This window comes from Pseudomonas atagonensis, assembly GCF_011369485.1.
GTDB lineage: Bacteria > Pseudomonadota > Gammaproteobacteria > Pseudomonadales > Pseudomonadaceae > Aquipseudomonas > Aquipseudomonas atagonensis.
The window spans coordinates 284,848-330,666 of sequence record NZ_VXCA01000003.1; the positions used below are offsets into that span (position 1 = coordinate 284,848).

Sequence of the window (45,819 nt, forward strand, 5' to 3'; positions counted from 1 at the left end):
CACAAACTGTCCGCCGACCGCGTCAGCGAGTACGACGCCAAGATCAAGGATCTGGAAGCCAAGGCGGTTGCCGCCCTGAACGCTGGTCGTGAAGACCTGGCGATGGAAGTGGCCGAAGCGATTTCGACCCTGACCAACGACCTCACCGCTGAAAAAGCCCAGAGCGACGAATTCGGCACCTACGCTGAAAACATGCGCAAAGACATCAACAAGGCCGAAGCGCGGATCAAAAGCCTGCGCCAGCAAGTGGACATGGCCAAGGCCCGCGACAGCGTGCAAAAAGCCCAGGTCAGCGCTTCCATTGCCAGCGGCGGCGCCAACGGCAAACTGGAGACAGCGGTCGGTACGCTGAACCGTCTGCAGGAAAAGCAAAAGCAACGCGCTGCCGAGCTCAACGCCCAGGACGAACTGGCCGATGCTTCGAGCGGCAACGACCTGGAACGCAAACTGCGCGACGCCGGCATCACGCCGAACGAAGGCAGCGCCAATGCGATTCTGGAGCGTCTGAAGCAGAAGTCCGCTCAGTAAGCGTTCACACAAAACCTGTGGGAGCGGGCTTTTGTGGCGAGGGGATTTATCCCCGCTGGGCTACGCAGTAGCCCCAAAATCGACAGATGCGGAAACCAGGCACACCGCATGCGATGATTTTGGGGCAGCTACGCTGCCCAACGGGGATAAATCCCCTCGCCACAGAGCCCGCTCCCACATGGTTTGTGGCGTGTCGTTGATCGTTCAGACCGGTACACTAGCCACGCTTTTTTCGCCGACGAACACCTCCACCCGCTTCAAGGAACGTACCCATGGGATGGTTTAAAGATTTGCTGGGCACCAGCAACTGGCAGACCGCTGCGCCAACGCCGACCGTTGCAAGTGGCCCACTCGGGATGGCGCAAGGCAAAGCCGTCAGGTTCGACTCGACGCTGGGCTTGCTGCTCGACGGTTCGACAACGGTGCGGGTGCCGTTCGATCAAGCGATCTGGAGCGCTGGCTGGGTCGACCTTGGCCAATCCAACAAACTGCACCGCTACTACATGAACGATGAGGATTTCTGGGTACAAATCCACGTCACTGGCGACGACCAGGTTGAATCGGTCACGCTGTTCAACTACCTCAGTTACGTGACCGTCAACAGTGACGCCGAACTGCAGCGCCTGGCTGGCCCCAACAGTTTGATCGGCCTGCCGACCTACTCCCATGAAGGTGTCAAATACACCCGCGAGTGGGGCACCGAGCAAGGCCAGACCGAGCTGGTGCCGATGACCGAGCAAGTGGTCAACCCGGAAGAGTCTTACACCATCGAACACCATTCAATGCTTTACGCCCGCGAGACCGGCCTGACCGATCGCCGCGAGCTGCTGCTGTTCTCCGTCGAACAGGACGAAGAAGGCACCGTCAGCCTGAGCACCTCGCTGGGCATTTCGTTGTACACGACTGATCTGAGCACCATTTAAAAAGGAAGTTTTTCATGCTGGAAGTGCTGGCCGTTTCCCTGAACAAGACCGCGCTGGTCGGTTTCGTTGTTTACCTGATCGGCGCTGTATTGCTGTTCATGCTGTTTCAGTTCGTCTACACGCGCATCACCCCGCACAAGGAGTTCGAGCTGATCCGCTCGGGCAACGTCGCCGCCGCGATTGCCCTGGCCGGTGCGATCATCGGTTTCGCCATTCCGGCGAGCAACGTGATCGCTTTCTCGGTCAACGTCCTCGACTTCGTACTCTGGGCGGTGATTGCTGCGGTTGTGCAATTGTTGGCGTTCCTCGCTACCGGTCTGGTGCTCAAAGGCACGTCCCAGCGCATCGCCAACGGTGAAATCGCTTCCGGCATTTACGTCGCAGCGGTCGCGATCAGCGTCGGTATGCTCAACGCTGCGTGCATGACACCGTCCAACTGATCGGCAGGAAGCCTTTAGATGAAACGAAGCAAATACGTTCAGTTGTCCCTCGCCGCCTCGGTGGCCATGGCCATCTCCGGCGAAGCGGCAGCGGTGGATCAGCCACGCAACTTCCAGAGCGTTGAACAGTGCGTCGATGCCGAAGTGGCCGCCGATATCTGCTCGAATGCCTACGTCGCGGCACTGACCGAACATCGACGCATCGCTCCGGCGTATGACGACAAGGCCAAGTGCGATGCAGACTTTGCCGCCGACTGGTGTCAGAAAAATTCCGACGGCCGTTTTGTGCCAAAACTCAGCGGTTTCAAAGTGCCGCAGAACGGTGAAACCACGCAGAATCTCGACGCCATCGCCAATGCGCAGATGCCGGCAGGCGACGCGACAGCCGCACAGAATGTACAAAGCACCTCCCACACGTCGAGTGGCGGCGGTAACGGCTGGTTGACTGGCTGGCTGATCGGCAATGCGATGAGCAACAACGCCAACCGCACGGTTTACCGTGATCGCGATACTCGCCAGACCTACAACACCTCGACCCAGTACCGCAAAATCGAGAGTGCGCCGCGCAGTCAACCGGATTACGAGAGCAGCAAAAGCAAACCGGTGAACGTGGCCTCGTCGACGTCCCGCGGTGGCTTCGGCAGTCAGTCCAGCGCCCGTAGCGGTTGGGGTGGATGGGGCAGCAGTTCCGGTCGTTCGAGCAGCTGACCATGAAGAAAATCCTCTGCGCCGAACGCCCTGACTGGAAACAGACGGCCGAAAGCCTCGGCTTCCTGTTTCACACCATCGATGACGAACCGTACTGGGACGAAAGCGCGTACTACCAGTTCACGCTCGCGCAGATCGAAAACGATCTCGAGGATCCGACCACCGAGCTGCACGAGATGTGCATGGATCTGGTCGACCGCGTGGTATGCAGCGAAGAGCTGATGGATCGCCTGAGCATTCCGGCGCCGTACTACGACATGATCCGCACGTCCTGGCGGGAAGGTCATCCGCATCTGTATGGGCGCATGGACTTTTCCTACAGCGGCAACGGCCCGGCGAAATTACTGGAGCTCAATTACGACACGCCGACCAGCCTCTACGAAGCGGCGGCGTTTCAATGGGGCTGGCTGGAACAATGCATCGAACGCGGAACGCTGCCGCGCCATGCCGACCAGTTCAATAGCATCGACACCAAACTGCATCAGGCTTTCGCCGAGCTACAGCTCAAGCGGCCATTCTATTTCGCCTCGATGAAGGACTCGGTCGAGGACAAAGGCACCACCGATTACTTGCGCCTGATCGCGGAAAAAGTCGGCATCGAATCGCGGCACATCGACATCGAAGACATCGGCCTGACGGCTGAAGGTCGTTTCGTCGATCTTGAAGATCGCTGGATCCCGCACCTGTTCAAACTGCATGCCTGGGAGTTCATCTTCCACGAACCGTTCGGTGCAGCGATTGCCGAAGGCGACACGCAGTTTTTTGAACCGGCGTGGAAAGCGATCCTGTCGAACAAAGGCGCGCTGCCGCTGCTGTGGGAATTGCACAAGGGCCATCCGAATCTGCTCGCGGCGCATCTCGATCCGAATCCGTCCAGCTCCGTACCCAGGGGCTGGGTGCGTAAACCGTACTTTTCACGGGAAGGCGCCAACATCGAACTGCAGACCGCTGAAGGGTTGATCGTCAAAGAAGGCGGGCCTTACACCGATGCGCCGTTCATCCTCCAGGAGTTTGCACCACTGCCGAAGTTTGGCGACAGCTACACGCTGATCGGCTCGTGGGTGATCGGCGATCAGGCAGCCGGGATTGGCGTGCGTGAGGACAACAGTCTGATCACCAAGGATTCCAGCCGGTTTTTGCCACACCTGATTCTCGACTGAAGCGAACGCGTCAATTTTCAGCAACAAAAAAACCGTAGCGCTCCCGCGCTACGGTTTTTTCCGCTGCTGTGGTTAAGACAGCTCAGTCGAGCGAGTCGGAGTGTCCGTTGCGAGCTTGTCCTGGGCCGTTTCCGACGTCGAGATACCGGCCATCCTGCGTCGCGAGATCTCTGCCCCGCGCCGGCGCAGTGGCATTTCGACAAAGCGATAGTTCAACTCGCTGCAGATCACCATGATCGCAAACGAGGTGAGCAACAATTCCACGGTGAACTCAGCCCCCAGTGGCACACCCCGTTCACTGGCCACTCGGCTCCAGATTTCGGTACTCAAGTGGTAGGCGAACATGTGTATGACATACAAGGCATAGGATCGCGACCCCAGCCATTGCCCAAGTCCGCTCAAGATCGCCGGGCAGTAGATGTAGCCTTTTTGATAACTGGAGAGCCAGACCAGAATTAACGCAGTCACCGCAATCAGCCCGACTGCGATTGGCACACCGATCATTTGGCCGGCGATGGCGCCGAGCATGTAAAGCAGAAACAGCGTGATGCCCAGCCGCTTGAACAGGCTGCCAGACAGCGCCACAGGCTCAATATCCTTGTACAAGGATGTGCGTGTGAACAGGCACAACAGAATGCCCCACATCATCGCGTCCAGACGGAACGAAAAAAGCATGGGCGCAGGTGGTGTACCAAAGCCATTGCGATCAAGAGGGAATTGCACGGCAATCAGCGCGATCAAGACGATCACCCGCCAGCGCGTAGAGGTGATCAACAGCAGGAACAACGGGAAGATAAAGTAGAATTGCTCCTCCAGCGCCAGACTCCAGTAAACCGAGTTCGGCCCCAGCAGTACGCCGTACTGGTTTGCCAGATTGCCGGAGAACGTGGCGACAGCAGTGAAACTGCGCAAATTGTCGAACCACGACTGGAAGGCATTCGACTGGTTGAAAACGATCGAGAACACCAGTGGAATCAGCACCCATAGCCACGCAGTGGGCAGTAAACGATAAGCTCGGCGAATCCAGAACGAGGTGGCGGCCAAACCGAAACGGTTCTGTTCGCGATTCTTGTCGAAATAATCGAGATAGGCCTTGCTGACCACATAACCTGAGATACAGAAAAAGAGGTCCACCCCTGACCAGGGTGAAAACACGTTGAGCAGCTTTGACATGAATGGGGCATGGAAGGGCAGCAACAGGGTGCTGTGTGCCATCACTGTCATCAGGATGGCCATGCCGCGCAGGTACTCGATTTCCTTGTTCTTGCTACTGCTCATTGTTTTCTCTTGTTTTTGTGATGGAACAGCCCTAATCCCGGGGAGCCTGCTGTTGCAAAAAAAACGACTGAAATCGTCAGTCGCCGGGACCGATCATGGATCGGCTTGGCGCGGCCTTCAAGGCTCAACGCGAAACTTTACTGCAAATGACATTGAGACCGACTGGTCAAGGCCTGGACAGCAGGCCACTTCACGCCCGCCAAAAACGAAGAAACCCCCGCGATGCGGGGGTCTCAGGTCTAAACCTTACTAAATAGTCTTGGTTAGGAATTAGAACGGTTATGCCTACCTTAAAACAGTAAGAATCACGAATTTCCTTAGAAAACAAGCACTAGGCTGTATCGACAGCATTTCTGTTCAGTTTTTGGTCAAAAAATCGGACATCCATGCGTATCTTTTTACATCTCGTCTTGTGTTTGAGACGAGGCGAACCTCCTTCAAGGGGAGAATCGCCCAGGCTACGGATCCCAAAGGGTAGCTTCACGACGTGCTGATGCGAGGTTGGGTGGCTGTTTATTTGAGTAGACCAGCGCTCTACCGTGTCAGCCAATCTCAAGATCAACTAGCAACGTTGGTATTTTTAGCAGAGGAAACAAATGCGTCAACAAAAAAATTTAAAAATAAAAGGGACACCCTGCTCGACCTCCGCGACCGGGCTATCTGAGCACTTGATAGATCAATAGCAGTAATCGGGTGTCTACGAGAACTATGGCGACGAGTCAGAAAAACCAAACCTCTGCATCGCCTGATACTCACACTAAACCCTGTTATTCCTAGGGCTGTCGAACATATCGACCTTGCTCAGCCTTTGTTCGCTGGGAATAGCTGTACCGCGACGTTTTCGGTGACCTAGTTACGCTATGTGTTCGTAGTCATCCGGAGTAATGCTTTAAATTCTCGTAAGATTTCGCCCTCTGGCATAGTTTTGGGCAATTCGAGTATATAGTCTACTCGGGTGAGTTCGCCATCTGATAGGAACCAGCGGCGACTTTGTCCTTTGCCTCCTTGACAATCTATAACAAAGTACAGGTAAGTATTCATATTGCAGCCTCTACTATGAGAGGTCAGGGTTAGATTACACTCCAAATGGCCTGTATTGTCCTCACCCTCCAAGCACCAAGCCGAACGAAGCGTTATTTGCTCTTCAAGGCTGCCAGCCCCAAGCTTATCGAAAGCATCGCTCAGCATCTGATCCGTTAAACCATAGGCAGAAAGACCAGATACATCGCCAGGTCGAACTCCCCCTTTGCCTGCAGAGCTATTGAAGGCAGGTAGAAAGTTAACGCCAAACTCCTTGGCTATACTTCGAGCATTTAAACAGCGCATATTTATACTTTTAAGGGAAGAAAAATATTGATGCCTCGAGTTCCATTGACACTCTGCCTCCCCTCTATTTAATTTCCAGCGCGTAACTTCATTACCCTCCACTATCTCTGTCGCTTCGACATCATAATAAATTTTTGCACCATTAATCGCAGCGTGTAAAAACTCGACTGTACTGAAGCTAGTACTTAATCGAATTTGCATTGAATCGAACTCGACAATCCCTAAACTAGTTGACCCTGATACGTCAAATCCGATTTTGTGTCCAAGCTGACACTCCTCAGTATGTCTTTGGAATAGGCTATAGCTCCCTAAAGCTCTTATATTAAAACTGTATGTCTCGCCCGTGTGGATATGCTCTCCTGTTACCTTGATGGCACTAAGCGCATAGCTTAGTTTCACATAGGCCTTTAGAGAACCTAGTTTTTTTAGCCCTTTAGAGTGAGCACTAATGGTTTCCTTCAGCTTCTCGGCTGCGCGCAACCTATCTTCTAAAGGTAGCTCAAGAGAAACAGCTTTTTGCTCACTGAAAAACTCGTTAACATAATAGTTAAGAGCTACATCATCAATTTTTGGCTTAGCAGGGAGTGCGCCATTAACTTTAATAAACGAGGGTGTCTTACTCAAAAGAAACTCTTCAAAGCGATACCGCGCAGATCCGACATTTCCAATTTTCTCGATTAGCTTGGACTCTAAGTGGGCATGAGAATTTATGACCCGCGTGACTATCTTGTGTAGCCACTTCATCTCCACCAAAACGTCAACTGTATAAGTGCTTGTAGCTGAGTCAATCAAGTTGTGACACTTAGGGCATACGTGAAGACAATTATTCGCCCCTGCCAGTTTATCTTTGTTTAACCCACCATGACCACGGGGTCCGTCTGGACTAGATGAATAAATATGAGCGCCTTGACCTCGGGGAATAGCTTTCGCCTCGTCGTCATTTCCTGAATCGCCACCTTTACCAATGGTGGGGCCATGGGCGGGTTCACCACATCCACGACGACTGCATCGATACCCAGCAAATTCAGCTTCCTGCCGACGAGTTCCAACGTTGAATTTCGGTTTTAGCTTTGGTATCTCGGTGTTCAAGGGTGTGTCTCCGACGAATACAACCCCGGTGCAAGTCTTCCAACAGTGACTCGTCACCTCTGTGCTCTGACTAAATTTAGTGGCGCTTTGGCAGGAATACTACCAGCCGAACGAGTTTGGGACTACCACCTCCGACGGTTTATAGCCTACCACCCCGGTGCTATCAGACTAAGTTATTTAAGAGCATGCATAGATATTTTTTTCACATTCTTAGACACAACTAATACAGAAATATTTTAGCAACCTGAACAATCTTACTTTACCTATCGACTTACCTCATAACATCGGATGACTTGACCGGAAACCTCGCCAACAATTTCTTTCCTTCTTCCAAACATCGCCGATGGAATCAATCGGTTTCGGATCTCGATAATTTGCTGCATTCTTTTTTTAGAATGCTAGCGGAAACTTCGGCGCATTCTATTTCTTCAAAATAAAGAAGGCAAAAGGTCCAACGCAAGAGAGGTGATTCGAATATGCAGGCTGGCAGCTTCTCAAATTTCTAGGAAGTAAGGCTACTCCAAACTCTGGGACGGTCGAAAAATAAAGATAGTTAAGCGACGTACACCTGAGCAGTGATCCGGAAATCTACTGACGAGTGAGCTCTTTCAGTCGAAAAAGGCATGGATTTTGTCGCGAGGGTCAAGGTCTCCACGCACCGTTGCATTGCGCAATCTGTCGCAACCCTAAACGCCTCACGAGCTTAGCTGTGTTGCTTGGGGGGCTGTTGCACGACCCAAAAAAAAGCTAATGTAGGCTATGGTATCATTTTGCCTCTCGCACCGAAAACGGGAGGTTTGCTGGAAATCAAGCTTTCGGTAACTTGTACCAAAAAGCGCTCGGAGCATGGGTAACGTTTTAAAAGGATAATGCCAATGGCTGTACAATTCAAAATTGCGGCGAGAGCTTTACGGCAAATAGGCGCGGAGTTAATTTCATCAGATGAAATTGCTTTAAACGAACTTATAAAAAACTCTTTTGATGCAGGCTCTCCAAGTGTTGCTATTCAATTCGTAAATCCGATACCACTTAGCGTCGCCGACGAGCTTATAAAACAGACACAGAAAGGTAAAATAACTCTTACAGAAGCATCTAACGCACTAGAGCTTCACATAAACAACACATTTCACCGTGACGAGCAAAAATCAGAGAGACAAAAAAGTTTAGTTTTATTACGAAAGCATCTCAGCGGAACAAAAAATCTTGCTGAAGCACTAGATAGGTTCCGGAACGAAGCAAATTACATAAGAATTTCCGACACAGGCGCGGGAATGTCAAAAAGCCAGCTAGAAAACGTTTTCTTAGTAATCGGCACCCCGAGCAAACTTGTAGCAAAGTCAGAGTTAAAGGAAGAAGACAAACCCATTTTGGGTGAAAAGGGCATAGGTCGATTATCTATGATGCGCTTAGGAAACTTAGCATCAGTGAAATCTACAAATGGAAATGGATGGAGCGAAATTTCGTTCATCTGGAGCAAGTTTGACGATCCTGACCTATATTTAAACGATATAAATGTAGACGTTAATCGCATAACTGGCCCGATTCCATCTATACCCCACGGCACAATTATAGAGATAACTCAACTGAGCGCTGACTGGACAGAGGAAAAGGTGTCGAATTTTGTCCGACAATACCTAAGAAGAGTACAGGATCCTTTTAAGCGAGGTAGTAAATATCCTGTAGATATCTATCTAAACGCAAAAAAAGAGCCTATTGGCGGACTCCCATCCTGGTTGAAAAAAGCAGCACAATTTTCTGCAAAATATACTTTTACCCCACAAAATCTCACAAGCAAAAACACGCTATTACGCAGAGAAATTCAGTGGCACAATTCTACTTCCGTAGAGATTCGCGAGTGGAGTTTAGAAACTTTAGCAACACAATTAGAGAGTACTCCCGACACGATTGAGTGCATAGGCCCATGGGAGCTCAATTGCTTATGGTTTAATCGTCAAAAAGTAAAGGGTGAAGGGGTAGATAGGTCAGCTAAGGACATACTCGACGAGCTGAATATCTGGTGTGGTGGGATAGCCATCTATAGGGATGGTTTCAGAATCGGCAAAACTGGCGGAATGGAAAATGATTGGCTCGAGTGGGATCAAAGAGCACTGAAGTCTAAAGGATATACATTAAACAGATATCAAACCATCGGCAGCCTTTCTATTTCTTCCAAGCATAACAAGCGCCTGATTGACACAGCTAACAGGGAGAATCTTGTTTCTACCGAAGAGTTTGAAATAACGAAAAAAATACTCAGCGAGATTCTCGTTTATGACCTTCGAACCCATATAAATACAGTTCAAGAAATTGAAGTAAAAAAGCAGATCTCCGTCGAGACGGCAGAGAATTCTGCAAAAGCAGCGGAAACTAGTCTGTCGCGAGCGCTTTCTAATATTAAAATAATAGAAAAAACTATTCCGGCTGAAAACAAACAGCAGTTCCTTGAAATAAAAGATGCGGTACGCGGTCAGATAGACTATGTAAAAACACTGAAAAAGACCTTCGAGTTCGCCCAAGAAAAACGGATTGAATTACTGGAGCTTGCCGGTATAGGTCTAGTAATTGAAAAAGCCATCCACGAACTTGATCGCATAACCGAGCGTACGGCGGAGCTATTAGACGCGGCTGAAAAAGACACTTCAGATGGCTCAGCAACAAAGCTACTTTCAAGGCTTCGCGCTCAAGTCACAGCGACGAACAAGCGCATTCGAAGCGTCAATGCACTGAGCCCTTCTGGTCGAAATAAAAAAGAAGAATTCGATGTCTTGGTAGAAATCCGAAATTTAATTGAGACCTACAGCGCTCGCTCCGAACGGATGAATATTGAATTCATTCTTAACTCAGAGCATCCAGAGGAACAGCAACCGTTCATATTAAGAGGCTCCAAAGGGCTACTAGCTCAGGTCATGGAAAATCTATTTACTAACTCAATATATTGGTTAGATCAAGGATTAAAGGCGGGAGAAACCAGTCGTAAAATTTGGGTAGATACTGACTCCCGAGCTAGAGTCGTACTTGTCCGAGACAATGGCCCTGGAATTGATAAATCATACCAGCAAGAAATATTCAAACCATATTTCACAAGCAGAAAAAAAGGCAAGGGCTTAGGACTATATATCGCTTCCGAGCTAGCAGAATATCACGGAGGAAAGTTGTATCTAAGCTCCGCTGAAGATGATGATGGACGTCTCCGAGAATTCATACTCGAAATCCCTCTGCAATCCTTATAAGGAAATTATTTCGTGACTAACGTAGCCGTAATTGATGACGACTTCGGTCCAGCCAAATTCAGCGAACTCCCCGCCAACATTCAAGACGCCTTTCTGGACGAACACTCATCTGCGTCTATAAACGCATTAAATCTCATTGATGAACTCAAAGAGAATGATCTACCCGTCGACGTCTTTCACACTATAGAAAAATATAGAGCCGAAAATAACGTTCTTGAATTCCTCCAATCGGATGAGTTTACAACTTCTATATTTTTGAAATCTCACGATGAGATTCTTGAGGGCGAATTAAAAGGCAGCTACGCAGACTCTCCTTTTGCTGCCTCACGTGAGGATGCCAGCGCTCTTAGAGAAATATTTAACAACGCCTTCGGAGCTGAAAATGTAACCTATTTCGCGGACCGAAATGCTGATATCGACGTTATATCAAAAGTTGATTTTTTGATTTTAGATCTTTTCATAAAAACCCCTGAAGACTTCATCCATGACATAACGGCATTTCTTAAATATTTAGTCCAACATTGCGACCAATTGCCTCCCATTCTATTAATGTCCAGTCATGCGGAATTAAAGCACAATCTAGGTAAAATTCGCAGCATTGCTGAAATAAGTGCTGCTGGAATGGTAGCACTCTCAAAAAGAGAAATCAGAACCAGCGCTGGCGTTGACGGAGTTAGACTGATGTGGGAACAACTCCATCATCAGCGAGTTGCCGCTAGCAAAACTAAAACATTGATTAGCGCATGGAGCGCAGCTCTCGAAAACGCAAAATCCAACGCATTAGAAACGATATGGAGCCTGGATGCCTCCGCAATGCAACAGTTCCACTATACCGCATTTATCGAAAATGATCCGTTTGACGAACATTTATCAGATCTATTAAGCCGTGAATATCAATGGCATGTTGAGAACAACTCCAGTTTCCAGACATCTCTAAGCGATTTGGACAAAGCTTTACTTGGTGAAATTGACCAAGAAACCATAGAAATACTTCATAGATTCCCTCAGCATCATCCTCATGATGAAGTTAAAGCACTTTCTTTAATTCAGGCGCACTATAACTGGAGCGGAACACTCCAGCGAACAAACTTATCGAGCATCTCAGAAAAAGACCTACAAGATAATTTCAATAGAACCATTCCTTTCGGCGCCGTCCTTGCTGAAAGCAATGCAATAGCGGGTTCAAAAGCCTGGATTCATGTTACTCAGCAATGCGACCTTAACAAGCGAGACATATACACCAACTCCTCAAGCATCCTTTTCTTGCAAGTTGAATTGGTAGACGCGAATCTACCGCCGGACAAGAAAGAGAATGAAATTATTCTTACTGGCTTCCCGGCTGACGGGGGAAATTTCAACTTAAGAGTCACACCATCTCGTTTCTGGGCATCCCCGATAGAATTCTTACACCACTTTGTCACATCGCAAAAGCTTTCAGTAGTTGGCAGACTCAGAATCGACATTGCCAAGCTATGCCTTCAAGCGTTTATAAATCATTCATCGCGCCCCGCGGCATTCTCTATTCAGAATAAAACATCTGAGAGTTTTAGAGCATTTCTGGTAACGCCCGGAGAAACAGACAACAAAACAAGAGCAATGAAATATGAAGATATTAACGACTCAAGTAAGGCAAAAATAATCGAGGTAATTAGAGTCGGTAATAAAATACTATTTGCAAACGACGACTGCAATAGACTTGCTCTTTGGCTAGTGAAGCATGGCCCCGCCACCCAAGATGACAAAATAAGATCTAAATTGGCGGCTAATCTGAGACAAGGGATCACAAATATCGAAGGTACACTAGCGCATATACCCTACTCCATTTATAAAGCCAATAACTTTGAACGTTGCCTAGCCGATATTAACGGGATCCAGGTCCCTCTCAATGAGTTCAAGCTGATTTTCTTTAATAAATAACACTATTGGGCGCTCGACTAGCCGAACAAGACTAGTCGAGCTAAATTATAGAAACATGTCCAATTAGCAATCAAAGATCCGCTCGACAAACATCGCTGATAGCCGCCAGTGACTCTCCACCTGGCGGCTCATCAATCTCATTTATGACAAATGGCGCATCCCCCATCGGCCTCATCGATGCCATATGTTTCATCAATATCGAGATTTTCCTCCCATGGCCTAAGAGGGTTTCGGGGCCTGCGAGTCCTGTTTCTTAAAAGACGAGCTTCATATTCCTTTCGAATTGCGCCTACTCGCTCGGGCTTCTCCAGCTCAGTCAGCGGCTCCCCTTTAGTCCAAGTAAAAGGAGACCCTTGCTCCAAAGCTGTTTTTTCAAGTGCCTTGGCCTCTTCAAATGCATTTGGATGCCGCTCCCGCAGGCGCACCCATTCGATTTTCTGCTGAAAAAAACAAAACGTGCATCCGCTTCTGCTGCGCCACTCATAGTATCGAGGTAGTCCCACACCAGAAGATTCGAGCATCTCGAGGACGCCAGCTTTGTCTATACCGTCCGTTCGAAAAGGAAGCACGACCTTAAGATTTTCGTGCTTGGAGGAGTAACCTTCACGGTAATCTTCGTCCGATCGGATTGCGACGTATGAAAAGACCTTTTCACCTTTGGCCAGCATTGGACGTACCCATTCCTCAAAAGGAGCCAACTTCAACTGGCGGGTGCACCAACGTGTTTGTGGAGAGGGTAGAAAGTTATTGTACTCTTTCAGCCAGAACTCGAAGTCACGGCGAGGATTAAGCCGCAGGATAGGTTGCCCCAAAAAGCCTTCCAATCGTCCTAGAAACTCCTGAACTTCAGGAAGCTCTTCACCCGTATCTGTAAAAAAGTATTCAATATCAAGTTCAGGCCGTGTTTGACGTACGTAGAGTGCCAGGGCAGCGCTATCGCGGCCGCCTGACAAACCCAGCAGATGTCGCTCACGCATGTTCCGCCTCCGCTTCTACGAGTGCAGTGCCTGCCTGAGCCAACGCCGCAAGTAACAAATCGCCCTCCAACCCTGAAGACTTCAGAAGCTCGATAACCTTATTCGCTGCACCGCGAACAGCCTGTCGATCTCGGCCAGCAACCTCAAAGTCTTTAGCGACTACCGATGAAGATCCACCAGCGCCAATTACGATTGCAAAGGACTCGCGCCCAGGCTGCCTCCCTTTCACGGACACTAGCGCTTCTGCCTTACGGAAGGCGAGCGATAGATCGGCAACAGCGACTAGAGCGGCGTCGACATCGAGATCGGTCCAATCCCTGGGTGGCTTATTCACAGCAAGACTTAGTATTCCTTCTATAGACTTGGTCGAACCATCGCGCTTGCGGAGTCTTGCGGCGAATCCTTCTAGACGAAGGTCTCCTGTAACCTTAGCCATGTACTCGGCACGCGCTCTCAGTTCAGGATCATCACCCGCTTTGCCATCAACAGCGTCGGCAAGACGACTATCAACTTTTCTCAGCATTTCAGGATAGGCCGCTAGCATCTCCTTCAATGGAGGCTCTAGCCGATCGCAAATATCCGTAGGGACAGCGGCTAATGCTTCGGGCAGATCTATAAAAAGTAATCTGTGAGGGTCAGATGCTTTCAGTAGGATGTCGCGAACGGCGCGAGCTTCGGGAGATATACGCTGGGTGCGGCGAGCCCACATCGGAAGAGAAAAGGCCAATGCAACAAGGGCCCTGGCTACTTCAAGAGGTGTATCACTTGCGGTACTGAAGCCACAGCCTGCCAACATTACTGACATCGCTCCTAGAGCTAGCCTTCTATCGACATCTTCGTCAACCCAACGCAGCGAAAAGCGGTTCGCGTCCTGCAACATTTCGTCAACGTCAACATCAGTGAGCCTCGGCTCGAATATGCCATCGCGGTATACAGCAACCTTGTCGGCATGGGCGAGCATAAACGCCACGGTTAGGACCGGCATAAGTCCATTTTTCACACCATAGGGAGGCGCGGCCCATAGAGCATGCAATTCCTTTATCGCGATCGTCCCCGCGATCCGCGTCGAAACCATCTTCAGCGCCGCACTCCACAACGGGTAAAGGCTCCTACCATCGGACTTTTTGGGCGGACAGAAGCGCCAACTACCATCCTGATCTTTATGATGTAACCCAGTGGACGATAGAAGTGTCTCGTATAATCCTCGCTCAGCTGGGAAGCCTTCTATCCCGAGGTTTTCCTCAAAGCCATTGCCGACCATCCGGTGAAGCAAGTCGCGGCGAGCTTTCACGCTATTGGCGGACAATGCATCCCGATTAACAAGCTCGCTCCACACTTTGGGAGCCTCCCCGAATATCTCACTTGCCATCTCAGAAGCCAGAGAGGATAGAGTGTCGGAGCCTTTTTGCGCCCCTCTCAACCTCCAATCTGCGCTGCTGATGGCATCTCTGAGTGCCTCCTCGAGTGCACCTTTGACCGACGAAAGTCGAGCACTTACCTCGCGTCGTGCAACCGAGTCTCCCTCTAACTCAGGGCGACCTTCGAAAACGATTCGAAGAGACAGAAGCTCAGAGCCAAGATCGGCGATCAATTCATGGTTTGGGGGTATACCAAAAAAAATTGGACATTTAGGGTCAATCGGTAAATCAGTCAACGCCTTGATGGCGTCCTCTGTAGTTGAGTGCCGTTCAGGCAAAACTAGAGCGAGACGACCAAACTCTCCCCCTTCGGGGTGATACGTTTTTGCGAGGCGCTCTGCTTCTTGGACGGTATGCATAGAAACACCGAGCCATCGAAACGTTCCCGTTTGGTTGTAGTGCCGCTTAGCGATAACAGGATGAAGATTCGTTACCGCAGTTAACGTTTTCATATCTGCGGATACGAATGTCGCTCTTGCTTTCGAAACGGCTTCATCAATATCAAAGTCGCTACCCTCGAAAATTGTCCAGGCCCCAACGTGCTTTCTGTAGATAGCAACACGCCAAGTAGACAGCTGTTCAAGCATTGCACCAACTTCAACAGGAGAATATTGAGGCAGCACTGTCCTGAGTACGTCATCGTCTGCAGCAAGACCAGAAACGCTCCGGAACATGTCAATCAGTGCGAGGGATTTCGCCAACGCCACTTCAGCGTCTGCCCCCCCTTTAGATACGGTTCTTTCTACAGCCTCGACAGCCTGAGCCCAACGGTGACCGTCGGGCGATGCCAAAATAGCCTGTTCCAGGTTCGCCCTCAGATAATCCCAAAATCTTTCAGGGCCGTAAGCAACTTGCCCATCCCATTGAGCAAGAAAGTCCTGAAAACCGTAAGGTTCAAGGGAAGTCAAAAATCCAAACACACTGCGCTCGTTTTGCCCAAACTGACGGCGCGAGGCAGGCCCTAGAAGCGCTGCGGTCACCGGATGAAGGGGCCAGCAATGATCCAAGAGCTCCCCCATACCAGAACCAACAGCTGGCCGACGTCCGGAGATAGCCAACCCGACGGCGTTACTTGCTCCCAAAGTGCTGGGATGAGGTGTCTCGCATTGAATGGCTCTTCCGATAAGCTCAACAACCTCATCACCGGTCGCAACGAAGGAAACGTCAGAGAAACGCCCTTGGACCTTCGCCCACTCTTCTCTAGCCTCGATACCTAAACGAGATGCGTATTGCCGAAATGCTTGATGAAGTATACCCACTACGACTAATTTGCCTTGGCAGCGTGCAGCAGTCTCGGCCAAGTCTTGAAAGAAATGGACATCGTCGCCGCCGGTAGCCGAGGCTTCTAAAAATTTGCCCATTTCATCGACGATTAACAAGACGCCTGCACGTTCTACACGTGCGGCCTCAAAAGCCAAATCCGTGACAAGACTCTCGGGTTCCGAGTGGCCCTCATCTTTTCCAAGAGCCTTTTCAAATGCCCTGGCGATTTCAGTAGTCACGCTACCGCGCTTTCCAACTACCGGGATGACCAGCCATTCAGCATCGTCTGCCGCAAATGCCTCTTGGAAATGCGGAATCTCTCCCACAACACCGGCTACTTCCTGTCGTAGCATCTTGTCATTTGAGACAGCTGCTGCAAGTACGAGCGCAAGCGATGACTTGCCCCCGCCGTAGGGCCCCGTCCATGTAAAGGCGCGCTGATTGGTACCTGCGATCTGCCTCGTCATCACGGAAAGAGCTTCCCGGGCAGTATCAGTCAGAAGATAACCTTCTAAGGCATCGGGCCGGCCAAGATCTGCGTCGATCCGTACTGACCGACGATAGTGCCTCGTGATTCTCACGCGAGATTGATCAGAAGCGACAATTAGCTCATTGGTCATAGGATTTTCTCAAAAGCTTGGACATCAGCAACTCATGATCGAAATCGCCACGATGGATTTGGCGAAGCCCTGAGGTGTCGGACCACCGGAGTTTGCCTTCCGTAAGGTCAGCGAGGGCAAACAAGCGCTCAGCCACAGACTCCTCGTCGAGCTTGAAGACCCGTCCTGGAGAGCCCTGCGCGTAAGCTGCTGCTTCAATGGTCAGAGAAGACTCGGCTCTTCGCTCATTCGTCCAATAGTCGAGAAGCGCCCATGCAAAGAAAGCGTCCGGCAACGTCGACTTGGGGCCACGACGAAACGAGAAAACTCCTTTGCGCTCCTCTTGAAGCAAGCCTAGCTCTGCGAGCATAGATTCAGCGGCCTCCTCGACCGAGGCCGATGCTGCTTTGGGAGCATAGCCACGCAAGCATGTATCCAAATCCCTGCTCAACGTAGCTTGGGACAGTTTTTTCCCTTTAGCCGCTGAGAGCGCGTATTTGGTGAGAGTGGGGAGGGCTTCGTCTCTGCTAAACGACTGTGCCGAAAACAGATTAAATAGCCAGTACCACGTTGTAGCTCGGGTACCACGACCTGCGAGGCACCAATGAGCATGCCATGCGGTAACTGGATTTTCAGAATACGGATCGAAACCATTTTCTCCGTAAATCGCCCGTCCAACAGGTGTGAGAGAAAAATGGCGGCGCGAATCATCTTCAGCTATCACATCGCATGCGAGAGCCCAATGCTTGATGGAGGCGACCATATTTCTACCGACGCCAAAATCGGCGATAGCTTTCTCATCGGAGAAGGTGCTTTTGGACAGGTGACCATCAGCATCAGCCATATCCACGGCCTTTTTAAGCCACATCTGGCGGAGCGGGAAGGTTTCATGCCCGGAGAAATGGGCATCTGTTTTGCCAATCGGAATAGACGTCATTGATCCTTTTTCCACGCTGGTGACCCTCTCCAGCCGAAAAGTGCCACGCTGGTGGACTCATCCAGTCGTCCCGGGTCGAATGAGGCGCATTGTATCCTTGACCACTCTCTATGTCTGCCAATGAGCATTTCAAAAAAAGCACTAAGGCTGCTAGATGTTGAGGTAAATCCAATTAAGCCTGCAAATTGAACAAGTAGAGAAGGAGCCTTTCGCCGATAGCGGTCACTGCCATTCGTTGGAACTTGCTACATGAACGGCTATGGCGTCTCAGGTACCCCAACCAACAAAAAGGGGTCCAGAGTCTTCAAGGTCGCGATGGGTGCGAAGAAAGCCCAAGAGTCAATACCCCAAGGAAGCACGGAATCGGCGGAAGCCGGAAAATTGAAAAGCCAGAAACGGCGAATCCCGCTCTAGGCGGGATTCTCAGCCGTCGATTGCATGCGTTCGATGGGGCAGGACGCTGTTACCTGGCACTGGGCCATCTGACTTTCATCAGAAGCGGGGTGCGATCTGAAGATCCCTGTAACCCACCCTGTGGTTCACGCCTAGGCGCATGTCAACAATAGTCAATCCATAATCACTATGTCAATCATGTTGTCACATCCTGGAGCACAGAGATTCACTGCAGATCATCCCTCAGAGACTTAAGTACAACTGTAACCACAAAGCGTCCGAAGTAAAAATTAATTCACAATTCCTTGCAAACTACCGCAAAGCTTAACAGCTAATCATCAGTCCCGCCTTCAAACACTAACACCTCACTTGACTCTATACGATCCGAAATACAGCCAGCTCCGGCGGAAATATAGCACCCTCCCCCCAAAACCCTATAAACATAGTAGCAATCACCAGAAACAAACTTACCCTTGGAGATACTCAACAATTGCTCCATCAACCAAGACCCGCTTTTATTAAAGTATCCAGGACTGACTAATTGCACTTCCTCAACCTTTAACAACTCAGATCGAGAAAAAACTAAACCTTCGAGACTAACAACATCAGACAGCATCAACATATCTCGATATTTGCCGTCTTTAGTTATTTTAGCCAGCGTCACATAAAACCAGGGCTGATGAAGTCCATGCTCAATAAAGCGCCAGAGGTGACAACCTGATCCGAAAGCCTCGCCAATCTGAATTTCAGCATCTGCGTAGGTACGAAACATAGCATCACTCCATTTTATACTCTATCGAGTATAGCACTTTCATTCCTGTGAAGGCCTTATCGTTCCTTTTGCGAGTAATGCACATTGGAACTGAAATACGCATTTGGGCAGGCTCTGCGAGAGCTCAGAATGAGCAAGGATCTGTCGCAGGAAAGCATAGGTGCAAGTCAGAGCTATGTGAGCGACGTTGAGCGCGGCCTGAAAACCCCCTCTATAGAAAAGCTAGATGAATTCGCCTCAACCATTGGCATTCACCCCGTGACGATTCTTGCAAAAAGCTACCTTGTTAAAGATAGGTCCCTGTCAGCGGAAGACCTGATGGCACTGGTACGTAAAGAGCTCGACATGTGATAGGTGAGCCGCAAAAAGATAGAACATGCAGCGCTCTCGCCTTCATCTCTCAATATCGGGTAATGGCGCATCAAGCTTGTCTTTCGACAAACCATGCTTATAGGCATTGTACTGCCAGCGAATAAACTGCTCGAGCAACCTAGAGCTCTCAGCCCGAAGTCGATCATTTTCATTTTCAAGACGCTTGATTCGTTGCTCGGCAATACTCAAGCTCGCTGGCCTTTTCCCAGCCACAAAGCCTGTTTTTTGCTGCTCTTTCTTATGCGAGAACGCCGTCTTAACCTGGCTATGCGAGCTGAGTGTCTGTCGAGTCGGTCGCCCACCAATGAGAGGTGCAACGGCATCGCACAGCGCGTCCCAACTCAACTTCCCTTCCCAGACATCGATGATATTGACCAAGGTTTCGATGTCCCTGCGGGTCAAATGCTTAGCCATCATTCCTCCTAAGCAGCGCTCGCATATCATCAGGCGAAGGCAGGTCTGACGTGACTGTCGGAACACTATCTGAGGTCTTAGATCGGGCATCCAGTTCACGCTTGAGCGGGCTGAACTCCTGATCATCGCTCAAGCAAATTACTGAGCCTATCGGCGTTTCCAGCGATTCAAGTATCTCGATGAGCTGATTGATCCGTTCCAAGGTTTTATTTTGATGTTGGCTCCATCGATCTGCGCCGTACAAGCCGTCATCAATTGCCCCTCGCGCCTTTTCCAGCTGCTGGAAAATCCCATCGCGTTGCTGCTTCAAGCGCTCTAATCTTTCATCGTCTCCCTTGATACAAACCTGTTCGGTGCAGTTCAAGCAATCGCGGTGCTTCTGGCATGGCAACATTGAGAAGTCATGGACGCAGAACCCATACTCGGTTACATGAGCGATCCCATCACCTATGGCATTCAGGTCAGCAAGCGTCACCGGCGTGTTCGCTTTAATTTTAGCGAGAACGCCCCCTACTCCAGCCTGCCTAGCCAGATCAACATACTCATCGTCACTCATGTGATTGTAGGTAGCGTTTTGATGGATATTCGCGCGACCAGACCACTTGGCGAGATCTAGCTGACCGAGGTCTCCCCTCTGAGCAACCGTGTTCAAAAAGTGTCGCAACTGATGCGAAGTCATGGAAATTTCGTTGCCATCCGGATTGGCGTAGCCATGGCGACGCCAGATATTGCTCTCTTGTCCAGGAATGTAATTCAGGTCGGTCGTGAAGGTGCTTTTACCCGGCGACCAAAGCAGTAAAGGACTGGTCACACGATCGAGGTGAAACTGGTGACGGCGGAAGCAGCAAAGTGCTTGCGAATACCTGATATGCCGATCCTTGTTCTTCCAAGGCCAGCCTTCCGGTAGCTGGCTATGAGCAAATGTGTTCAGGAATGCCAAGGTCAACCGTTCTCCCTTCGCCTTGAGCTCCTTATAAGGCTCGTAACCTTTAAAATAAGGATCGACATTCAGATGCTGTAGGGATAAACCAAGCGCCATTACAGCTTGCTCATCCGATAGAGGTTCGAGTTCGCCAACATTTGGGCAGCCAGCATGGCGATAAAACCTATCGGGATGTGCTTCATACCAGGTAGCTAACCTTCGGCCTTCTTCAGACATTTCAGTCAGACGACGCACAGCTTCGACGGCTATATCCTTTGTGACGGTCGAAACCCACTTGATATCAGCGCCATAACCTTTACCCGCATAGAAACGTAGACCAAGGCGCTCGACACCTTTGCTGTCGACCTCTAAGTGCAAGCAGTTAATCGGTAAATCCTGAACTTCACTAATACGTGATGGAGCGCACATCAATAGGGCGAATATCGAAGTCGTGAAGCGATCTCGAGGAGCTTGAAGATTGTTTGAGAATATCTCGCCCATATACTCAAGCAAGTGCTGTTCGGGCATTTTTTCAGCTCGCTTCCTTTTCCCCTCCATGTCTGTTCGGTGTATTTCCTTTGGCTTAGAGATCGGATTTCTCCAATTAATAGGCCTTGGAATGATTTTACTTTCGTTGAGAAAATTTATGAGGTGCACCAAGCTACTGCCCGCTTGATATGCAGTCGACTTGTATTCTCGGGCAACCTCAGCGGCTACATCCATAACTTGAATATCTGTTAACGTGATATCCGCTCGCCCTTTGACTTGCAAAAGCGCCTTCTCGATGCAGCGAATCGCTTTAAACTCATTCTTGAGCTTGTTGGGTTTATGCCCCTGCTGGTACCGCACATACGCCTTGGCGAAAGGGACGATTTCGAAATTTAGTAGCTGCCTGTCGGTAAATCCACGAGCGGGGGCCCCCATAACGGTGAAGTTGCCCACCCCTGGCCAGGTGTCGCGCTCCCAATCAAGATCAGCCCCGAATACCGTAAGCCTGTCACGACACATTTCAATGAAATCACTGAGATTGCTTTTGGCATCGATTACATTCTTCGGTCTGAACAGGAGGATTTCAGCCACGACCAACCTCCTTTTTCATCGAATTGCAGCGGTTAACCACATCGCTTACGGCAAGAATCAATCGGTCGTTTACGGAAGCGATTTTCCTATCTTCCGTCCGTTCCAAGACCTTGTCGCGCTCATTGATCAAGCCCTCCAGGACAGCTTCATGGGGACCGTCCAACCACGGCTGGAAGTGACTGCAGGTGTAACACGCAATGGGGGCAAGGGCGCCGCAAAAACCATGGCTACCGCAGGTGCCAAGGTTTACAGCACCATTGGAAATTCTGCTGTTTGGGTCATCTCCGCGCTTCGCGTCTCTCTCAGACACGACAAGCACGCCTTGAAACGCTTGTGCGATGGGCGCCAATTGCAAGGCAACCGCTTTATCAATTCGTTCGACAATCTCAGGAATGTTCCGGACGTACACTCCAGCGTTTTGAGTATCGGAATGATCAAGTGCTTCCGCAATGACAAGTTCGCCCCTGCCTTCTCTGGCTAAATTGGTACCCAGGGTGTAACGAAAGCGGGTCGGATTCAGGTGCAGCAATCCCCCCGTGCGCTCACTGAAAACGCCCGTCGTTTTTGCCACCAGATCCATCGACTCCTTCACTGAAGCGCTGGGTGCGTGCAAACGATCTCCTACCAACTGGCTTCTGAGATCGGATCGCGCATCTAACGCACCGATTGCTGGAAATAGCGGCAGCTCCCCCACCAAGTCCAGCGGAACCTCTCTTCCCAGCACGCGGGAAAATGCACGCTGAACTTCCTCGGCCTGCTGCTGCAGAATTAGCCAGAGGTCTTCGACTATCGAGAACTCTTTGAAAGATGTACGCCAAGACTGATTACGCTGCTTAGCACGTGGAAAACTGATGAAGTATCTGTCAGATCGACAAATAAGATCGCGCAATTTCAATCCGGTAATCTGACTAGGTCGCCGCCCTGTCATGGCCAAAGTCAGTGCATAACACGCATCAATCAGCGCCAATCGATTCGCCACGTAGTCCCTGATGACTGCTACTGTAATGCCCTGCATTTCGATATCTGTCAGCGGTCCGCTATCGGGGCACATCGATTGAACCGCATAGCCTTTTCCATTCCCTTTGAGCGTCCATTTGTCTAGTAGGGTTAGCGCGTCTTTAGGAATACCTGCATATCCAAGTCTATCCCACTCCCTTATGAGTCCACGCAGTGTGCCCAAATACCACTCCAGTTTCGCGTCCAGGGAGGAGCGGTACGAAATCAAAGACTCGACACTAAAAATGGGATGTTCCAGCGTTGAATCAACATAGTGTTTGTACCGCTCAAACAGATTCCGCGTGTGTGAAGGCGCACTCGTCTGCGCATAAAACGCTAGCACATGCCTTAGGGAGAGAAACATCTCAGAATTCAGAAGTTTTGCCATTGCAAACATTGGGATGTCTATATCCCGACTCAGCTTCCATCGTTCCCCATCGAGCCTTACTAAATAACCGTCCCTTGAGTAAAACTCCTTATTGGAAAATGCGTACGATTTGAGCACGCTCATACAGAAACTCCCTTAAGAACATTACCAAGATGCTTATATTGAAGCTCAAGAACTGCTTTACTTGCCTGTTCTTTGGTATGCCTACGGTTGTAGGTCGCAGCGGTCCCAGAAGTTTCACTCCAACCCATGAGATATGAACGAATCTTTTCTTCACGCCGAGGTGTGATGCCTTGGATTTCGCAGATCTTCGAGAAAGAATAGTTCCAATGATGGCGTAGTGAGTGAGCGTGGATATCGCTATTACCTTCGACGATATTTTTCAGCATACCCATGAACTTACCAAACCCGGCATTCGATAACGGTAGCCCCTGCGAAACTCCCGACTTATGCGTTATAAAGAGATAGCCGTGTTTTTTGGCGCCAGGTACTTTATTTCTGAGTCTGATTACATAGTTATAAATCTGATTTGCAAGTTCAGGTATCAGCGGGAAGACCCGCTCCCGCGTCTTCACCACTGGCTGATAGGCCCTCGCATCTCCCTTTGAATCGGGGCGCCTTACGACCTGCATTGTATTCATTCCGAAGTCTATATCTTCGACCTTTAGATTTAACAGCTCGCCACGACGCAGCCCAGTGCTACGGAGAATGGCAAACATCAGCGCGTTACGTACCTGGACGGCATACTCTCGCACCGGGTTGTTAGCTGAGCCTGGCCTCAACGTAATTTCGAGCGTATCAAGCACCGCGTCATCCAGATATTTGTCTTCTCGACTCACATTGGATTTATCCGACGTCTTCGGACGGTTGGCTTTTATCTGCGACACCATTCGCCCAATACCATCATGGCTCGGAACAGAGGTCGATAGATTCTGGTCTGCGAGAAAGCCCAAATAGTCCGCAATTACTGACATCCGCGTGTACTGATTGCCCTTGCTTACGGTTCGCACCCTGCGGGAAATTGAAACGACACTTCCCCCATCCTCATCGGCCAAAGGCTTCTGCATGAAATCACGCAGCGAATGAATTTCGTGACTTAGCAGCAGCTCACCAGACGAAAAACGCGATTCGACATCAATGTTGTAATAACGCTGCCATGCATACATGGCTTTGAGGGCACTGAGTGCGCTTTGAATTGTATTCAGAGCTAATGAGCGTCCGCGCATGTGCACGGTTACGTAAAGCGCAGGGTAAAACAGAGGCATCCCAAGTTCATCGACAAGAACGATGAGCCGCTCACCATTTGAGGACTTAACCCTACGAAGAGAGAGGTTCATAGCAGCCACCTATTCTTTACATTTTTACAGGGTAGTACCTCACAGGAATTTGCTCAGAATATTTTTAACGCTCAGAAAACACGAAGCCCCCGCATGGCGGGGGCTTCGTGGCTAAACCTTACAAAAAAGTCTAAGGTATGCGCTAGAACGGAATATCGTCATCGAAGCTGTCGAAATCCGGAGCCGGTTGCGGTGCAGCCTGTTGTGGAGCCGGAGCCGAGCGCTGCTGTGGAGCCGACTGCTGCGGGCGGGGAGCCTGCTGACGTGGCGCCTGCTGCTGGTAGTTGTTGCCACCGCCTTGTTGGTCGCCCTGTTGTGGACGGCCGCCGAGCAGTTGCATGGTGCCTTGCATGTCGACCACGATTTCGGTGGTGTAACGCTTGATACCGTCTTTTTCCCACTCACGGGTCTGCAGTTTGCCTTCGATGTAGACCTGCGAACCTTTACGCAGGTATTCGCCGGCAATTTCGGCAACCTTGCCGAACATCGAAACACGGTGCCACTCGGTCTTCTCGACCTTCTGACCAGTTTGCTTGTCGGTCCACTGTTCGCTGGTTGCCAGACTCAGGTTGGTCACGGCGTTACCGTTAGGCAGGTAGCGAACTTCGGGATCCTGGCCGCAAGTGCCGACCAATATGACTTTGTTAACCCCACGGGCCATAACGTTCTCCTAGGCTTCGCAAGCAGCCCCGGCCGGGTTGTTCACCAGGCGTTCGAGGGTGTCGCGATCCACTAATTCTTTGTCCAGTTTGATGTAAACAGCCGCTTCATCAGCAACTATCACTGCATCTGTTACCCCTACGAGGGCCTTGAGGCGCTCGACCAGACCCGCTTCGCGGATCGCCTCGGGCGACAACGGCAAGCGCAGGCTCGTCACGTAGGGAGGTTCGCGCATGGTAACAGCAAAGGCCAGCCAGATGGCAGCCAGACCGGCACATCCGAGGAACACAACCGACAGACCGCCATGCTGAAACAGCCAGCCGCCGAGTATCCCGCCGAGTGCCGAACCGAGGAACTGGCTGGTGGAATACACGCCCATGGCCGTGCCCTTTCCGCCCGCCGGTGAAACCTTGCTGATCAGTGACGGCAACGACGCTTCCAGCAGATTGAACGCGGTGAAAAATACCACCGTGCCGATCACCAGCGCCCGCAAGCTGTCACCGAACTGCCAGAAGAATAGCTCAGTGAGCATCAGCGTCATGACGGCGCCGAGCAAAACTCGTTTCATTTTGCGTTTCTTCTCGCCGTAGATGATGAACGGGATCATGGCGAAGAACGAAATCAGCAGCGCGGTCAGATAGACCCACCAGTGCTGCTCCTTGGGCAAACCGGCTTTTTCCACCAGCGCCAGCGGCAATGCAACGAAGCTCGACATCAACATGGCATGTAACACAAAGATGCCCAGATCGAGGCGTAAAAGATCAGGATGCTTGAGCGTCGGCATCAATGCCTGACGCGCCACCCCGGACTCGCGATGCGTCAGCGGCCCGGTGGATTTCGGCACCATGAACATGATGATCAGAATGCCGACCAGCGCCATTCCACCCGTGGCGAGGAACAGACCGGACAGGCCGAATGCCCGTGTCAGCAACGGCCCGACTACCATGGCCACGGCGAACGACAGGCCGATGGTCATGCCGATCATGGCCATGGCTTTGGTGCGGTGCTGCTCGCGGGTCAGGTCGGAGAGCAACGCCATGACTGCGGCTGAAATCGCCCCTGCACCTTGCAGAATGCGCCCGGCGATCACGCCCCAGATCGAATCGGCCTGAGAAGCCAGCACGCTGCCAAGGGCGAAGACGATCAGCCCCAGGTAAATCACCGGGCGACGGCCGATGCGGTCGGAAATCACCCCGAACGGGATCTGAAAAATTGCCTGCGTCAGGCCGTAAGCGCCAATGGCCAGCCCGATCAGAGCCGGGGTCGCTCCTGCCAGATCCATGCCGTAGGTTGCCAGTACCGGCAACACCATGAACATGCCAAGCATACGGAAGGCGAACACCAGGGCCAGACCGCTCGCCGCGCGGGTCTCGCTGCCACTCATGCGTTCGCTGTGGGGATCGTGCATGGAAAAACCTCGTGTGAACCGGCGGCGATTCTACCAGTCCCATCGGAAGACGGGGTATATCGCGACGCTTTGCCACGTACAGATGAAACTCTCTTCATGTAAGGCAAGAAACGCTGCGTTTGATAGTGTGCATCCATCCAGTATTTGGCCGTATACTCCTACGTTTTCGACGCCCGCCGAGCGAGGCCACTTTGGACAAGATCCTGATACGTGGGGCCCGTACCCACAACCTGAAGAACATCGACCTGACCCTGCCACGGGACAAACTGATCGTCATCACCGGCCTGTCCGGATCCGGCAAGTCGTCCCTTGCGTTCGACACGCTGTACGCCGAAGGTCAGCGCCGCTATGTCGAATCGCTGTCGGCCTACGCCCGGCAGTTTCTGTCGATGATGGAAAAACCCGACGTCGACACCATTGAAGGCCTGTCGCCGGCGATCTCCATCGAACAGAAGTCGACCTCGCACAACCCGCGCTCCACGGTCGGCACCATCACCGAAATCTACGACTACCTGCGCCTGCTTTATGCACGCGTGGGTACGCCGCGCTGCCCGGATCACGATATTCCGCTGGAAGCGCAGACCGTCAGCCAGATGGTCGATCTGGTACTGGCGCAGCCTGAAGGCAGCAAACTGATGCTGCTGGCGCCGGTCATCCGCGAGCGCAAAGGCGAACACCTGTCGGTTTTCGAAGAGTTGCGCGCTCAAGGTTTCGTCCGTGCCCGTGTCAACGGCCGGATCTGCGAGCTCGACGAGTTGCCGAAGCTGGATAAACAGAAGAAGCACTCGATTGATGTGATCGTCGACCGTTTCAAAGTCCGCGCTGATTTGCAGCAACGTCTCGCCGAGTCGTTCGAGACTGCCTTGAAACTGGCGGACGGTATTGCTCTGGTCGCTCCGATGGACGACGAGCCCGGCGAAGAAATGATCTTCTCCGCGCGCTTCGCCTGCCCGATCTGCGGCCACGCGATCAGCGAGCTGGAGCCGAAGCTGTTCTCTTTCAACAACCCCGCTGGTGCTTGCCCGACCTGCGATGGTCTGGGGGTGAAGCAGTTCTTCGACATCAAGCGACTGGTCAATGGCGACCTGACGCTGGCCGAAGGTGCGATACGCGGCTGGGACAGGCGCAACGTCTATTACTTCCAGATGCTTGGCTCACTGGCCTCTCACTACGGTTTCAGTCTTGAGGTGCCGTTCAACGAACTGCCGGCCGATCAGCAGAAATTCATTCTGCACGGCAGCGGATCTCAGAACGTCGACTTCAAATACCTGAACGATCGTGGCGATATCGTCAAACGTTCGCACCCGTTCGAAGGCATCGTACCCAACCTTGAGCGCCGCTATCGCGAAACCGAATCGGCGAGCGTGCGTGAAGAGCTGGCCAAGTTCCTCAGCACCCAGTCGTGCCCGGATTGCCGCGGCACCCGTCTGCGTCGCGAAGCGCGGCACGTGTGGGTCGGTGAGAAAACGCTGCCGGCCGTCACCAATCTGCCGATCGGCGATGCCTGTGAATACTTCGCCGAGCTGAAGATGACTGGCCGTCGCGGTGAAATTGCTGACAAGATTCTCAAGGAGATCCGCGAGCGTCTGCAGTTTCTGGTCAACGTCGGTCTCGACTATCTGTCGCTGGATCGCAGCGCCGACACGTTGTCCGGCGGTGAAGCACAACGGATTCGCCTGGCCAGCCAGATTGGCGCCGGCCTTGTGGGCGTCCTGTACATCCTCGACGAGCCGTCCATTGGTCTGCACCAGCGCGACAACGACCGCCTGCTGGGCACGCTCAAGCATCTGCGGGACATCGGCAATACCGTGATTGTGGTCGAGCACGATGAGGATGCTATCCGCCTCGCCGATTACGTCGTGGATATCGGCCCGGGCGCCGGCGTACATGGCGGGCAGATCGTGGCCGAAGGCACGCCGGCCGAGGTCATGGTGCACCCGGACTCACTGACCGGCAAATACCTGTCGGGTCGAGTGAAGATCGAAGTGCCGGCCAAACGTACGCCGCGCAACAAAAAGCAGGTGCTGGCGCTCAAGGGCGCGCGCGGCAACAACCTGCGCAATGTCGACCTGGAAATCCCGATCGGCTTGCTGACGTGCGTGACCGGTGTATCCGGCTCGGGCAAATCGACGCTGATCAACAATACGCTGTTCCCACTGAGCGCAACCGCACTCAATGGCGCGACCACGCTCGAAGCGGCAGCGCACGACAGCATCAAAGGCCTGGAACATCTCGACAAAGTCGTCGATATCGACCAAAGCCCTATTGGTCGCACACCGCGTTCGAACCCGGCAACTTACACCGGGCTGTTCACGCCGATCCGGGAGTTGTTTGCGGGTGTGCCTGAATCGCGCTCCCGTGGTTACGGTCCTGGGCGTTTCTCGTTCAACGTCAAGGGCGGTCGTTGCGAAGCCTGCCAGGGCGATGGCTTGATCAAAGTGGAAATGCACTTCCTGCCGGACATCTACGTGCCGTGCGACGTGTGCAAGAGCAAGCGCTACAACCGCGAAACCCTTGAGATCAAGTACAAGGGCAAGAGCATCCACGAAACCCTCGAGATGACCATCGAGGAAGCCCGCGTGTTCTTCGACGCAGTACCAGCGCTGGCGCGTAAGCTGCAAACGCTGATGGACGTTGGCCTGTCGTACATCAAGCTAGGGCAGTCGGCGACGACGTTGTCCGGCGGTGAAGCGCAGCGGGTCAAGCTGTCTCGCGAACTGTCCAAACGCGATACCGGCAAAACCCTGTACATCCTCGATGAGCCGACTACCGGTCTGCACTTCGCCGATATCCAGCAATTGCTCGACGTACTGCACCGCCTGCGCGATCACGGCAACACCGTGGTAGTGATTGAACACAACCTCGACGTGATCAAGACCGCCGACTGGCTGGTGGATCTTGGTCCTGAGGGTGGTTCCAAGGGCGGCCAGATCATTGCCACCGGTACGCCGGAGGAAGTGGCCGAGATGAAGCAATCTCATACTGGCCACTACCTCAAGCCGTTGCTGGTTCGTGATCGGGCCTAAATCCCGCGCATGAAAAAGCCCCTGTCACTTCATCAGTGACAGGGGCTTTTTTGTATCCGATGTAATCAGGTGTGGGATTGCAGATAGTTCTCTAGACCGATCAACTTGATCAGACCCAACTGCTTTTCCAGCCAGTAGGTGTGATCTTCCTCGGTGTCGTTGAGCTGAACCCGCAGGATCTCTCGGCTGACGTAGTCGTTGTGCTGCTCGCAAAGCTCAATGCCTTTGCACAGCGCGGCGCGGACTTTGTACTCAAGGCGCAGATCCGCTTCAAGCATCTCAGGCACCGAGGTGCCGACATCCAGATCGTCCGGACGCATACGCGGCGTGCCTTCGAGCATCAGAATCCGGCGCATCAACGCATCAGCGTGACCGGCTTCTTCTTCCATCTCGTGGTTGATTCGCTCGTAGAGCTTGGTGAACCCCCAGTCCTCATACATCCGCGAATGAACGAAATATTGGTCACGCGCGGCCAGTTCGCCGGTCAGCAACGTGTTGAGGTAATCGATAACGTCTGGGTGGCCTTGCATCGCCCTACATCTCCCTGCTTGAAAGACTGTAGTTTGAACCAAGCTGACCGGAAGGTCACCCGTTTTGCGCAATAAAAGCGAAGATATTCTTAGAAAAGCAGCCTAAATAACGCAAAAACCGCCCAAATGAGGGCGGTTCTGCTTCTCGTTTAGACTTCGTTAAGCTGTACGTTGAGCAGCTTTGCGATTGCTTCTCCGTACGCCGGATCGGCCTTGTAGAAATGCTGCAACTGGCGATCAACCACGTCGCTGGAAACACCTGCCATTGCGCCGGCAATGTTGCTGACCAGCAGCGCCTTCTGATCGTCACTCATCAGGCGAAACAGCGCACCGGCGTGGCTGTAGTAATCGGTGTCTTCGCGGTGGTCGTAACGATCAGCGGCCCCACTCAGAGCCAGTGCAGGCTCGGCGTAATGCGGCGCTTGTTTCGGCGATTCGATGTAGCTGTTCGGCTCATAGTTAGGCGCTGCACCACCATTGCTGCCGAAAGCCATCGAGCCGTCGCGCTGGTAGGTATTCACCGGGCTGCGTGGCGCATTGACCGGCAGTTGCTGGTGGTTGGTACCGACACGGTAGCGATGCGCGTCGGCGTAAGCGAATACGCGACCTTGCAGCATGCGATCCGGTGACAGACCGACGCCCGGAACCATGTTGCTCGGGCCGAATGCAGCTTGCTCGACTTCGGCGAAGTAGTTCTGTGGGTTTCGGTTCAGCTCAAGCTCACCGACTTCAATCAGCGGAAACTCTTTCTGCGACCAGGTCTTGGTCACGTCGAACGGGTTCTCGTAGTGAGCCGCCGCCTGCGCTTCGGACATGATCTGGATGCACACGCGCCATTTCGGGAAGTCACCGCGCTCGATGGCTTCGAACAGATCACGCTGTGCGTAGTCAGGATCGGTACCCGCAAGACGCGCAGCATCTGCCGGCGCGAGGTTTTTGATCCCTTGCTTGGTCTTGTAGTGCCACTTGACCCAATGACGCTCGCCCTCGGCATTGATCAGACTGTAGGTGTGACTGCCGAAGCCGTGCATGTGGCGGTAGCCGTCAGGAATGCCTCGGTCGGAGAACAGAATCGTTACCTGATGCAGTGCTTCAGGCGAATGCGACCAGAAATCCCACATCATTTGCGCACTTTTCAGATTGCTCTGCGGAAGGCGCTTCTGCGTATGGATGAAGTCAGGGAATTTCAACGGGTCACGAATGAAGAACACCGGCGTGTTGTTGCCGACGATGTCCCAGTTACCTTCTTCGGTATAGAACTTCAATGCGAAACCACGCGGATCACGCTCGGTGTCGGCCGAACCACGCTCACCACCCACAGTAGAGAACCGCAGGAAGGTCGGGGTCTGCTTACCGACCGACTCGAATAATTTAGCGCTGGTGTAACGGGTGATGTCCTGAGTGACAGTGAAAGTCCCGTAAGCACCCGAGCCCTTGGCATGCACGCGACGCTCTGGGATGTTTTCACGATTGAAATGAGCAAGCTTCTCGATCAGGTGGAAATCATCGAGCAGCAATGGGCCACGCGGGCCAGCGGAGCGAGAATTCTGGTTATCAGCGACAGGCGCGCCACTGGCGGTCGTAAGCGTTTTGATCTGGCTCATACAGTCTTCTTCCTCTGTCAGTCTTGGAGCTGCCGGCTAATCGGCTTGGCAGGAAGTATTGATCATCAATATGACACCTACAAATTCATTAACCTGTAGATATCGATAGAAAAATACTAATGATAATTTCCAGCACATAGTGACAACAGAATCGGGTTAGAAGCTTGTACGGGCAGCGCATTTTCTTTCAGAAACAAAAAACCGGGCGCTAGGCCCGGTTCTTTGTTTCAGACTGACGTCTTACTCGGCGGATACAGCTTCGCCAGCAGTAGCACGATCAACCAACTCGACGTACGCCATAGGCGCGTTGTCGCCAGCGCGGAAACCGCACTTGAGGATGCGCAGGTAGCCACCCTCACGGGTAGCGTAACGCTTGCCCAGGTCGTTGAAGAGCTTACCAACGATAGCTTTCGAACGAGTACGGTCGAAAGCCAGACGGCGGTTAGCCAGGCTGTCTGTCTTGGCCAGAGTGATCAGCGGCTCGGCAACGCGGCGCAGTTCTTTGGCTTTTGGCAGAGTAGTTTTGATCAGCTCGTGCTCGAACAGCGACACCGCCATGTTTTGGAACATGGCCTTGCGGTGCGAGCTGGTGCGGCTCAGGTGACGACCACTTTTACGATGACGCATGGTTCATTCCTTACCAAACACTACGTTCGGTGATTACGACGATCAGGCAGTCGCCTTGTCGTCCTTCTTAAGACTTGCAGGCGGCCAGTTGTCGAGGCGCATGCCGAGGGACAGACCGCGGGAGGCCAGAACGTCCTTGATTTCAGTCAAGGATTTCTTGCCCAGGTTCGGAGTCTTCAACAGCTCTACTTCGGTACGCTGAATCAGGTCACCGATGTAGTAGATGTTTTCCGCCTTAAGGCAGTTAGCCGAACGTACAGTCAGTTCCAGATCGTCAACCGGGCGAAGCAGGATCGGATCGATCTCGTCTTCCTGCTCGACAACCACTGGCTCACTGTCACCTTTGAGGTCGACGAACGCAGCCAACTGCTGTTGCAGAATGGTTGCAGCGCGGCGGATAGCCTCTTCAGGGTCCAGGGTACCGTTGGTTTCCAGATCAATAACCAGCTTGTCCAGGTTGGTGCGCTGCTCGACACGGGCGTTTTCCACCACGTATGCGATACGGCGAACCGGGCTGAACGAAGAGTCGAGCTGCAAGCGACCGATGCTGCGGCTTTCGTCTTCATCGCTCTGACGCGAGTCGGCTGGTTCATAACCACGACCACGAGCTACGGTGAGCTTCATGTTCAGGGCGCCGTTAGACGCCAGGTTAGCGATTACGTGATCGGGATTAACGATCTCGACATCATGATCCAGCTGAATATCGGCAGCGGTAACCACCCCCGAACCCTTCTTCGACAAGGTCAGCGTAACTTCGTCACGACCGTGCAGCTTGATGGCCAGACCTTTAAGGTTCAACAGGATTTCAATTACGTCTTCCTGTACACCTTCGATGGCGCTGTACTCGTGGAGCACACCGTCAATCTCGGCCTCGACTACTGCGCAGCCGGGCATTGAGGACAACAGGATGCGGCGCAGCGCGTTGCCCAGGGTGTGGCCAAAACCACGCTCGAGAGGCTCGAGAGTGATCTTGGCGCGGGTTGGACTGACAACCTGCACATCAATGTGGCGGGGTGTCAGGAACTCATTTACCGAAATCTGCATGGATGCACCTATTTTCTAGCCCTTACTTGGAGTAGAGCTCGACAATCAGGCTTTCGTTGATGTCGGCGGACAGATCACTGCGAGCAGGAACGTTCTTGAAAACGCCCGACTTCTTCTCAGTGTCTACTTCTACCCATTCTACGCGGCCACGCTGGGCACACAGATCGAGAGCTTGGACAATGCGAAGTTGGTTTTTTGCTTTCTCGCGAACTGCAACCACGTCACCAGCACGAACCTGATACGACGGAACGTTTACGGTCTGACCGTTAACGCTGATCGACTTGTGCGATACCAGCTGGCGGGATTCGGCACGAGTCGAACCAAAGCCCATACGGTATACAACGTTGTCCAGACGGCATTCGAGCAGTTGCAGCAGGTTTTCACCGGTTGCACCTTTCTTACCAGCAGCTTCTTTGTAGTAGCCGCTGAACTGACGCTCGAGAACGCCGTAGATACGACGGACCTTCTGCTTTTCACGCAGTTGGGTGCCGTAGTCGGACTGGCGACCGCGGCGTTGGCCGTGGATACCAGGTGCTGCTTCAATGTTGCACTTCGATTCGATCGCGCGCACGCCGCTCTTCAGGAAGAGATCGGTGCCTTCGCGACGAGCGAGTTTGCATTTTGGACCAATGTAACGAGCCATTCTTTACAATCTCCTGGATTACACGCGGCGCTTCTTCGGCGGACGGCACCCGTTGTGCGGGATTGGCGTCACGTCGGTGATGCTGGCGATCTTGTAGCCACAGCCGTTCAAAGCGCGGACTGCGGATTCACGACCTGGACCTGGACCTTTGACATTGACGTCGAGGTTTTTCAGGCCATATTCCAGCGCAGCTTGACCAGCACGCTCAGCAGCTACTTGAGCAGCGAACGGGGTGGACTTGCGGGAACCGCGGAAACCCGAACCACCGGAGGTAGCCCAGGAAAGAGCGTTACCTTGACGGTCGGTGATGGTCACGATGGTGTTGTTAAAAGATGCATGGATGTGGGCGATGCCATCAACCACTGTCTTTTTAACTTTTTTACGAGGACGAGCAGCAGGTTTTGCCATGATTAAATTCCTGTCGATTCGCTGGGGCGATTACTTGCGGATCGGCTTACGCGGACCTTTACGGGTACGCGCGTTGGTCTTGGTACGCTGACCGCGTACTGGAAGACCACGACGATGACGCAGACCGCGATAGCAACCGAGGTCCATCAAGCGCTTGATTTTCATGTTGATTTCGCGACGCAGGTCACCTTCAGTGGTGAACTTCGCCACTTCGCCACGCAGCTGTTCAATTTGCTCGTCGCTCAGATCTTTGATCTTTGCTGCTGGGTTTACCCCAGTCACTGCACAGATCTTCTGCGCAGTAGTGCGACCAACACCATAGATGTAGGTCAGCGAGATAACAGTATGCTTGTTATCTGGAATGTTAACGCCTGCAATACGGGCCATTCAGTGGGACTCCAATTGACAGCTACCTACGCCCCGGAAGCCAAGAAATAGGGCGCGAGATAATATCGCTGTAATAACAAATAATCAACCCGGTAGCGCACTAGCTACCGGGCTTGAAGCACAATCACACTCAGCCTTGGCGCTGTTTGTGACGCGGTTCCGCGCTGCAAATTACTCGAACAACACCTTCGCGGCGAATAATCTTGCAGTTACGGCACAGCTTTTTCACCGATGCACGAACTTTCATCACCAACTCCTCGAACCTTATGGGTACTCAGCGCAACATGCCGCTGCCGTAACCCTTCAGGTTGGCTTTCTTCATCAGGGATTCGTACTGGTGCGAAACGAGGTGCGATTGTACTTGGGACATGAAGTCCATCACAACCACGACCACGATCAGCAACGAGGTCCCGCCAAGGTAGAACGGAACGTTTGCTGCAACCACCAGGAACTGGGGCAACAGGCACACGGCCGTCATGTAAAGAGCACCGAACATGGTCAAGCGGGTCAGAACGCCATCAATATAGCGCGCAGACTGCTCACCTGGACGGATGCCCGGAATAAAGGCACCGGACTTCTTCAGGTTTTCCGCTACGTCTTTCGGATTGAACATCAACGCCGTATAGAAGAAGCAGAAGAAAATAATCCCTGCACTAAACAGCAGAATATTCAACGGCTGACCAGGAGCGATCGACTGCGAGATGTCCTGCAACCAGCCCATACCTTCAGACTGACCGAACCAGGCACCCAGCGAAGCCGGGAACAGCAAAATGCTGCTCGCGAAAATAGCCGGAATAACACCGGCCATGTTCACCTTCAGCGGCAAGTGGCTTGTCTGCGCAGCAAAAACCTTGCGGCCCTGCTGACGCTTGGCGTAGTGAACAGCAATACGACGCTGACCACGCTCAATGAACACCACGAAACCGATAATCGCTACTGCCAGCAAACCGATGGCAACCAAGGCGAAGATGTTGATATCACCCTGACGCGCAGACTCGAAAGACTGCCCGATTGCTCTCGGAAGACCGGCGACGATACCCGAAAAAATCAACATCGAGATACCGTTGCCTACACCACGCTCAGTAATCTGCTCACCCAGCCACATCATGAACATCGCACCAGCCACAAAAGTGGATACCGCGACGAAATGGAAGCCAAAGTCACCAGTGAACGCAACGCCCTGCCCCGCCAAACCAATGGACATGCCAATAGCCTGGACGAGAGCGAGGACGACGGTGCCGTAGCGGGTGTACTGGCTGATCTTGCGACGGCCAGCTTCACCTTCCTTCTTCAACTGCTCCAACTGCGGACTGACGGCGGTCATCAGTTGCATGATGATCGATGCCGAAATGTACGGCATGATCCCCAGTGCAAAGATGCTCATCCGTTCCAGCGCGCCGCCGGAGAACATGTTGAACAAGCTAAGAATGGTCCCCTCATTCTGTCGAAACAGGTCTGCGAGTCGGTCCGGGTTGATACCTGGAACCGGGATGTGTGCGCCTATTCGGTAGACGATAATCGCCAGGAACAGAAAACGCAGACGAGCCCAGAGTTCAGACATACCGCCTTTGCCGAGCGCAGAGAGAGCACCTTGCTTAGCCATTTATTCCTCGAACTTGCCGCCAGCTGCTTCGATAGCCGCACGCGCACCTTTGGTGGCGCCGATTCCCTTGCCGATAGTGACAGCGCGAGTCACTTCACCGGACAGCATGATTTTCACACGCTGTACGTTGACGTTGATCACGTTGGCATCTTTCAGGGACTGCACGGTGACGATGTCGCCTTCCACTTTAGCCAGCTCGGACAGACGCACTTCTGCGCGATCCATGGCTTTCAGGGAAACGAAACCGAACTTCGGCAGACGACGATGCAGCGGCTGTTGACCGCCTTCAAAGCCTGGAGCAATGGTGCCACCAGAGCGGGAGGTCTGACCTTTGTGACCACGGCCACCAGTCTTACCCAAACCGCTACCGATACCACGGCCCGGACGATGCTTTTCGCGACGGGAACCCGGCGCTGGACTCAGATCATTGAGTTTCATCGATTAACCCTCGACACGCAGCATGTAGTAAGCCTTGTTGATCATCCCGCGATTCTCGGGAGTATCCTGGACTTCTACAGTGTGACCGATGCGACGCAGACCCAGACCCTTAACGCACAGTTTGTGGTTAGGGATACGGCCGGTCATGCTTTTGATCAGCGTAACTTTAACGGTAGCCATGATCAGAAGATCTCCTGGACGCTTTTGCCACGCTTGGCGGCAATGGATTCAGGGGACTGCATAGCTTTCAAACCTTTGAAAGTGGCGTGAACCACGTTTACCGGGTTAGTCGAGCCGTAGCACTTGGCCAGAACGTTCTGAACGCCAGCAACTTCGAGGACAGCACGCATAGCGCCGCCAGCGATGATACCGGTACCTTCAGAAGCAGGCTGCATGTACACCTTCGAAGCGCCGTGAGCGGACTTCATTGCGTACTGCAGAGTAGTGCCGTTCAGGTCAACTTGGATCATGTTGCGGCGAGCAGCTTCCATTGCCTTCTGGATCGCAGCAGGCACTTCACGCGACTTGCCACGGCCGAAGCCAACACGCCCTTTACCATCACCAACCACGGTCAACGCGGTAAAAGTGAAGATACGGCCGCCTTTAACGGTTTTGGCTACGCGGTTAACTTGAACCAGCTTCTCGATGTAGCCTTCGTCGCGCTTTTGGTCGTTATTTGACATAACTTAGAACTCCAGCCCAGCTTCACGAGCAGCATCAGCCAGCGCTTTAACGCGGCCGTGGTACTTGAAGCCAGAGCGGTCGAAAGCCACTTGCGAGACGCCAGCGGCCTTAGCACGCGTAGCGACCAGCTGGCCAACCTTTGTGGCCGCGTCGATGTTGCCAGTGGCGCCATCACGCAGTTCTTTATCCAAAGTCGAGGCGCTTGCCAGGACTTTGTTGCCGTCGGCCGAGATGACCTGGGCGTAGATGTGCTGCGACGAGCGGAACACGCAGAGACGCACGACTTCGAGTTCGTGCATTTTCAGGCGTGCTTTGCGAGCGCGACGCAGTCGAGTAACTTTTTTGTCGGTCATTTGCTATGCCCTACTTCTTCTTGGCTTCTTTACGACGGACGACTTCGTCCGCGTAGCGCACACCTTTGCCTTTATACGGCTCTGGTGGACGGAAGTCGCGGATCTCGGCAGCCACTTGACCTACCAGCTGCTTGTCGATGCCCTTGATCAGGATATCGGTCTGGCTAGGAGTCTCAGCGGTGATGCCTTCCGGCAGTTCGTAATCCACTGGGTGCGAGAAGCCAAGGGCCAGGTTCAAAACCGTGCCTTTTGCTTGCGCTTTGTAACCAACACCGACCAGCTGGAGCTTGCGCTCGAAGCCTTGGCTTACGCCCTGGACCATGTTGTTTACCAACGCACGCGTGGTACCGGCCATTGCGCGAGTTTGTTGATCGCCATTGCGAGCAGCGAAACGCAGCTCACCGGCCTCTTCAACGATCTCAACGGACGAATGGATGTTCAGTTCAAGAGTACCCTTGGCACCCTTCACCGAAAGCTGTTGGCCTGCGAATTTTACTTCGACACCGGCTGGCAGCTTAACGGGGTTCTTAGCGACGCGAGACATGCTTATCCCCCCTTAGAACACAGTGCAAAGAACTTCGCCGCCGACACCGGCAGCGCGCGCAGCACGATCCGTCATCACACCTTTGTTGGTGGAGACGATAGACACGCCAAGACCGCCACGAACTTTCGGCAGATCTTCAACGGACTTGTACTGACGCAGGCCTGGACGACTAACGCGCTTCACTTCTTCGATAACCGGACGGCCTTCGAAGTACTTCAGCGAGATGGACAACGACGGCTTAGCGTCGGTGGTGATCTGAAAATCCGCGATGTAACCTTCGTCCTTCAGGACTTTTGCTACAGCCACCTTCAGCGTGGAAGACGGCATGCTTACGACAGACTTTTCAGCCATCTGGGCATTACGGATTCGAGTTAGCATGTCCGCTAACGGGTCCTGCATACTCATGGGCTAGACGCTCCTAATACAGAAAAATTAGCCTTGCGGCTACTACTTGTCGCCGAGAACTTCCGGGCATGAAAAACACGGGCTCAGGCGAGCCGGTCATTCTAGACACACCCCAGAAATGAATCAAGCCCCAAAAGGGGCTTGATTCAGATTCAAAGCAACCGATGGTCAGGTTCTTGCAAACCCGACCATCGAGACTTTGACAGCGATTACCAGCTGGCTTTAACCAGGCCTGGAACGTCACCACGCATTGCAGCTTCACGCAGCTTGTTACGGCCAAGGCCGAACTTGCGGTAAACGCCGTGCGGACGACCAGTCAGGCGGCAACGGTTACGCATGCGCGAAGCACTTGCGTCACGTGGTTGCTTCTGCAGAGCTACGGTAGCTTCCCAACGCGCTTCTGGACTTGCGTTCAGATCGACGATGATAGCTTTCAGCGCTGCACGCTTGGTGGCGTACTTGGCAACAGTGAGCTGACGCTTCAGCTCACGGTTTTTCATGCTCTTCTTGGCCATTTTCCTACTCCAATCAGTTGCGGAACGGGAATTTGAAAGCACGCAGCAGAGCGCGGCCTTCATCATCGTTCTTGGCAGTGGTGGTCAGGGTAATGTCCAGACCGCGGAGAGCATCGATCTTGTCGTAGTCGATTTCCGGGAAAATGATCTGCTCTTTCACGCCCATGCTGTAGTTGCCACGACCATCAAAGGACTTGGCATTCAGGCCGCGGAAGTCGCGAACCCGAGGCAGGGAGATCGACAGCAGACGATCCAGGAACTCGTACATACGCTCACGGCGCAGGGTCACTTTGACGCCGATCGGCCATCCTTCGCGGACTTTAAAGCCAGCGATGGATTTACGAGCGTAGGTCACAACGACTTTCTGGCCGGTGATCTTTTCCAGGTCAGCAACAGCGTGCTCGATGACTTTTTTGTCGCCGATCGCTTCGCCCAGACCCATGTTCAGGGTGATTTTTGTAACGCGCGGAACTTCCATCACGTTCGAAAGCTTAAGTTCTTCCTTAAGTTTCGGAGCGATTTCCTTCCGGTAAATCTCTTTTAGTCGTGCCATGGTCTTCTACCTAGCAGTGTTCAAGCATCAACCGCTTTTTGGGTCGACTTGAAGACACGAATTTTCTTACCGTCTTCTACTTTGAAACCAACGCGGTCAGCCTTGTTGGTTTCGCCGTTGAAGATGGCGACGTTGGAAGCGTGCAGTGGCGCTTCTTTCTCGACGATACCGCCCTGTACGCCCGACATCGGGTTAGGCTTGGTATGACGCTTGACCAGGTTCAGACCACCAACAACCAGACGGTTGTCAGCAAGAACCTTCAGCACCTTACCGCGCTTACCTTTGTCTTTGCCGGCGATCACGATGATCTCGTCGTCACGACGAATCTTTTGCATGTCGGATCTCCTTACAGCACTTCTGGGGCGAGCGAGACGATCTTCATGAACTTCTCAGTACGAAGTTCACGGGTCACTGGCCCAAAGATACGGGTGCCGATCGGCTCTTGCTTGTTGTTCAGAAGAACAGCAGCGTTGCCATCAAAGCGGATAATGGAGCCATCAGCACGACGAACGCCGTGACGAGTGCGGACTACAACAGCAGTCATCACTTGGCCTTTTTTCACTTTACCGCGAGGAATTGCTTCCTTCACGGTAACTTTGATGATGTCACCGATACCAGCGTAACGACGATGGGAGCCACCCAGCACCTTGATGCACATAACGCGGCGAGCGCCGCTGTTATCGGCCACATCGAGCATGGATTGAGTCTGAATCATATAATTTCTCCGACCCCTAGCCCTTAGACTTCCACAGCGCGTTCGAGAACATCAACCAGCGCCCAAGACTTGGTCTTGGCCATCGGACGAGTTTCACGAATAGTGACTTTGTCGCCGATGTGGCACTGATTGGTTTCGTCGTGCGCGTGCAGCTTAGTCGAACGCTTAACGTATTTACCGTAGATCGGGTGCTTAACGCGACGCTCGATCAGAACGGTGATGGTTTTGTCCATCTTGTCGCTGACAACACGGCCAGTCAGCGTACGGACAGTTTTTTCGGCTTCAGCCATGATTACTTACCTGCCTGCTGGTTGAGCACAGTCTTCACGCGAGCGATGTCACGCTTAACTTGCGAGAGCAGATGAGACTGCCCCAACTGGCCAGTTGCCTTCTGCATACGCAGATTGAACTGGTCGCGCAGCAAGCCGAGCAGTTGCTCGTTCAGCTGCTGTGCGGATTTTTCACGAAGTTCATTCGCTTTCATCACATCACCGTCCGTTTAACAAAGGAGGTGGCGAGCGGCAGCTTTGCAGCAGCCAGGGCGAAAGCCTCACGCGCCAGCTCTTCAGAAACACCCTCGATTTCATACAGGACTTTGCCTGGCTGAATCTGGGCAACCCAGTACTCCACGTTACCCTTACCTTTACCCATACGAACCTCGAGAGGCTTCTTGGAGATCGGCTTGTCCGGGAATACACGGATCCAGATCTTGCCGCCACGTTTTACGTGACGGGTCAGAGCACGACGCGCTGACTCGATCTGACGAGCGGTGAGACGACCACGAGCAACAGACTTCAGCGCGAACTCGCCGAAGCTGACTTTGCTACCGCGCAGTGCCAGACCACGGTTGTGGCCGGTCATCTGCTTGCGGAACTTCGTACGCTTTGGTTGCAACATTTGGCGTACCCCTTACTTAGCAGCTTTTTTACGAGGCGCTGGTGCTTGCGGCTTCAGCTCTTCTTGGCGACCACCGATTACTTCGCCTTTGAAGATCCAAACCTTTACACCGATCACACCGTAAGTGGTGTGAGCTTCGTAGTTGGCATAGTCGATGTCGGCACGCAGGGTGTGCAATGGCACACGACCTTCGCGATACCATTCAGTACGTGCGATTTCAGCACCGCCGAGACGACCGCTCACTTGGATTTTGATGCCTTTGGCACCAATGCGCATGGCGTTCTGTACTGCGCGCTTCATAGCGCGGCGGAACATTACACGACGCTCCAGCTGCTGAGCTACGCTCTGCGCAACCAGCATACCGTCGAGCTCCGGCTTGCGGATCTCTTCGATATTGATGTGCACAGGCACACCCATTTGCTTGGTCAGGTCCTGACGCAGTTTCTCAACATCTTCACCTTTCTTCCCGATAACGATACCTGGACGAGCGGTGTGGATGGTGATGCGTGCAGTTTGGGCCGGACGATGGATATCGATACGGCTTACGGACGCGCTTTTTAGTTTGTCTTGGAGATACTCACGCACCTTCAGATCAGCGAACAAGTAGTCCGCATAAGTCCGACCGTCTGCGTACCAGACGGAGGTGTGCTCCTTGACGATTCCCAGGCGAATGCCAATGGGATGTACTTTCTGACCCATCTCTTCGACTCCGTTACTTGTCAGCAACCTTGACAGTGATATGGCAAGACCGCTTGACGATGCGATCAGCACGGCCTTTGGCACGTGGCATGATGCGCTTCAGCGAACGCCCTTCGTTGACGAAAACGGTGCTGACCTTCAGGTCATCAACGTCTGCGCCTTCGTTATGCTCGGCGTTGGCTACGGCCGACTCCAGCACTTTTTTCATGATCTCGGCGGCTTTCTTACTGCTGAAAGCCAACAGGTTGAGCGCTTCGCCCACCTTCTTCCCGCGGATCTGGTCGGCGACCAAGCGGGCTTTCTGGGCGGAGATTCGAGCGCCCGACAACTTAGCGGCTACTTCCATTTCCTTACCCCTTAACGCTTGGCTTTCTTGTCAGCCACGTGCCCACGATAAGTGCGGGTACCGGCGAACTCGCCCAGTTTATGGCCAACCATGTCTTCGTTCACGAGAACTGGGACGTGCTGACGGCCGTTGTGTACTGCGATGGTCAGACCGACCATTTGTGGCAGGATCATGGAACGACGCGACCAGGTTTTAATTGGTTTGCGATCGTTCTTTTCCGCCGCCACTTCGATCTTCTTCAGTAGGTGAAGATCAATAAAAGGACCTTTTTTCAGAGAACGTGGCACTGTCGTATCCCTCTATTTACTTGCGACGACGGACGATCATTTTGTCGGTACGCTTATTACCACGAGTCTTCGCGCCCTTAGTCGGGAAGCCCCATGGCGATACCGGATGACGACCACCAGAGGTACGACCTTCACCACCACCATGTGGGTGGTCAACCGGGTTCATGGCAACACCACGAACGGTTGGGCGAACGCCACGCCAGCGTTTGGCACCAGCTTTACCCAGCGAACGCAGGCTGTGCTCGGAGTTCGAGACTTCGCCCAGGGTCGCACGGCATTCAGCCAGGACTTTACGCATTTCACCGGAACGCAGACGCAGGGTAACGTACACACCTTCACGAGCGATCAGCTGAGCCGAAGCACCAGCGGAACGAGCGATCTGTGCACCTTTACCTGGCTTCAGTTCGATGCCGTGTACGGTAGAACCGACTGGAATGTTGCGCAGTTGCAGAGCGTTGCCTGGCTTGATTGGAGCCAGAGCGCCTGCGATCAGCTGGTCGCCAGCACTCACGCCTTTAGGGGCGATGATGTAGCGGCGCTCGCCGTCTGCGTAGCAGAGCAGTGCGATGTGAGCAGTACGGTTTGGATCGTATTCGATACGCTCGACAGTGGCGACGATGCCATCTTTGTCGTTGCGACGGAAATCGACCATACGATAATGCTGCTTATGACCACCACCGATGTGACGAGTGGTAATACGGCCATTGTTGTTACGACCACCAGTCTTCGATTTTTTCTCGAGCAGCGGTGCGTGAGGAGCGCCTTTATGCAGCTCCTGGTTGACCACCTTGACCACAAAACGGCGGCCAGGGGAAGTCGGTTTGCATTTAACGATTGCCATGATGCACCCCTTCCTTACTCAGCACTGCTGCTGAAATCGAGATCTTGGCCTGGCTGAAGGGAGATAACTGCCTTCTTCCAGTCATTACGCTTGCCCAGACCGCGAGCAGTGCGCTTGCTCTTACCCAGAACGTTCAGGGTAGTGACGCGCTCTACTTTCACGCTGAACAGGCTTTCGACGGCCTTCTTGATTTCCAGCTTGGTTGCATCAGTAGCAACCTTGAAAACGAACTGGCCTTTCTTGTCTGCCAGAACCGTAGCCTTCTCGGAAACGTGCGGGCCAAGCAGAACTTTAAATACGCGTTCCTGGTTCATCCCAGCAGCTCCTCGAATTTCTTCACGGCCGACACGGTGATCAACACCTTGTCGTATGCGATCAGACTAACTGGATCGGAACCTTGAACGTCACGTACATCTACGTGCGGCAGGTTACGAGCAGCCAGGTACAGGTTCTGATCAACAGCGTCCGACACGATCAGAACGTCGGTCAGGCTCATGTTGTTCAGTTTGCCCAGCAGATCTTTGGTTTTCGGAGTTTCAACAGCGAAATCCTGAACCACGACCAGACGATCAGTACGCACCAGCTCAGCAAGGATGGAACGCATTGCTGCGCGATACATCTTCTTGTTCAGCTTCTGGGAGTGATCCTGTGGACGAGCTGCGAAAGTGGTACCGCCGCCACGCCAGATTGGGCTACGGATAGTACCGGCACGAGCACGGCCAGTACCTTTCTGACGCCATGGGCGCTTGCCGCCACCACGAACGTCGGAACGGGTCTTTTGCTGCTTGCTACCTTGACGGCCGCCGGCCATGTAGGCCACGACTGCTTGGTGAACCAGCGTCTCGTTGAACTCGCCGCCAAATGTCAGTTCGGAAACTTCGATCGCTTGAGCGTCATTTACATTTAATTGCATGTCAGCTTCCCCTTAACCGCGAGCCTTGGCTGCTGGACGTACAACCAGGTTGCCGCCAGTAGCGCCAGGAACAGCGCCCTTGACCAACAACAGATTGCGTTCAGCGTCCACGCGCACTACTTCCAGGGACTGCACGGTCACGCGCTCAGCGCCCATATGACCGGACATTTTTTTGCCCTTGAATACACGACCAGGAGTCTGGCACTGGCCGATAGAGCCTGGGACGCGGTGGGATACGGAGTTACCGTGGGTGTTATCTTGCCCGCGGAAATTCCAACGCTTGATCGTACCCTGGAAGCCTTTACCCTTGGACTGACCGGTTACATCAACCAGTTGACCAGCGGCGAAGATTTCAGCGTTGATCAGATCGCCAGCCTGGTACTCGCCTTCTTCAAGACGGAATTCCATGGTGGTGCGACCAGCGGCAACGTTCGCTTTAGCGAAGTGGCCTGCCTGAGCTGCTGTTACACGCGAAGCACGACGCTCGCCGACAGTGACTTGCACTGCACGATAGCCATCGGTCTCTTCAGTTTTGAACTGGGTGACGCGATTCGGCTCGATCTCAATGACCGTGACCGGAATGGAGACACCTTCTTCGGTGAAAATACGGGTCATACCGCATTTACGACCGACTACACCAATAGTCATGTTGTAAACCTCATGAGTGTACGGGGCTTTCACCCGCTATGGCCGCCCATTTCAGAGCGTTACACGACTAAGACCGAGTCTTAGCCGAGGCTGATCTGCACTTCCACACCGGCCGCAAGATCAAGCTTCATAAGAGCATCAACGGTTTTATCCGTTGGCTGGACGATGTCCAGAACGCGCTTATGAGTGCGGATTTCGTACTGGTCACGCGCGTCTTTGTTGACGTGCGGGGAAACCAGAACGGTAAACCGCTCTTTACGGGTAGGCAGTGGAATTGGACCACGCACTTGAGCACCAGTACGTTTCGCGGTTTCCACGATTTCCTGGGTTGATTGGTCGATCAGGCGATGGTCAAAAGCCTTCAACCTGATACGGATTTGCTGATTTTGCATTGGATTTCAGACTCCGGCTGCTATTCCCACCGGGCGCAATACGCCCGTTAAAAGGAGGCGCAATTCTATAGACGCCCCTGATAGGTGTCAACCCAATAAAAAAGCCCCCGCTAAGCGGGGGCTTTTTTCAATTCATCAAGCTGACTCTATAAAAGAGATTACTCGATGATTTTAGCTACGAC

At 52.7% G+C, this 45,819-nt stretch carries 51 protein-coding genes (1 of these 51 only partly in view); 9 read left to right on the forward strand and 42 right to left on the reverse strand.

Annotated features, from left to right (window positions below; genetic code table 11):
• From F2P67_RS02515 to F2P67_RS02535, 5 genes are all read left to right on the forward strand, one after another.
• Window positions 1–528, forward strand: partial view of a PspA/IM30 family protein gene (locus F2P67_RS02515; RefSeq protein WP_166216949.1) — the 3' portion only. The gene continues 171 nt to the left of window position 1, outside the view; only the last 528 of its 699 coding nucleotides appear in the window; its start codon lies off the left edge, out of view; its stop codon occupies window positions 526–528.
• A 272-nt stretch (window positions 529–800) separates the two neighbouring features.
• A complete protein-coding gene (locus F2P67_RS02520) occupies window positions 801–1,451 on the forward strand; it encodes a DUF2491 family protein (protein WP_166216952.1) in 651 nt (216 codons plus the stop codon).
• Window positions 1,452–1,465: 14 nt separating this feature from the next.
• Window positions 1,466–1,891 (forward strand): DUF350 domain-containing protein, encoded by a 426-nt coding sequence (locus F2P67_RS02525; RefSeq protein WP_016983572.1) that lies wholly within the window; start codon window positions 1,466–1,468, stop codon window positions 1,889–1,891.
• A gap of 18 nt (window positions 1,892–1,909) precedes the next feature.
• Window positions 1,910–2,599: a DUF1190 domain-containing protein gene (locus tag F2P67_RS02530; RefSeq protein WP_166216955.1), complete on the forward strand. Its 690-nt coding sequence runs from the start codon at window positions 1,910–1,912 to the stop codon at window positions 2,597–2,599.
• Window positions 2,600–2,601: 2 nt separating this feature from the next.
• A complete protein-coding gene (locus F2P67_RS02535; protein WP_166216958.1) occupies window positions 2,602–3,759 on the forward strand; it encodes a glutathionylspermidine synthase family protein in 1,158 nt (385 codons plus the stop codon).
• 72 nt (window positions 3,760–3,831) lie between these two features.
• Here the strand turns inward: F2P67_RS02535 and F2P67_RS02540 are convergent, their stop codons facing one another.
• Together F2P67_RS02540 and F2P67_RS02545 are read right to left on the reverse strand one after the other, a co-directional pair.
• The gene (locus F2P67_RS02540) at window positions 3,832–5,037 is read right to left on the reverse strand and encodes an acyltransferase family protein (RefSeq protein ID WP_166216960.1); all 1,206 of its coding nucleotides are present in this window, start codon (window positions 5,035–5,037) and stop codon (window positions 3,832–3,834) included.
• Window positions 5,038–5,895: 858 nt separating this feature from the next.
• Window positions 5,896–7,452: a hypothetical protein gene (locus tag F2P67_RS02545; protein WP_166216963.1), complete on the reverse strand. Its 1,557-nt coding sequence runs from the start codon at window positions 7,450–7,452 to the stop codon at window positions 5,896–5,898.
• 875 nt (window positions 7,453–8,327) lie between these two features.
• On the opposite strand from F2P67_RS02545, the gene F2P67_RS02550 reads away from it, so the two are divergent.
• Together F2P67_RS02550 and F2P67_RS02555 are read left to right on the forward strand one after the other, a co-directional pair.
• On the forward strand, window positions 8,328–10,682 hold the full coding sequence (locus F2P67_RS02550; protein ID WP_166216965.1) for a sensor histidine kinase: 2,355 nt from the start codon (window positions 8,328–8,330) through the stop codon (window positions 10,680–10,682).
• Window positions 10,683–10,694: 12 nt separating this feature from the next.
• Window positions 10,695–12,599, forward strand: coding sequence for a hypothetical protein (locus F2P67_RS02555; RefSeq protein WP_166216967.1), 1,905 nt, complete (start codon window positions 10,695–10,697; stop codon window positions 12,597–12,599).
• A gap of 137 nt (window positions 12,600–12,736) precedes the next feature.
• On the opposite strand, the gene F2P67_RS02560 is transcribed toward F2P67_RS02555, so the two are convergent.
• The 4 genes from F2P67_RS02560 to F2P67_RS02575 all read right to left on the reverse strand — a co-directional run bounded on the left by F2P67_RS02560 (window position 12,737) and on the right by F2P67_RS02575 (window position 18,958).
• On the reverse strand, window positions 12,737–13,576 hold the full coding sequence (locus F2P67_RS02560; protein ID WP_166216970.1) for a phosphoadenosine phosphosulfate reductase domain-containing protein: 840 nt from the start codon (window positions 13,574–13,576) through the stop codon (window positions 12,737–12,739).
• Window positions 13,569–16,877 carry an ATP-binding protein gene (locus F2P67_RS02565; protein ID WP_166216972.1) on the reverse strand — a complete coding sequence of 1,103 codons (3,309 nt, stop codon included), beginning with the start codon at window positions 16,875–16,877 and terminating at the stop codon, window positions 13,569–13,571. Before F2P67_RS02565 ends, F2P67_RS02560 begins: the two co-directional genes overlap by 8 nt.
• Window positions 16,867–17,793 (reverse strand): DUF4007 family protein, encoded by a 927-nt coding sequence (locus F2P67_RS02570; RefSeq protein ID WP_166216975.1) that lies wholly within the window; start codon window positions 17,791–17,793, stop codon window positions 16,867–16,869. The genes F2P67_RS02565 and F2P67_RS02570 overlap by 11 nt, the downstream gene beginning before the upstream one ends.
• A gap of 724 nt (window positions 17,794–18,517) precedes the next feature.
• Window positions 18,518–18,958, reverse strand: coding sequence for an FTH domain-containing protein (locus F2P67_RS02575; protein WP_166216977.1), 441 nt, complete (start codon window positions 18,956–18,958; stop codon window positions 18,518–18,520).
• An 84-nt stretch (window positions 18,959–19,042) separates the two neighbouring features.
• On the opposite strand from F2P67_RS02575, the gene F2P67_RS02580 reads away from it, so the two are divergent.
• Window positions 19,043–19,309 carry a helix-turn-helix domain-containing protein gene (locus tag F2P67_RS02580; protein ID WP_166216980.1) on the forward strand — a complete coding sequence of 89 codons (267 nt, stop codon included), beginning with the start codon at window positions 19,043–19,045 and terminating at the stop codon, window positions 19,307–19,309.
• Window positions 19,310–19,351: 42 nt separating this feature from the next.
• On the opposite strand, the gene F2P67_RS02585 is transcribed toward F2P67_RS02580, so the two are convergent.
• The 6 genes from F2P67_RS02585 to F2P67_RS02610 all read right to left on the reverse strand — a co-directional run bounded on the left by F2P67_RS02585 (window position 19,352) and on the right by F2P67_RS02610 (window position 26,535).
• Complete coding sequence (locus F2P67_RS02585) at window positions 19,352–19,744, reverse strand: hypothetical protein (RefSeq protein ID WP_166216982.1); 393 nt, start codon at window positions 19,742–19,744, stop codon at window positions 19,352–19,354.
• A complete protein-coding gene (locus F2P67_RS02590) occupies window positions 19,737–21,746 on the reverse strand; it encodes an integrase (RefSeq protein WP_166216984.1) in 2,010 nt (669 codons plus the stop codon). The genes F2P67_RS02585 and F2P67_RS02590 overlap by 8 nt, the downstream gene beginning before the upstream one ends.
• Entirely contained in the window at window positions 21,739–23,253 is a 1,515-nt protein-coding gene (locus F2P67_RS02595; protein ID WP_166216986.1) for a site-specific integrase, read from the reverse strand. The genes F2P67_RS02590 and F2P67_RS02595 overlap by 8 nt, the downstream gene beginning before the upstream one ends.
• On the reverse strand, window positions 23,250–24,467 hold the full coding sequence (locus tag F2P67_RS02600) for a tyrosine-type recombinase/integrase (RefSeq protein ID WP_166216988.1): 1,218 nt from the start codon (window positions 24,465–24,467) through the stop codon (window positions 23,250–23,252). Before F2P67_RS02600 ends, F2P67_RS02595 begins: the two co-directional genes overlap by 4 nt.
• A gap of 142 nt (window positions 24,468–24,609) precedes the next feature.
• Window positions 24,610–25,128, reverse strand: coding sequence for a single-stranded DNA-binding protein (locus F2P67_RS02605; protein WP_003228709.1), 519 nt, complete (start codon window positions 25,126–25,128; stop codon window positions 24,610–24,612).
• Between the two features lie 9 nt (window positions 25,129–25,137).
• Complete coding sequence (locus F2P67_RS02610) at window positions 25,138–26,535, reverse strand: MFS transporter (RefSeq protein WP_166216990.1); 1,398 nt, start codon at window positions 26,533–26,535, stop codon at window positions 25,138–25,140.
• A gap of 191 nt (window positions 26,536–26,726) precedes the next feature.
• Between F2P67_RS02610 and uvrA the strand changes: the two genes are divergently transcribed.
• A complete protein-coding gene (gene uvrA / locus F2P67_RS02615) occupies window positions 26,727–29,561 on the forward strand; it encodes an excinuclease ABC subunit UvrA (protein WP_166216992.1) in 2,835 nt (944 codons plus the stop codon).
• A 65-nt stretch (window positions 29,562–29,626) separates the two neighbouring features.
• Here the strand turns inward: uvrA and bfr are convergent, their stop codons facing one another.
• The 30 genes from bfr to rpsJ form a co-directional block, all read right to left on the reverse strand.
• Window positions 29,627–30,091, reverse strand: a complete 465-nt coding sequence (gene bfr / locus F2P67_RS02620; RefSeq protein WP_166216994.1) for a bacterioferritin — start codon at window positions 30,089–30,091, stop codon at window positions 29,627–29,629.
• A gap of 149 nt (window positions 30,092–30,240) precedes the next feature.
• A complete protein-coding gene (locus F2P67_RS02625; protein WP_166216996.1) occupies window positions 30,241–31,695 on the reverse strand; it encodes a catalase in 1,455 nt (484 codons plus the stop codon).
• 240 nt (window positions 31,696–31,935) lie between these two features.
• A complete protein-coding gene (gene rplQ, locus F2P67_RS02630; RefSeq protein ID WP_003176402.1) occupies window positions 31,936–32,322 on the reverse strand; it encodes a 50S ribosomal protein L17 in 387 nt (128 codons plus the stop codon).
• A 42-nt stretch (window positions 32,323–32,364) separates the two neighbouring features.
• A complete protein-coding gene (locus F2P67_RS02635; RefSeq protein ID WP_003186012.1) occupies window positions 32,365–33,366 on the reverse strand; it encodes a DNA-directed RNA polymerase subunit alpha in 1,002 nt (333 codons plus the stop codon).
• A 22-nt stretch (window positions 33,367–33,388) separates the two neighbouring features.
• Window positions 33,389–34,009 carry a 30S ribosomal protein S4 gene (rpsD, locus tag F2P67_RS02640; protein ID WP_003176404.1) on the reverse strand — a complete coding sequence of 207 codons (621 nt, stop codon included), beginning with the start codon at window positions 34,007–34,009 and terminating at the stop codon, window positions 33,389–33,391.
• An 18-nt stretch (window positions 34,010–34,027) separates the two neighbouring features.
• On the reverse strand, window positions 34,028–34,417 hold the full coding sequence (rpsK, locus tag F2P67_RS02645; RefSeq protein ID WP_002555466.1) for a 30S ribosomal protein S11: 390 nt from the start codon (window positions 34,415–34,417) through the stop codon (window positions 34,028–34,030).
• Window positions 34,418–34,447: 30 nt separating this feature from the next.
• Window positions 34,448–34,804 carry a 30S ribosomal protein S13 gene (gene rpsM, locus F2P67_RS02650; protein WP_003186020.1) on the reverse strand — a complete coding sequence of 119 codons (357 nt, stop codon included), beginning with the start codon at window positions 34,802–34,804 and terminating at the stop codon, window positions 34,448–34,450.
• Between the two features lie 130 nt (window positions 34,805–34,934).
• Window positions 34,935–35,051: a 50S ribosomal protein L36 gene (gene rpmJ / locus F2P67_RS02655; RefSeq protein WP_002555468.1), complete on the reverse strand. Its 117-nt coding sequence runs from the start codon at window positions 35,049–35,051 to the stop codon at window positions 34,935–34,937.
• A gap of 27 nt (window positions 35,052–35,078) precedes the next feature.
• On the reverse strand, window positions 35,079–36,407 hold the full coding sequence (gene secY, locus F2P67_RS02660) for a preprotein translocase subunit SecY (RefSeq protein WP_003228718.1): 1,329 nt from the start codon (window positions 36,405–36,407) through the stop codon (window positions 35,079–35,081).
• Window positions 36,408–36,845, reverse strand: a complete 438-nt coding sequence (gene rplO / locus F2P67_RS02665) for a 50S ribosomal protein L15 (RefSeq protein WP_003228720.1) — start codon at window positions 36,843–36,845, stop codon at window positions 36,408–36,410.
• Window positions 36,846–36,848: 3 nt separating this feature from the next.
• Window positions 36,849–37,025, reverse strand: a complete 177-nt coding sequence (gene rpmD / locus F2P67_RS02670; RefSeq protein WP_003176408.1) for a 50S ribosomal protein L30 — start codon at window positions 37,023–37,025, stop codon at window positions 36,849–36,851.
• A 2-nt stretch (window positions 37,026–37,027) separates the two neighbouring features.
• Entirely contained in the window at window positions 37,028–37,528 is a 501-nt protein-coding gene (rpsE, locus tag F2P67_RS02675; protein ID WP_010566852.1) for a 30S ribosomal protein S5, read from the reverse strand.
• 3 nt (window positions 37,529–37,531) lie between these two features.
• Window positions 37,532–37,882, reverse strand: coding sequence for a 50S ribosomal protein L18 (gene rplR, locus F2P67_RS02680; protein WP_003186037.1), 351 nt, complete (start codon window positions 37,880–37,882; stop codon window positions 37,532–37,534).
• A 10-nt stretch (window positions 37,883–37,892) separates the two neighbouring features.
• Window positions 37,893–38,426 carry a 50S ribosomal protein L6 gene (gene rplF / locus F2P67_RS02685; protein ID WP_003176412.1) on the reverse strand — a complete coding sequence of 178 codons (534 nt, stop codon included), beginning with the start codon at window positions 38,424–38,426 and terminating at the stop codon, window positions 37,893–37,895.
• Window positions 38,427–38,438: 12 nt separating this feature from the next.
• A complete protein-coding gene (gene rpsH, locus F2P67_RS02690; protein ID WP_007966178.1) occupies window positions 38,439–38,831 on the reverse strand; it encodes a 30S ribosomal protein S8 in 393 nt (130 codons plus the stop codon).
• 209 nt (window positions 38,832–39,040) lie between these two features.
• Window positions 39,041–39,346 (reverse strand): 30S ribosomal protein S14, encoded by a 306-nt coding sequence (rpsN, locus tag F2P67_RS02695; RefSeq protein WP_003228726.1) that lies wholly within the window; start codon window positions 39,344–39,346, stop codon window positions 39,041–39,043.
• A gap of 13 nt (window positions 39,347–39,359) precedes the next feature.
• On the reverse strand, window positions 39,360–39,899 hold the full coding sequence (gene rplE / locus F2P67_RS02700) for a 50S ribosomal protein L5 (protein WP_003210069.1): 540 nt from the start codon (window positions 39,897–39,899) through the stop codon (window positions 39,360–39,362).
• Between the two features lie 20 nt (window positions 39,900–39,919).
• Complete coding sequence (gene rplX / locus F2P67_RS02705; protein WP_003186046.1) at window positions 39,920–40,234, reverse strand: 50S ribosomal protein L24; 315 nt, start codon at window positions 40,232–40,234, stop codon at window positions 39,920–39,922.
• An 11-nt stretch (window positions 40,235–40,245) separates the two neighbouring features.
• Window positions 40,246–40,614: a 50S ribosomal protein L14 gene (gene rplN / locus F2P67_RS02710; RefSeq protein ID WP_002555479.1), complete on the reverse strand. Its 369-nt coding sequence runs from the start codon at window positions 40,612–40,614 to the stop codon at window positions 40,246–40,248.
• A 23-nt stretch (window positions 40,615–40,637) separates the two neighbouring features.
• Window positions 40,638–40,904 carry a 30S ribosomal protein S17 gene (gene rpsQ / locus F2P67_RS02715; RefSeq protein WP_003194644.1) on the reverse strand — a complete coding sequence of 89 codons (267 nt, stop codon included), beginning with the start codon at window positions 40,902–40,904 and terminating at the stop codon, window positions 40,638–40,640.
• A gap of 2 nt (window positions 40,905–40,906) precedes the next feature.
• Window positions 40,907–41,098, reverse strand: a complete 192-nt coding sequence (gene rpmC / locus F2P67_RS02720) for a 50S ribosomal protein L29 (protein WP_002555481.1) — start codon at window positions 41,096–41,098, stop codon at window positions 40,907–40,909.
• On the reverse strand, window positions 41,098–41,511 hold the full coding sequence (gene rplP, locus F2P67_RS02725) for a 50S ribosomal protein L16 (RefSeq protein ID WP_003228729.1): 414 nt from the start codon (window positions 41,509–41,511) through the stop codon (window positions 41,098–41,100). Before rplP ends, rpmC begins: the two co-directional genes overlap by 1 nt.
• A 12-nt stretch (window positions 41,512–41,523) precedes the next feature.
• Window positions 41,524–42,210: a 30S ribosomal protein S3 gene (rpsC, locus tag F2P67_RS02730; protein WP_003176422.1), complete on the reverse strand. Its 687-nt coding sequence runs from the start codon at window positions 42,208–42,210 to the stop codon at window positions 41,524–41,526.
• Window positions 42,211–42,223: 13 nt separating this feature from the next.
• Complete coding sequence (gene rplV / locus F2P67_RS02735; RefSeq protein ID WP_003103908.1) at window positions 42,224–42,556, reverse strand: 50S ribosomal protein L22; 333 nt, start codon at window positions 42,554–42,556, stop codon at window positions 42,224–42,226.
• Window positions 42,557–42,567: 11 nt separating this feature from the next.
• On the reverse strand, window positions 42,568–42,843 hold the full coding sequence (gene rpsS, locus F2P67_RS02740) for a 30S ribosomal protein S19 (RefSeq protein WP_003228731.1): 276 nt from the start codon (window positions 42,841–42,843) through the stop codon (window positions 42,568–42,570).
• Between the two features lie 16 nt (window positions 42,844–42,859).
• Window positions 42,860–43,684, reverse strand: coding sequence for a 50S ribosomal protein L2 (gene rplB, locus F2P67_RS02745; RefSeq protein WP_003228734.1), 825 nt, complete (start codon window positions 43,682–43,684; stop codon window positions 42,860–42,862).
• Between the two features lie 14 nt (window positions 43,685–43,698).
• Entirely contained in the window at window positions 43,699–43,998 is a 300-nt protein-coding gene (rplW, locus tag F2P67_RS02750) for a 50S ribosomal protein L23 (RefSeq protein ID WP_002555488.1), read from the reverse strand.
• Window positions 43,995–44,597 (reverse strand): 50S ribosomal protein L4, encoded by a 603-nt coding sequence (rplD, locus tag F2P67_RS02755; protein ID WP_003228735.1) that lies wholly within the window; start codon window positions 44,595–44,597, stop codon window positions 43,995–43,997. Before rplD ends, rplW begins: the two co-directional genes overlap by 4 nt.
• Window positions 44,598–44,609: 12 nt before the next feature.
• Entirely contained in the window at window positions 44,610–45,245 is a 636-nt protein-coding gene (gene rplC / locus F2P67_RS02760; RefSeq protein WP_003228738.1) for a 50S ribosomal protein L3, read from the reverse strand.
• 80 nt (window positions 45,246–45,325) lie between these two features.
• A complete protein-coding gene (rpsJ, locus tag F2P67_RS02765) occupies window positions 45,326–45,637 on the reverse strand; it encodes a 30S ribosomal protein S10 (RefSeq protein ID WP_003186070.1) in 312 nt (103 codons plus the stop codon).
• Between the last annotated feature and the right edge of the window lie 182 nt (window positions 45,638–45,819).

What these genes read in the sequence shown, in the direction of transcription:
- F2P67_RS02520 (WP_166216952.1), top strand. Translation starts at nt 801, where the DNA reads ATGGGATGGTTTAAAGATTTGCTGGGCACCAGCAACTGGCAGACCGCT.
- F2P67_RS02525 (WP_016983572.1), top strand. Translation starts at nt 1,466, where the DNA reads ATGCTGGAAGTGCTGGCCGTTTCCCTGAACAAGACCGCGCTGGTCGGT.
- F2P67_RS02530 (WP_166216955.1), top strand. Translation starts at nt 1,910, where the DNA reads ATGAAACGAAGCAAATACGTTCAGTTGTCCCTCGCCGCCTCGGTGGCC.
- F2P67_RS02535 (WP_166216958.1), top strand. Translation starts at nt 2,602, where the DNA reads ATGAAGAAAATCCTCTGCGCCGAACGCCCTGACTGGAAACAGACGGCC.
- F2P67_RS02540 (WP_166216960.1), bottom strand. Translation starts at nt 5,037, where the DNA reads ATGAGCAGTAGCAAGAACAAGGAAATCGAGTACCTGCGCGGCATGGCC.
- F2P67_RS02550 (WP_166216965.1), top strand. Translation starts at nt 8,328, where the DNA reads ATGGCTGTACAATTCAAAATTGCGGCGAGAGCTTTACGGCAAATAGGC.
- F2P67_RS02560 (WP_166216970.1), bottom strand. Translation starts at nt 13,576, where the DNA reads ATGCGTGAGCGACATCTGCTGGGTTTGTCAGGCGGCCGCGATAGCGCT.
- F2P67_RS02565 (WP_166216972.1), bottom strand. Translation starts at nt 16,877, where the DNA reads ATGACCAATGAGCTAATTGTCGCTTCTGATCAATCTCGCGTGAGAATC.
- F2P67_RS02570 (WP_166216975.1), bottom strand. Translation starts at nt 17,793, where the DNA reads ATGACGTCTATTCCGATTGGCAAAACAGATGCCCATTTCTCCGGGCAT.
- F2P67_RS02575 (WP_166216977.1), bottom strand. Translation starts at nt 18,958, where the DNA reads ATGTTTCGTACCTACGCAGATGCTGAAATTCAGATTGGCGAGGCTTTC.
- F2P67_RS02585 (WP_166216982.1), bottom strand. Translation starts at nt 19,744, where the DNA reads ATGGCTAAGCATTTGACCCGCAGGGACATCGAAACCTTGGTCAATATC.
- F2P67_RS02595 (WP_166216986.1), bottom strand. Translation starts at nt 23,253, where the DNA reads ATGAGCGTGCTCAAATCGTACGCATTTTCCAATAAGGAGTTTTACTCA.
- F2P67_RS02600 (WP_166216988.1), bottom strand. Translation starts at nt 24,467, where the DNA reads ATGAACCTCTCTCTTCGTAGGGTTAAGTCCTCAAATGGTGAGCGGCTC.
- F2P67_RS02605 (WP_003228709.1), bottom strand. Translation starts at nt 25,128, where the DNA reads ATGGCCCGTGGGGTTAACAAAGTCATATTGGTCGGCACTTGCGGCCAG.
- F2P67_RS02610 (WP_166216990.1), bottom strand. Translation starts at nt 26,535, where the DNA reads ATGCACGATCCCCACAGCGAACGCATGAGTGGCAGCGAGACCCGCGCG.
- bfr (WP_166216994.1), bottom strand. Translation starts at nt 30,091, where the DNA reads ATGCAAGGCCACCCAGACGTTATCGATTACCTCAACACGTTGCTGACC.
- F2P67_RS02625 (WP_166216996.1), bottom strand. Translation starts at nt 31,695, where the DNA reads ATGAGCCAGATCAAAACGCTTACGACCGCCAGTGGCGCGCCTGTCGCT.
- rplQ (WP_003176402.1), bottom strand. Translation starts at nt 32,322, where the DNA reads ATGCGTCATCGTAAAAGTGGTCGTCACCTGAGCCGCACCAGCTCGCAC.
- F2P67_RS02635 (WP_003186012.1), bottom strand. Translation starts at nt 33,366, where the DNA reads ATGCAGATTTCGGTAAATGAGTTCCTGACACCCCGCCACATTGATGTG.
- rpsD (WP_003176404.1), bottom strand. Translation starts at nt 34,009, where the DNA reads ATGGCTCGTTACATTGGTCCAAAATGCAAACTCGCTCGTCGCGAAGGC.
- rpsK (WP_002555466.1), bottom strand. Translation starts at nt 34,417, where the DNA reads ATGGCAAAACCTGCTGCTCGTCCTCGTAAAAAAGTTAAAAAGACAGTG.
- rpsM (WP_003186020.1), bottom strand. Translation starts at nt 34,804, where the DNA reads ATGGCCCGTATTGCAGGCGTTAACATTCCAGATAACAAGCATACTGTT.
- rpmJ (WP_002555468.1), bottom strand. Translation starts at nt 35,051, where the DNA reads ATGAAAGTTCGTGCATCGGTGAAAAAGCTGTGCCGTAACTGCAAGATT.
- secY (WP_003228718.1), bottom strand. Translation starts at nt 36,407, where the DNA reads ATGGCTAAGCAAGGTGCTCTCTCTGCGCTCGGCAAAGGCGGTATGTCT.
- rplO (WP_003228720.1), bottom strand. Translation starts at nt 36,845, where the DNA reads ATGAAACTCAATGATCTGAGTCCAGCGCCGGGTTCCCGTCGCGAAAAG.
- rpmD (WP_003176408.1), bottom strand. Translation starts at nt 37,025, where the DNA reads ATGGCTACCGTTAAAGTTACGCTGATCAAAAGCATGACCGGCCGTATC.
- rpsE (WP_010566852.1), bottom strand. Translation starts at nt 37,528, where the DNA reads ATGTCAAATAACGACCAAAAGCGCGACGAAGGCTACATCGAGAAGCTG.
- rplR (WP_003186037.1), bottom strand. Translation starts at nt 37,882, where the DNA reads ATGACCGACAAAAAAGTTACTCGACTGCGTCGCGCTCGCAAAGCACGC.
- rplF (WP_003176412.1), bottom strand. Translation starts at nt 38,426, where the DNA reads ATGTCTCGCGTCGCTAAGAACCCCGTTAAGCTGCCAGCCGGTGTCGAA.
- rpsH (WP_007966178.1), bottom strand. Translation starts at nt 38,831, where the DNA reads ATGAGTATGCAGGACCCGTTAGCGGACATGCTAACTCGAATCCGTAAT.
- rpsN (WP_003228726.1), bottom strand. Translation starts at nt 39,346, where the DNA reads ATGGCCAAGAAGAGCATGAAAAACCGTGAGCTGAAGCGTCAGCTCACT.
- rplE (WP_003210069.1), bottom strand. Translation starts at nt 39,899, where the DNA reads ATGGCACGACTAAAAGAGATTTACCGGAAGGAAATCGCTCCGAAACTT.
- rplX (WP_003186046.1), bottom strand. Translation starts at nt 40,234, where the DNA reads ATGCAAAAGATTCGTCGTGACGACGAGATCATCGTGATCGCCGGCAAA.
- rplN (WP_002555479.1), bottom strand. Translation starts at nt 40,614, where the DNA reads ATGATTCAGACTCAATCCATGCTCGATGTGGCCGATAACAGCGGCGCT.
- rpsQ (WP_003194644.1), bottom strand. Translation starts at nt 40,904, where the DNA reads ATGGCTGAAGCCGAAAAAACTGTCCGTACGCTGACTGGCCGTGTTGTC.
- rpmC (WP_002555481.1), bottom strand. Translation starts at nt 41,098, where the DNA reads ATGAAAGCGAATGAACTTCGTGAAAAATCCGCACAGCAGCTGAACGAG.
- rplP (WP_003228729.1), bottom strand. Translation starts at nt 41,511, where the DNA reads ATGTTGCAACCAAAGCGTACGAAGTTCCGCAAGCAGATGACCGGCCAC.
- rpsC (WP_003176422.1), bottom strand. Translation starts at nt 42,210, where the DNA reads ATGGGTCAGAAAGTACATCCCATTGGCATTCGCCTGGGAATCGTCAAG.
- rplV (WP_003103908.1), bottom strand. Translation starts at nt 42,556, where the DNA reads ATGGAAGTAGCCGCTAAGTTGTCGGGCGCTCGAATCTCCGCCCAGAAA.
- rplB (WP_003228734.1), bottom strand. Translation starts at nt 43,684, where the DNA reads ATGGCAATCGTTAAATGCAAACCGACTTCCCCTGGCCGCCGTTTTGTG.
- rplW (WP_002555488.1), bottom strand. Translation starts at nt 43,998, where the DNA reads ATGAACCAGGAACGCGTATTTAAAGTTCTGCTTGGCCCGCACGTTTCC.
- rplD (WP_003228735.1), bottom strand. Translation starts at nt 44,597, where the DNA reads ATGCAATTAAATGTAAATGACGCTCAAGCGATCGAAGTTTCCGAACTG.
- rplC (WP_003228738.1), bottom strand. Translation starts at nt 45,245, where the DNA reads ATGACTATTGGTGTAGTCGGTCGTAAATGCGGTATGACCCGTATTTTC.
- rpsJ (WP_003186070.1), bottom strand. Translation starts at nt 45,637, where the DNA reads ATGCAAAATCAGCAAATCCGTATCAGGTTGAAGGCTTTTGACCATCGC.